The organism is Hymenobacter sp. UYCo722 (assembly GCF_040547115.1).
Taxonomy (GTDB): Bacteria; Bacteroidota; Bacteroidia; order Cytophagales; family Hymenobacteraceae; genus Hymenobacter.
The window spans coordinates 1-57,671 of sequence record NZ_JBEPPC010000005.1 but is presented as its reverse complement, the minus strand read 5'-3'; the positions used below and the strand labels follow the sequence as shown (position 1 = coordinate 57,671).

Sequence of the window (57,671 nt, the reverse complement as noted above, 5' to 3'; positions counted from 1 at the left end):
AGCGTCCTGTTGAGCCAATGGCTTAGCAGGACGCTTTTGTGTAATAAGGCCCGGCTTACGCATGAGGCCAGTGCCACGCCGACGCCCGCCTAATTGGTTTAGCGGCCACGCAGCCGAATACGGGGCGTGCCCCTATACCATTGATGGAAAGGCCCTTCGGCTTAAACCATGTAAAACTCCCAGGCGATGCGGTCGGGGTCCTTAAACGCCACATACTTCTTCGGAGCCACGGTATCCACTTTGATGCCCGTGTTCTCTACCCCGGCCGCCTGCAGGGCCTCGGCGACCCGGTTCAGCTCGGCTTCGTCTTCGCAGGCAATGGCGATGTGGTCGAGGCCCACGTTGAAGGGCGTGAAAGTGCCGCCCCCGGAGTGGGTGGGCTGCGCCTGCTTGAAGCCAATGAAGGTGGAACCGATCAAAAAGCCCAGGATATCGGGCGTATCGAGCGCGATGGGTAGGCCCAGCAAGTCGTGATAAAACGCCTTGGCGCGGGCAAAGTCGGTGGTACGCAGGGCGACGTGCGCCAGGCCCTTGGTTTTTGGTTGAATGGACATGGAAGAGGAAAAAGTAAGCGTTGGCTCACTTGAACGGTAAATCGGGCACGTTGGCTGGCCGGCCCACCAAGCAACCGGCCGATGTTGCCGAATACCGGATAGCAACCGTCGGCCGTAACTTCGCCCCATGTCCTCCGCTCCTACCGAAACCTCGCCCCTGACCCTGCTGAAGGAACATTGGGGGCACGCGGCTTTCCGGCCGGGGCAGGAAGACATCATCAAGTCGGTGCTGAACGGGCACGACACCCTGGCGCTGCTGCCCACCGGCGGTGGCAAGAGCATTTGCTTTCAGGTGCCAGCCCTGGCGCGGCCGGGCATCTGCATTGTGGTGTCGCCGCTCATTGCCCTGATGAAGGACCAAGTGGACAACCTGCGCAAGCGCGGGCTGAAAGCTGAAGCTATTTATGCGGGTATGAGCCACCAGGAAATCGACCACGCGCTGGACAACTGCGTGTACGGCCGCAGCGTGAAATTCCTGTACGTGAGCCCCGAGCGGCTGCTCACGGAGCTGTTTCAGGTGCGGGTGGCGAAGATGAACGTAGGGCTGCTGGCCGTGGACGAGGCGCACTGCCTCTCGCAGTGGGGCTACGATTTCCGGCCGCCCTACCTGCGCATTGCCGAGCTGCGCGAGAAGCTGCCGCCGGGCACGCCCGTTATTGCCCTCACAGCCACGGCCACGGCCCAGGTGCAGGCCGACATTGTAGAAAAGCTGAAGTTTGGGCCGGGCGCGGGCGTGTTCCGGCAGAGCTTTGCGCGGCCGAAGCTGTCGTATTCGGTGCTGCAGACGGAGGATAAATTGCGCCGGCTGCTGGAAGTGGTGCGCGGCGTGGGGCCCAACAAAACGGGCATCGTGTACGCCCGCACCCGGCGGCAGACGGAGGACACGGCGGCCTTTTTGCAGCAGCATCGGTTTGCGGCGGCGGCCTACCACGCGGGCCTGCCGTCGGACAAGCGCACCCAGGTGCAGCAGGATTGGATTGCCGACAAAGTGCGCCTGATTGTGGCCACCAACGCCTTCGGCATGGGCATCGACAAGCCCGACGTGCGCCTCGTGGCCCACCTCGACGCGCCCGACAATCTGGAAGCCTACTACCAGGAGGCCGGCCGCGCCGGGCGCGACGGCCAGTACGCCTTCGCCGTACTGCTGGCCGGGCCGGCCGATGCCGACGAGCTGCGCCGCCGCACCAGCCAGTCGTTTCCGCCCCTGGACACGGTGAAGCGCGTGTACCAGGCGCTGGCCAACTACTCGCGCACGGCAGTGGGCGGCGGCGAGCTGGCCGCGTTCGAGTTCGACCTGCAGCAGTTTGCCGAAACCTACCGCATCCGGGCCGTGGACGCGCACAACTCGCTCAAAATTTTGCAGCGCGAAGGCTTCGTGCAGCTGAACGAGGCCGTGAACCAGCCGGCCCGGGTGCACCTCATCATGAGCCACCAGGACTTGTACGCCTTTCAGGTGGCCAATGCCCAGCACGACCAGCTCATCAAAGCCCTGCTACGGCTGCACGGCGGCGAGCTGTTCGTTGACTTTCAGACGATATCAGAGAACTCGCTGGCTACGCACCTGCGCCGCAGCGTAGTGGAGGTGCGCCAGCAACTGCGCTACCTGCACACGGCTGGCATTCTGCACTACCAGCCCAAGCAGGAGGCCCCGCAGGCCCTGTTCACCACGCCACGCTTCGACGCGCCTAAGCTGCCGCTCGACCAGGTGAAGATGACGGCCGCCCGCGACCTGGCCCGCGCCAAAACCCACGCCGTGGGCCAGTACCTGAGCGGCACCCGCTGCCGCCAGGTGCTATTGCTAACGTACTTCGACGAGGCCGACCCAACCCCCTGCGGGGTATGCGACAACTGCCTGGCCGAGAAAAAGGCCGCCCAGGCCGCCGTGCAAGCCATTTCGCTGCGCGAGCCGCTGCTGCAGCAGGTGCGCCAGACGATGCCCACGCCGCGCGAGCTGCTAGCAGCCTTTCCGCCGGCGCAGGCCGCCGCCGTCACGGCCGCCGTGCGCGAGCTGGTAGACCGCGGCGAACTGGCCTACGCGGCCGATGGGCGGCTGGTGGTGGCGTAAGTCTGCCGCTTGGAAAACACCGCTCGTAGCGCACCCACTACGCCCGCATTTCCCGCTCAATCAATTCCTTATAGGGGTAAAAATCGACCTGCAAGGTGTGGCGGGGCGAAGGACCGTAGCGGCGCGCCAGGGCCGCTTTATCGGCGGCAATGCTTTGGTGCATGGCCGCGCGGGCGGGCAGGCGGCAACGGCCGGCCAGCAGGGCGGCCAGCCACTTGCCCTGCACTTCGGCCAGGGGCATGATGGCCCCCAGGGGCTGAATGAAGGCCAGGAAGTAGAGCCCGGGATGCTCGGGGTGCACCACGCGGCGGTATAGCTCCAGGTTGTTCTGCGCCTCGACATCGAGGAAATCCTTGGCGAAAAACGGGAACGACACCTTGTAGCCGGTGGCATAGAGGAGCAGGTCGGCGGGCAGGGTGCTGCCGTCTTCGAACAGGATTTTGTCGCCCTGCAGCTCGCGGATATTGGGCTTGAAGTGAATGAGGCCGCGCCCGGCCAGGTTCAGCAAATCCTGCGAGAGCGTGGGGTGCTCCATGAGCAGGGGGCGGCGCGGGCGGGGTACACCGTAGTTTTCCTGGTTGCCATGGGCCAGGCGCAGGGCCACGTTCAGCACGAAGCGCTGCACGGGCAGGGGCAGCTTGCTGGTGAGCGGCGAGGCCAGCGAATCGAAGGGAATGCCCCAGAGCCAGTTGGGCATGATGTAGGCCCCGCTGCGGGTGCTGATGGTGACCGAGCCGCCGTACTGCCGGGCCGCCTCGCAGGCAATATCAACGGCCGAGTTGCCGATGCCCACAATCACGACGTTGCGGCCGGCTACTTGGTCGGGGGTGCGGTAGTGGTGGGCGTGCAGGGTTTCGCCGGTGAAGTGGCCGGGGAAGGGCGGCTCGGGGTAGCGCGGGCTCCAATGGTGGCCGTTGGCCACAATAACGGCGCGGTAGTCTTGGGCCTGCTCGGGACCGTCGCGGTGGCGGGTGGCCACGCGCCAGCTGCCGTCGGGGTTGGGGCGCACGTCGGTTGCCTCGGTTTGGTAGGTGATGCTGTCGGCCACGCCGAAATGGCAGGCGTAATCTTCGAAGTAGCGGATGATGTGCGAGTGGTGCGGAAACATGGGCGTAGTCTCGGGCATGGGGAAGTCCGAGTAGCTCATGATGTGCCGGTTGGTATTGATGTGCAGCGAGCGGTAGGCCGACGACAGCCCGTTGTCGTTGCCGTAGCGCCAGTTACCGCCCAGCGCCGAGCCCTTCTCGAAGCAGTCGAAGGGCAGGCCGGCTTCCTTCAGGGCCTTGGCCGCCGTCAGGCCCGAGGAGCCCGCGCCGATGAGGCAGATTTTATCCGTGGGCATTTTTTGGGGCATGAGGGTATAGTGTATGAGTGTGGGAAGTCGTCATGCTTCGCTGCGCTCTGCATGACGACTTTTCGCCCCGTTCTTCTGCCTTAGGCCTCTCTCCTACTCCACCTCGCGGCCCTGCATGTAGGCCTGCACCACGGGCAGCAGCAGGCCCACGGCCGCATCGAGGTAGGCGCGCTCGGCGGCCGTCCAATGGTGCGGGTGGCCGAACACGCAGGGCTGCAGAATGCCCCAGAGCTGCCCGCCTTCGGTGATGTGGGCGTGCACCAGCGCCCGGTGGCCGAAGGTTTTGCGCTCGAACTCCTGGTTGAGCACCTCGGGCCCGGCCTCGCTTACGTCCTCCACAAACACGGAGGGGCGGCAAGCCAGCGCGGCCCGGAACAGCGGGTCCTCCTTGGGCAGGTCGCCGGTGTCGTCCTGCCAGTCGTGGCGAGGGTCGGGCACGGCCTCGTCGAGACGCCACACGAGGGCAATGCGGCCGCGGGCCCGGGTGGGGTTGCGCACGTAGAGGAAGCAGCGGTCGGCGCGCAGGTGGGGGCCCACCAGGTCGAGGGCGGCCTGCAGGCGGGCTTCGGGGGTAGCATCGGTGGCGAGGGCGGCGCGCAGCTCGGCGAGGGGTTCCGTTGGGTTCATGGGCGGGCGGGATGTGAGCGAGGAAAAAGCGGATACGGGGAAGCTGGGGGCGGCCGCTTTTGTTGCGGCCGCGGCGTTGGCACTACGCGCTGCGGGCCGGGGCGGCCAATTCCTGCTCGACCCATTCCGCCACCAAATCGGCCACGATGGCGGCGGCGGCGCTGTTCAGGTGCAGGTTGTCGGTGAGGAAGCGGTGGCCGTGGGCGGCGGCAATGCGGTCCCAGCTCTGACCCAGCCCGTAGTGCCGCAGCACGGCCGTGCGAATGAGGCGGGTGGTCTGGCCGAAGTGCACGCGGGGCTGGCCGGGTTGGGCGCGCAGCTCAGCCACGAGGCGTTCGCGCAGGGGCAGGTAGGCAGCGCCCTCGGCGGCGGCCACTTCCCGGATAATGGCGCTGTAGGCCTCAGCCCGGTGGTTGGCTTCGTGGGCCAGGTTTTCGCCCATGGGCGGCAGCGAGAGCAGGGCCACGCGGGCGGTTGTTTCGCGGCGCAGGCGGTGCAGCAGGGCCGTGAGGTGGCGGTGGAAGGTGGCGGCCGAGGGCGGCTCGGGGACGCGCAGCTTGCGGCGGCGGCGGTACTGGGCCAGGTCGGCGGGGCTGAGGGTGGCGTTCACGTCGTTGGAACCGACGAGGATGGCCACGAAATCGGGCCGGGCCGCCACCACGTCGTCGAAGCGGGCGAGCAGGGTTTCGGCCAGGTCGGCGTTGATACCGGCGTTGAACACCTCGACGCCGTGCGGGGCCAGGCGGGCGGCCAAGGCCGGCACGTAGGGCGCGCTCAGGTTGCCGTGGGTGAGCGAGTCGCCGGCGCACACCAGCCGGACGGTGCCGGGCGCAGCCGGCGGCAGTGGGGGCCAAGGGTAACGGGCATCGGGCCGCAGCAGGCGGCGCTCGGCCCAGCCATTGGCCAGCACCAGCAGGCCGCCAAGCGCGGCCAGCCCCAGCAGCAAGGATAAAATCATTGGCGAAATAAAAAAGTACCCTTCTGGCACCACGAGCCGGCAAAGCCTTGCCGCCGCAAGTAAGGGCCTACGCTCCGCCCCCACCCGGTGGCCAGCAACAAATACCCACGAAAACAGCCTTAGCTTCGCGGGTCTACACGTTAGGGTTTATTCCGTATGTCGTTTTTTTCCTGGCTGGCCCTGCTGCCGTTGCTGCTGCCCCTCACGGCCGACGACCCCGCTTCGCCGTCCCGAATCGAGCACCTTCCTGATTTTCCCTCCCGGTTCGTGAAGGCCCGTAACGTCGACGTGTGGCTGCCGGCAGGCTACCCGCAGCCCGGCACGCGCTACGCCGTGGTGTACATGCAGGACGGCCAGAACCTCTTCAACCCTAAAAACTCCTACGGCGGCGTGGCTTGGGAAGTCGACAGCACGCTGGCGGCCCTCGGGCCGGCGGTGCGCCCGTGCATCGTGGTGGGTATCTGGAACACCGACCGGCGCTTCACCGAATATGCCCCGGCCAAGCCCTACGCGGCCCTGAATGCGGCTACCAAGGCAAAAATCGGCCAGGAGCGGCCCGGCCTGCCTCTGTCGGACGCCTACCTGAAATTTATCGTGAGGGAGCTGAAGCCGTACGTAGACCAGCACTTTCGGACCTCGCCCCGGCGGGCCGATACCTTCGTGGCCGGCTCCAGCATGGGCGGGCTGATTTCGCTGTACGCGGCGCTGGAATACCCCAAAACGTTTGGTGGAGCAGCCTGCTTCTCCACGCATTGGCCCCTGAGCCTGAAGGAAAACACCGCCGATTTCACCACGGCGATGGTGCGCTACCTGGGCCAACGCCTAAGCCGGACTTCCGTGCTGCGGCCCCGGCTGTATTTTGACTACGGCTCGGCCACGCTCGATGCCCGCTACCGGCCGCACCAGCTGCGCGTGGACAGCCTGCTGCGCGCCCAACGCTACGACACCACGTCCTGGATAACCTGCAGCTTTCCCGGCGCGGCCCACAACGAAGCCGCCTGGAAAAAGCGCGTGGGGCCGGCGCTGGAGTTTCTGCTGGGCCGTTGAGGCATTGAGGTTGAGGCGTTGAGGAAAGACGGACAAAAAAGCACGTCATGCTTATCTGGCGTCCGGCTATATCAGCCCAAAGTGGCTAGTTGCCGCTGGCCGAATACTCGGTGAACCCGCCCAGCAGATTGCGCACGTTGCTGAAGCCCTGCTGGGTGAGAAAAGCCTTGGCCTGCGACGAACGGGAGCCACTTTTGCAGTGCACGATGACTTCCTCATCTTTCCAGTCGTCGAGGTCGTCGAGCTTGTCGGGGAGCGAGCTGAGGGGGATATTCTGGGCGGTGGGGATGCGGCCTTCCTCGTGCTCCCAGGGCTCGCGCACGTCGATGAGGTGAGGGGTTTCGCCAGCTTGCAGGCGCTGGCGCAGTTCGGAAGTGGTGATATCGGCCATTCGGGTGGGTGGTGAGGCTTGGGGTGAAAACGGGAAGGTTGGCGGGCACGAAAGTAATGCCGTAATCTTCTTGGCTTCGTAACTACTGCCCCATCAGCAGCGTGCAGCGGCTATTGTATCTTTGTAGCTTCGGCAGCGCGGCAATTTCATGCCCGACGGCCGCGCAGTCTTCTCAACGCATTCTCCATTTAACGTTCCCAAGTCCCTCTGTTCCCCTACTCTATGAAGCACGTTTTCTCGAAGCTGCTGCTGGTGCTGGCCTTGTTGCCGGCCGCGCTGCGCGCCCAGGTTTTTCCGGCCGTGCCGGCCGCTCCGCCCACCAACCTGCAAGGCCAGGCCCTGCGCGACTGGCTGCGCACCAATTGGTACGACGGCAAGCGCACGGTGCTTACGTACGCAGCGGCTCGGGCCAAAATGTACAACTACGCCGACAACTACAATAATTCGGTCACCTGCGTGTACTCGGGCTACAACACCCCCGACCCGTTCGACTTCAACAGCTCGAGCACGACTTCGGCGGCCAACATCAACTGCGAGCACAGCATTCCGCAGTCTTGGTTTAGCTCGGCCGCCCGCATGGTGTCCGACATGCACCACCTCTACCCCACCTACATTCAGTGGAACTCGAACCGGGGCAACAACCCCTTCATCGATATTCCCGACGCCACCACCACCATCTGGATGCGCAACACCACCAGCCAGGGCAGCATTCCGGCGGCTAATATCGACGAATACAGCGAGGCCACTTCCTCGCAGTTTGAGCCCCGCGAAGACCACAAGGGCAACGTGGCCCGCACGGCGTTCTACTTCTATACCATGCACGACACCCAGCCCGAGCTGATTGCGCAGGGCAAGCAGAACATTACCTCGCTGGCTCCGCTGGCCACCCTCTACGCCTGGCACCTGGCCGACCCGGTCGATGCCCACGAAATTGAGCGCAACCGCCGCGTGGCCGCCAGCCAGGGCAACTACAATCCCTACATCGAGCACCCCGAGCTGGTAGCTCAGGCCTACGGCCTGATGCCGGCCGGCCCCACGTTCAGCTTCGCCACGGCCACCGGCAGCATCGCCGAAGGCAACAGCGGCACCAGCACCTACACCTTCACCGTGAACCTGGCCCCGGCCGCCACCACCGCCAGTACCGTGCAGGTGAGCCTGAACGCGGCCAGCTCGACGGCCACCAACGGCACCGACTTCACCTTTGCTTCGCCCACCACGGTCACCTTTCCGGCCGGCAGCACCTCGCAAACCGTGACCCTGACCGTAAGCGGCGACACCCAGCCCGAAGCCGACGAAACCGTGCTGCTGGACCTTGCCAACCCGAGCACCGGCAACAGCGTGGGCACGCCCACCGCCCACACCCTCACCATCACCAACGACGACGGCCCCGCGCCCACCGTGGCCTTCGCCACCGCCGCCGGCTCGCAGGCCGAAGGCAACACTGGCACCAGCACCTACACCGTGAACGTGACGCTGACCGGCACGCTGCCCACCGGCACCTTCACCGTGCCTGTGAGCGTGGATGCCGCTGGCAGCACCGCCACCACCGGCACCGACTACACGCTCAATACCACCAGCCTCACCTTCAGCGCCACGGCCACCACGCAGCCGGTTGTCATCACGGTGGTGGGCGACGTGCTTTATGAGCCCAGCGAAACCGTGCGCCTGCTGCTGGGCATGCCATCCAACAACACTGTTCTCGTGGGTACGCCCAGTGCCCACGTTTTCACCATCATCAACGACGATGCGGCCCCGGCCGGCGCGCCCTGCACCAAGCTCTACTTCTCGCAATATGCTGAGTCGAGCACGGGCAATACCAAGGTGCTCGAAATCTATAATCCTACTTCGGGGCCCGTTTCGCTCAATGGCAAGCGCGTGGTGCTGTATGCCAATGGTGCTTCGGCCACTCCCACCTTCTCGCAGCCCCTGACCGGCACCATTGCCGCCGGCGACGTGTACGTGATTGCCAATACCGGCGTAACCGACCCCGGCGTGAAAGCCCAGACCGACCTGGAAAGCAGCGTGGCCTTCTTCAACGGCGACGATGCCGTGGCCTTGTTTGATGGTACCGATACGCTCGACGTGATTGGCGTAATCGGCCAGCGCCCCACCGAATGGACGGTGGCCGGCGGCGGCTCCACCCTGAACAACACCATTGTGCGCCTGCCCAATACCACCCAGGGTGGCCGCTGGAACGGTCCCTACGGCGCGGCCACCTGGACCGGCAACGGCGTCGATAACTTCGTCGGCGTGGGCAGCTACACCAGCGCGGGCTGCTTCGTGGCATTGGGCAACCGCACCACCTCGGTGCTGCGCAACGCCCTTGAAATATACCCCAACCCGGCATCCGAAACCGTGCAGGTGCGCCTGCCCGGGCTGGCCACCGCCCGCACTGCCACCGTGCAGGTGCTCGATATACTGGGCCGCCCCGTACGCCAGCGCACTGCCTCACTCGGCGGTCCCGAAACCGTGGCCGTGGACCTGCGCGGCCTGCCCGCCGGCATTTACGCCGTGCGCGTGCAGACCGCCGAGGCCGAGTACACCGGCCGCGTAGTGGTACGATAGTATCGCCCGCCCACTAGGTGATGACGAAAAATCCCCCGACCAGCTGGCCGGGGGATTTTTCGCGTTGGCCCTTTCGGTCGGTAAGCCAACAAATACCCGACCTTCAGGCGGCGCGGCGTGGCATCTCACGCGCAACAGTATTCATTTATTCAATGATTGCGCGCCAGATACTGCACTGCGCGCTGTTGGAGAATTACTACTGTTGCAGCAGCAGCTAGGCCAGTATATCGGCATACTCGGCCTGGTGGCGCTTCACGAAGCCAGCCATGAAGGTGCAGGTCGTTTTTACTTTCAATTGCTGCTCGCGGGCGTAGGCCAGCGCGGCGCGGGCCAGCTCGTCGGCCAGGCCCTGGCCCCGCAGGGCTTCATCGACGAAGGTGTGGGTGATGTCGATAACGTCGTCGCTGGGACGGGTATAGGCCAGCTCGGCGGCGTGGCCGTCGCGGGTGGTGGTGAACGCCTGATTAGTGGCGTCGTGCTGAATGGACATGGGCAGGTACTGAAGAGGTTAAGAAGCAACAGTGGATAAAAAACGACGACCCGAAGCCCGAAGCCGACCGGCCGCCGCTGGTTTGCGTAAAGAAGGAGGAAGACGGGCCCGGCCCGTTTGGTTTTTCACCCTTACCCGCCTCCCTCCCGCATGGATACGCAAAATTCCTCCCCTACGCCTAATTCTGAGAACCAGGCTGCCGCCGATACCCCCAACTACGGCGAGTTTGGCAATGCCGCCCGCAAAGGCCCCGCCACCGAAGCCCCCGGCCGCAGCGGGGCCAACGACAATCCCGATGAGTTCGCGGAGTTCGCGGACCGTGACGAAGAAGCCAAAAAATCTCCCGACAATCCAGAGGACCAGCCCGGCTACGTCGAGCAGAACCAGAACCCAGGGGCCGTGCGCGAAGCCCAGGGCAAAGACGACGACACCCAGCGCGCCGCCTGGGCCGCCGATGACCCCCGCTACGCCGGCGGCGGCACCCACAACACCCGCGAAGAGCCCGCCGACGCGAAATACCCTGACACCGACAAATAAGTACTTATCAGTGAGTAATCAGCATTGGGAATCAACTCAATGCTCCCAACTTCTTGCTGCTCAGCGCTAACTGTTCATAAATAACTGACCCCATACCATGGCCAACACGCCCAACAATAACTTCGACCAGGAGCCTTCGGAAGACGGCGCGTCAACTCCCATGCTTGATGCCGCCACCCACGGCCAGGTTCTCGACGATAACAATGCTTCGGGCCAGGAAAAGGCCGATGAGATGGACGACTCACTCCGCACCTTCGAGCAGGACATGGACGCCCGCGCCCAGGCCGGTGGCGACCCCGATGCCCTGCCCAAGGAGCTGACCGACCCCAGCGACCGCGCCTTCACCCTGCCCGAAGAGCACAGCTAGTTTCACCTGGCCACCAACGCCAAAAAGGCTTCCATCTCACTAGATGGAAGCCTTTTTGGCGTTGGTGGCTATTCGGCCTGCTCATAAATAACACTTTTCACATTCTAAAATAAAATTACAAATATAGCTTTGACAATATTTATAAGAAAAAACATAAAATTTATTGCAATAATAAATTTTATTATTAATTTTATGAATAAATCAATTAAATACTTGCTTAAATAAAGACACAAGCCCGCGCAAATCCGCCAACTGGTCCCTAGTAGCGGCATTGCCGCTGGGCAGCCAAACGATTTTATACTCCCATTCACACTTTTCTGCAGATGAAAACTATTACACCACTTCCTTCGCGGCCCTGTTGGGAGCCGCTCAGCCCACAAGCCCGCACCTTTTTGGTGCGAACGCTGGGCCTGCTATTGGCCGTGCTGCTGGCAGCCGGCACCGCTTTTGCCGCCCCAGCCCCGTCGTGGGCTGCCGGCATGGAGCCGGCCCCGCTGTTCGGCTACCTCACAGGGGCCCGCTGGGCGGTAACCGACCGCCTCAATGCCAGCAGCACCCGCACAGATATTACCTGCGGCGGTAATACGGGCACTATCACCACCCAGGTGACGGGCGGTACGCCGCCCTATTCCTACCGCTGGTCGAACGGCGCGACGACGCCCAACCTGATGGGACTGGCCCCGGGCCCTTACAACGTCGTGATTACCGACGCGCTGGGAGATGTGGCCAACTGCTCGGAAGTCATCCTGGATTTAACCCTACCCCTGCCGATAGCCATTGTGGTCGGTGTTCAGTGCAGCGGCGACGCCACGGGCAGTATCAGCCTTCGGGCTACTGGCCGAGAAGATGGCACCCCTAGTGGTGCATTTTACACTTTTCTATGGTCTAATGGGGCCACCACGCGAAACATCAGCGGCCTGACGGCGGGAACCTACACCGTGACCGTGACCGACGGTAATGGCTGCTCCCGTACCATTTCAGCAACCGTACCAGCGGCCGTGAGCCTGCTGGCCACCGCTACCCCCACCGACGCGAACTGCGGCGGCAGCGCTACCGGCAGCATCAGCTTAGCCGTGAGCGGCGGGGCCAGTCCCTACTCGTTCCGCTGGTCGAACGGAGCAACCACTCAGAACATAAGCGGCCTGATGGCTGGCACCTACTCGGTAACCTTGACCGATGCCAGCGGCTGCACCAGCACTACCGGTGCTACTATTCACGAGCCCGTCGCGTTACGCCTGAGCGTAACCAGCCCGCGGCCCAGCTGCTTTGGCGGCAGCACGGGCGGCGTAGGGGCGGCCGTGAGCGGTGGCACTTCTCCTTATACCTACCTGTGGTCGAACGGGGCAACTACAGCTAGCCTGAGCGGCGTAGCTGGCGGCACCTACAGCGTAACCGTAACCGATGCCCGGGGCTGCACCGCCACCGGCGCGGCCACTGTTGCCGAGTCGACCCAGATTACGGCCCTTGCCAGCAAAACCGACGTCACCTGCTACGATGCCCGCAACGGCACCGTCACCCTGGCCGTGAGCGGCGGCACTGCTCCGCTCACTTACCAGTGGTCGAACGGCGCTACCACCCAAAACCTGAGTGGCCTGGCACCGGGCACCTATACCGTAACCGTAACGGATGCGAACGGCTGCACGGCCACCTGTGGGGCTACCGTGGGCCGGCCCATCCAGCTGTTGGCCAGCGCCATGGCCACTGGTGCCCGCTGCGCCGACGGTACTGGCAGCGTGGCCCTCACGGCCAGCGGCGGCACCGGCCAGCTCACCTACTTGTGGTCGAACGGAGCTACCAGCCAGAACCTGAGCGGCGTTTCAGCCGGTACTTACTCGGTCACCGTGACCGATGCCAACGGCTGCACCGCCATGGCCAGCGCCACCGTGGGTTCGCCGGCCCAGCTGCGCGCCACAACGCACGTAATGGATGCGACTTGCTACAATGCCAGCAACGGCAGCGTCGACCTGACCGTGAGCGGCGGCACGGCTCCTTACGCCTATGTGTGGTCGAACGGGGCTACCACGCAGGACCTGGTGGCCCTGATGGCCGGCACCTACACGGTAACCGTAACCGATGCCAACGGCTGCACCACCACCTGCGGCGGCACCGTGGGCCGGCCTACCCAAATACTGGCCAGCGCCCTGGCCACTGGTGCCCGCTGCGCCGACGGCACTGGCAGCGTGGCCCTCACGGCCAGCGGCGGCACCGGCCCGCTCACCTACTTGTGGTCGAACGGGGCTACCAGCCAGAACCTGAGCGGTGTGGCACCGGGCACTTATTCCGTGACCGTGACCGATGCCAACGGCTGCACCGCCATGGCCAGCGCCACCGTGGGTTCGCCGGCCCAGTTGCGCGCCACGGCTACGGCCACGGCCGCTTCGTGCACGGGCGGTGCTACGGGCAGCGTGGCCCTGGTCGTGAGCGGCGGTACTGCCCCATTCACTTACCTGTGGTCGAATGGTGCCACGACGCAAAACCTGATGGGTGTGGCACCGGGTACCTACTCGGTAACCGTGACCGATGCCAACGGCTGCACGGCCAGCTGCTCGGCTACGGTGGGTGGAGCCACGGCGCTGCGAACCAGCATTACCACGACGGCGGCTACGTGCTGCACCAGCCGCAGCGGCAGCGTCGACCTCACGGTGAGCGGCGGCACGGCACCGTATTCCTACCTGTGGTCGAACGGGGCTACTACCCAGGATTTGAGCAACGTGGCCGCCGGTACCTACACCGTCACCATTACCGATGCGCTGGGCTGCACAGCCACGGCTTCGGCCACCATTACGCAGCCGGCCGGACTGGCCCTGAGCACCATGCTCACCAGCCCCTCATGCTGCAACGCCAGCACTGGCGGCATCGACCTGACGGTGAGCGGCGGTACGGCTCCGTACAGCTACTTGTGGTCGAACGGCGCGGTTACGCAGGATTTGAGCGGCATCGCGGCCGGCACCTACTCGGTAACGGTGACTGATGCGCGCGGCTGCACGGCCAGCACTTCGGCGACCCTTACGCAGCCCACCGCGCTGCGGGCCGGCACCAGCAGCACCAGTGCGACCTGCGCCAGTTCCAATGGTACGGCTACGGCTTCGGCTAGCGGCGGCACCGCCCCCTACTCCTACCGCTGGAGCCCTGGCGGCCAGACCACGGCTACGGCCACCGGCCTGGGGGCTGGCACTTACACCGTGACGATTACCGATGCGCGCGGCTGCACGGCCATGAGCTCGACGAGTGTGTTGGCCGCCGGCTGCAGCGAGCAGCACTGCACCCTCACGCAGGGCGGCTACGGCAACAGCAACGGCGTTATCTGCAAAGAGCCCTCTAAGCGCCGGCTGGAGCTGATTGCGGACATGTTCACGACCTCCAACCTGGTGCTCGGCGCGCCCGGCCGCAGCCTCACCTACAGCTACACTGGCGGCAGCAGCGCCGCCGCCAGGCTGGCCCGGCAGGCCACGGCCCAGTGCATCATCGACAAGCTGCCGGCCGGCGGCTCGGCGGCGGCCTTCCCCAGCACGCTGGGCAATGCCAGCGGCTGCGCCAGCTCGTTCCCCTCGGGCTTCCTGCGCAACGGCCGTTTCAACAACGTGCTCGTGGGCCAGACGCTGACCCTAGCCCTCAACCTGCGGCTGGACAACACCCTGGCCGGCGTGCCCCTGAGCGCGACCATGACCTCCTACGCTACGCTTAACTGCTCCTCGCCCAACCCGGGCGACCTGACCGGAATTTCCATCTCGATGCCGGCCGCCGTGCTCGGTAACCTGAGCTACGCCGGTGGCACGCCCACCGTGGGCAGCCTACTGGCCCTCGCCAATAAAGCCCTGGGCGGCGTGGCCTACGCCAACGGCGGCGGCAACCCGAGCCTCAGCGACATCAACTGCGCCGCGAGCCGCATCAACGAGCTGTTCGACGATTGCCGCATCTTCGATAGCTCGCGCACGCCGGTTTACTCGGCCAAAGCAGGTCGGCCTATGGCTGGCAGCGCCGCATCGGCTACCAACCTTGGGCTAGCCACTGAAGAAGCCCCGGGCGAAGCCGTCGCGCTGGCCGCCTTCCCGAACCCCTTCACGGCCGCAACGGCCCTCACGTTTGCCTTGCCCGAAACGGCCAGGTATTCGCTGTCGGTGTACGACCTGAAAGGCAGTGAAGTAGCCCGCGTGAGCAGCGGCGAGGCCCAGGCCGGCGTGCGCTACAGCTTCGCCGTGGGCGCGGGCCTGCAGGAGGGCGTGTACGTGGCCCGGCTGGTTACCGCCACCGGCACGCAAATCATTCGCCTGAACCTGCTGCACTAAATTCGCAGCGCCTGCTTTTGGGCAGTGTCAAAGAGCCGGCCCCTTGCGTGGCCGGCTCTTTTTTTGTGTTCCAAAAACTGCGCTAAAAGCGCCAGCCCAGCTGCGCGCCGCCGTACCAGGCCCGGCCCGAAGCCGGCTGAAAGTAGCGTCCGCCAAACGCGTTGAGGTCGTTGCCGAGGCTGTAGCGCCGGTTGGCCGCGTTGTCGAAACCAGCATAGAGGTTAGTTACGAGATGCCCCGCCAGCGTGCGCCGCCAGCCGCCCCGCGCCCCGAATACCCAGTAGCCGGCCGCCACCTCGGTGTTAGCATCGTTGAGGACGACGCGGGCCTGGTGGCTCAGGCTGGGGCTGAAGTAAAAGCCCAGCCGCTCGCTGAAATCGAGCCCCGCACTGAGCGTATGGGGCGTGGTGCCAGTGAGGCGGTTGCCGCTGAGGTCGACCCCGCCGCCGCTGGGGTAGCTGTCGAAACGGAAGTCGTTGTAGGCGTAGCTGGCCCAGGCGCGCAGGCCCCGGCCGGTGGCCGGCCCATCGTCGGGGGCATTCGGCACCGGGGCTACTTCGCGCCAAAGCCAGCCGCTGAGGGCGGCTTCGAGGCCGCGCTGGTGGGTGCGGCCGGTGTTGCGAAACACCACAATGCCCTGCGCCGTGCTGCTGCTGACGATGGTTTCGCGCAGCTCCAGGTCGAATATGCTCACATCGTAGGACAGCCGATTTCCCCCTAGCTGGCCGCGCGCGCCCGCCTCGTAGCTGGTGCCGCGCTCGGCCTGCAGGTCGGCGTTCAGGCTGCCGTCGGAGGGCCGGATTTCCTCCACCGTGGGTGGCGCGAAGCCGGTGCTCACGCTGGCGTAAGCCGCCAGGGCCGGGGCAAATTCCTTCAGCAAGGCCACGCGGGGCGACAGCACCGGCCGGAAATCGCGGGCAAACCGGTAGCCCGTGGGGTTGGCAGCGGCCGCGCTGCTGCGCGTGATGCCGTAACGCAGGCGGTTGTAGCTGGCGGCGGCTGTGAGGAGCAGGCCGGCGGGCAGCTCGTAATCGGCCTGCGCGAACACGAAGCCCGTGGTGGTCGTGATGTCATCGTCGTAGCGCAGCGCACCGGGCGTGCCGGCCACGTTCAGGTAGCTGCGGCCGTTGGCCAGGCTGCCCTGAAACTCGCCACCGCCCTGTAGCCGCAGCGGCCGGCCGGCCACGGCCGTGCGCCAGCGCAGGGCCGTGCGCCCACCCCCGCCCACGGCCGTACCCAGCTGGTAATCGACCAGAAAAGGCGTGCGCACCGCCGACCCGCTGCCGTAGAGTGTGGTCTGCAAATCGAGCCTGTCATTGAACCGGTACGCGTGCGTGAGGCCCAGCAGGCCGGTGCGCGAGGCGTAGTACGCCTGCTGGGCCACGGTGCCGGGCGCGGCGGCCGTGCCGGGCCGCGCCTGCCGGGGGTCGGCCTCGAACTGCGCCCGGGTGAGGCCCCCGGGCAGCTGGTAGCTGATGTCGGCGTAGAGCAGGTGCACGGCCAGCGTGGTGTGGGGCGAGGCCGTAGTCCGCACATCGAGGGCCAGCACATCGCGCTGCAGGGCGCTTTGCTGGCGGTAGCCGTCGAGGCTTTGGTGGGCGTACCGGGCGCTGACGCTGGTGGTGGCGCTGCCCGTTTCGGCCGCGATGGTGCTGCGGCGCAGGCCGTAGCTGCCCACCGTGGCCCCCACCGAAACCCGGCTGGTACCAGCGGCCACGCCCGGCGTTTCGAACCGGGCCACACCGCCGGTGCCCGCGCCGTACACGCTGCCGGCGGGCCCTTTCAGCACTTCGATGCGGCCAATGAGGGCGGGGTCGAGCAGGTTGAGCGGGGTGCTGCCGCCGGCCTCAGTGAAGGGCAAGCCGTTGTAGTACACTTTCACGTTGCGCACCCCGAATGGCGAGCGCAGCGTGCTGCCCCGAATGCTGAGCCGGTAGCTGGCCGTGGCGCGCTCCTCGAGCCGCACGCCGGGCAGCGTGTTCACGGCCTGGGTGAGCGCAGCGGGGCTGAACTGCTCAATGGTGCGGGCATTGAGCACGCCCACGGCGGCGGCGGTGCGGCGCAGCGGCAGTTGCTGGCCGTAGCCGGTGACGGTAGCGGCGGGCAGGGCCACGGCGCGGGCAGTATCGGTGGGCGCTTGGGCCAGGGCAGGTAGCGGCAGCAACCCCAGCAGCGCAAGGAAACGAAACGACATAATGGGAAACAGGTACGGGAGAGGCAGACCGCCGGCATACGCGAATTGTTGGGCGGCCGCGTACTTTTTGCTCGCCTTACTGCGTTGCCATTAGCCGCAGCGCGCTTGCTGCGCTGGCACTTCGCTTCTCGCTCTATGCATCTCCACTTGCCCCGCCGCTACCGCCGTTGCCTGCTGCTACCCCCGGGCTTACTGGCGCTGGCGGGGCTGTTGCTAGTGGGCTGCCTGGCGCTGCGCCCGTGGCAGGAGCGGCTGACGCGGCGGAGCACTATGCAGTTGACGATGCCGACACTGCAGGCCAGACACAGTGCGCTGGCCTATTTCTTCGAACCTGAAAAACTCCCAGAATTTCACGAGTGGTACGACTCCTACCTCGATGGCAGCCAGTCTGGCGATGCGTGGCGGACCGCCGGTATTACCGGCCAGGCCGCCGCCATGCGGGCCACGCCCTCCCGCGACCAACGGCTTCGCGTGCGGCTGGGCCCACAGGCTACTTTCGCGGAACTGGTTTTTCTATTGAATACCATGGCCCGGTTTAACATCAAAAAGTACGCTTTCGATATCAGGAAAGAGCCCATTACTTTTTATGCTTTCACGGTATCGCCCCTGGCCCATCACCGCCAGGAGATAATGCCCGCGGCGGCCGGTTTTAGATACCAGCCCCCCATTCGTCCCTATCCATCATCGTCCGACCGTTCAGCCTCCTACCGCACCCGGCTCCGCCATTGGCAGGACGCACTTTGGAATTTCGAGCACGGCTATTACTAGTGCCGGTAAGGTTGTAAGATGGCTAAAAGTCCAGCCCCGCTCCGGGCATGCAGCTGCCTACGGGCAATACAGCGCCTCCCGCAGCGCCTGGTCCTGCCCGTAAATATCCCGGTAGAAGCGCAGGCGGCCGTTTTCGGCCGTGACGGTGGCATAGCGCAGGTAAATGGGCAGCGGCCGACGCAACAGCACATCCTGCGGCGGAGACTTACGGGCCTCGGCGGATGTGAGCAGCGGCGTGGCGTTGCCCTCGCGGCGTAGCAGCCAGGCGGCCAGCTCGCGCGGGCGCTCTACCCGAATGCAGCCGTGGCTAAGGGCGCGGTCGGCCTGGGCGAAGAGGTAGCGCTCGGGCGTGTCGTGCAGGTACACGAGGTAGGGGTTGGGGAAGTGAAACACGAAGTTGCCCAGCACGTTGCGCGGCCCGGCCTCCTGCCGAATAGTGTACCTGAACGTCTGCTCCGTCACCTCACGCCAGGCGATGCGCCAGGGGTTGCGGCGTTGGTGGCGGCCATCGTACACGGCCAGGTCGCTTGCGGCCAGGAAGCTGGGGTCGTCCTGCAGGCGGGGCAGCATTTCCTGGCTGGCAATGGAGTATGGCACATTCCAGACCGGGGCCAGCGTGAAGTACTTGATGCGGCTGCGCAGCGTGGGCGTGGGCGTGGCAGGTTTGCCCACAATCACGCGATGGCGGCGCTGCACGGTGTCGTGTCCCATCACCAGCAGCTCGAAGGCGGGGATGTTCACCAGCAGGTATTCGGGCTCGGCGATGGGCTCGGCGCGCCAGCGCTCCAGGTTGAGGGCGATGTGCTCGAAGCGGCTGCGGTGGCGGGCCACCACCGAATCGGGCGGGCCGGGCGGCTGGGCCAGCCACTGCGCCAGCGCCAGCTGCAGCTGGCGGTACTCGCAGTTGGTGGGCTGGCCGGCCAGCAGCGCCTGGGGGCCCGTGCCATCGGCCACGGCGGCGCGGAGCTGGGCCACGGCCACGGCCGGCTGCTGCGGGCGGTGCCGCCGGCCGTGGCGCAGGTCGTGCGCGAAAGTCAGCACGGCATCGGTCAGGGCCACATCGAAACGGGCCAGCCGCGATTGGTATCCGCCGGCCGGTTCGGTTGCGGCGGGCGCGGCCAGCGAATCGCGCAGGGCCAACAGGCCGGGCAGGCCGTAGTCGGGGGGCAGCAGGCCGTAGTCGTAGGCCCGGGCCAGCAGCGCCAGGGCTGCCCGGGCCGGCGCGCCCAGGGTATTGGCGGGCGGGGCACTACCCCAGGCGGGCTCCCCGGCCAGCCGGTAGAACGCCCGCACGGCCGCCCCGCTCCGCAGGTTGCGCAGGGCATCGGCGGGACGCAAAGTATCGAGCCACTCCGCGATGCAGGCCGCCACCGTGGGCACGCCCGGTACCACTCCACTCACCGGCGCGGCGGCGGCAACCGCAGATGGCCCCACTGCCGGGCCAACAGCAGTACGGCAGCTATCCAGCGCCCCGGCCAGCAACAGCCCCAAGAAACGCAGCAGCAGGCGGCGGCTAATTTGTAGGGGTATTATCATGGGCAGACGCAAATAGTTGAAAGCTTATTGAATATAAGAAAATAAATGCTTTTATATTTTAACAATTATGGTTACTTGACACTCCGGCCAATGCCAGCGGGCTGCTATCTTGGCTACCTGCCGCCGGGCGCTGCTGCCCGGCGTGGTTTTTCCGTTATGCCCCCCCTTTCGCCCGATTTGCGCCACGCCCTGCTCGACCTGCCTCAGAAAGAAAAGGACCAGCTCCTCACCCGCCTCGTAGCCCAGGATGCCGTGCTTACCGAGCAGCTCGCTTTCCGCTTACTCGAAGGCCCGGATGCCCTCGAAACCCGCCGCGCGGCCCTGCGCGCCCAGGTCGACGACCCGGTGCGCGGCTTCCACCCCACGCCCAACGACCTGCTCGTGATTGTGCGGCAGCTGCAGGCCCGGCTGGCTTACCACGCCAAAATCACCGGCGACGTATTCGGCGAAATCGAGCTGAGTTGGCGGCTGCTGCACAACGTGTTCCAGCATCAGGCGGCCACCACGGCCCGGCTGCACGGCCCCACCCAACCCCTGCTCCAGCACCTGGCCAAACGCACCCACGAAGTCCTGAAACAAACCGCTAGACTGCACGAAGACTACCACCTCGAGTTGGCCGAGACCGCCAACGCCGTGCTGGCCGCCTTGTGGCAGTCGGGCGCGGCCCCCCTGGCCCGTGAGCTGGGCCTGCCCCGGATTTTAAGCTGATACCACGCGGGTAAACGAAGCCAAAGCTCCCGAAGGCGGCAGCACTTTAGCCCTTACCGGGTTTCCTTTCCGCTCACCGAAAGTATGAGGCCCTAACCGCCAAGGCCGGCCACCCCTATAAGTTCGCCAAAGCGCATTAAAAAAGGCCCGCCGCTTCTTCCGAAGTGGCGGGCCTTTTTTAATGCGCAATTATCAATGAGCAATGTCGGGAATGCGTTCCGGCAGCCTATTGCTCATTGATGATTGCGCATTGATTAAGCTACTGGTTCGCGGAAGCCCACCCAGGTGAAGCGCTTGATGACGAACTCGGGGTTGGTGAAGCTGGCGTTGCCGGCGGGGTTGCCGCCCGTCACGTGGAAGTCGGAGAAGCCGGCGTTCTGGTTCACGTAGATGCCGCCGGTGAGGTTGAAGCTGACGGGCGTGCCGGCCAGGCTCATCTCGTCCATAATCTGTTCCTTGATGGCCGAATCTGTGGTGTAAGCGCCGCACGAAATCGCGCCGTGCTCGCGGGCCAGCTGCGCCGCCAGGTGGATGCTTTCCTGCGTATCCTTGGTCTTGATAACCAGCATAATCGGCCCGAACAGCTCCTGGCTGAACTGCTCCACGTTATCGGAGCCAATTTCGTGGATGCTGGTCGAGCAGGTGCGCGCGTTCTGGAACACCGGGTTCTCAATGGTGCCGTGGGCCAGAATGGTCCGGCCGCCATCGAGGGCCATTTGCTTCACCCGGTCGTGCGTTACTTCGCTCTGGATGGCCCCGAACACGTGCGGGCCGGCCTTGGGGTTGGTGGCCAGGCCCGTGACGGCGGCCGATATTTTCTGCACCACGTCTTCGTAGGGCACCATTGCATCACCCACTTTCACGCCGGCAGCCGGGATGAAGAAGTTCTGGGGCGCGGTGCACATCTGGCCCGAGTACAGGCTCACGGAGAAGGCCAGGTTCTGGGCCACTTTGTCGAGGTCGTCGCAGCTGTCGATGATGATGCTGTTGACGCCGGTTTTCTCGGTGAAAACGGTTTTGCCCTTCAGGCCCTCAATGTATTCGCCGAAGGCCGAGCCGCCGGTGTAGTCGATGAGCTTGATGGCCGGGTTTTCGGCCAGCTCCTTGGCAATGAGGTGGTCGTCGGCGTCCACGGCCAGCTGGCAGATGTGGGGGTTCAGTCCGTTCTCCTTCAGCACTTTCTGCACCTCAGCCACCACAATGGCAATGGGCAGCACGGCCTTGGGATGGGGCTTGATGATGGTGGGGTTGCCCGTGACGAGCGAGGCAAACATGCCGGGCACCGTGTTCCAGGTCGGGAACGTGGAGCAGCCGATGACCAGGGCCAGGCCCTTGGGTACGGCGCGCCAGGTTTTGTTGAGCGTGATGCTGTATTTGCCCATGGGCTTCTCCCAGCGGGTTTCTTCGGGGAAACGGGTTTGCTCCTCGTAGCCGGCGGCGATGGCCTCCAGGGCGCGGTCGGCGGCGTGCGGGCCGCTGGCCTGAAACGACATCATGTAGGCCTGCCCCGTGGTGTGCATGGTGGCGTAGGCAATCTCGAAGAAGCGGTTTTTCATGCCCTCCAACGCCTCCGTGAGCAGGGCCGCGCGCAGGGCCGGCTTCAGCTTGCGCCACTCGCCAAAAGCGGCCTGGGCGTTGGCCACCAGCGTTTCGGGCTGGTAGAACGGGTATTTGATATCGAGCGACTTTTGCTCGTAGGGCGACTCTTCCTGGCCGGCCCAGCCCTGGGGCTCGCCCTGCTGCAACTCGGTAAAATGCTGGCCGCGCATGGCGGCGAACTTCTCGCGCCCTTGCGCGTCGGCATCGGCCCCGTAGATGTCGGGCGAGGGGTTTTCGGGGAAAGCGGCGTAGAACGTGCGCCCATGCAGGGCCTGCACGGCGGCGTCGAGGGTAGCCTGGTGCTTGTTAATCATCGGGGGTGGGTCGGGTTGATTTGGGAAGATTTGGCGCGGCCGCCGGGCCGCCCCGCAAGTTACGGCGAGCGGCCAGATGCGGCGGGGCGTGTTGGAGTAAAGCATCCAGAACGATAATGGGAACGTCCTGCTGAGCCTGCCGAAGCATCTCTACCGCTGCAGTAATCTAATTGACTGGCTTACACTGCGCGGTAGAGATGCTTCGACTTCGCTCAGCATGACGTCCCCCCTATCGCCCGTCTCTCGTTAGGCCCAACTGGCCGCAGTCCGAACCCTCCTGCCTTTCGTAGTGTAGTAGCTTTACTTATCTCCTTTCACCGGTTCTTTTGCCTGATGAAAAACACGTTACGCGCATTCTTATTACTGTTTTTAATTGGATTGACTGCCCCCCTGCGCGCCCAGTCAGTACCGCCCACCGTTCCCGGCCAGCTGGTGCTGAAGCTGCGCCCCGGCCAGTCGCTGGCGGTGCTCGAAACGGCCCTGCAAACGCTGGGGGCCGGGCCGCTCACCCAAAAATTCCCGCACGCGCTACCGCCCAGCGGTGAGCGCCCCGGCAGTGTGGAGCTGCGCGAAATTTACCAGTTTCGCACGGCGGCTGATTTGAATAAAGCCCGGGCCGTGCTGCTGGCCACCGGCGCGGTCGAGTACGTCGAGCCACTCTACATCCGCCAGCCGCAGTACCAGCCCAACGACCCGTTCGCGGACTCCACGCTCACCAGCCTCACGGCCAGCCAGTATTATCTGAAGCAGATTAAGGCCTACCACGCCTGGGACATCACGCGCGGCGACAGCAGCATCGTCATCGGCATCACCGACGGCGGGGTGCGCCTCACCCACGTCGAGCTGGCCCCCCAGATTAAGCACAACTACGCCGACCCCATTAATGGCATCGATGATGACCGGGACGGCTACGTCGACAACTTCACGGGCTGGGATTTGGCCAACAACGACAACGACCCGGGCTACGACATCAGCATCGTGCACGGTACGCTGGTGGCGGGCGTGGCCGCCGCCCGCGTCGATAACGGCCAGGGCATTGCCGGGCTGGGCAACCAGTGCCGCTTTTTGCCGCTGAATATTTATCCCAATACGCCTACTGGCACGTTTGCCGGCATCGAGGCGGTGGTGTACGCGGCCGACCACGGCTGCCAGGTTATCAACATGAGCTGGGGCGGACCGGGCGGCTACTCGCAGTTCGAGCAGGATGCCATGACTTACGCCGCCGTGAACCGCGACGCCGTGCTGGTGGCCGCCGCCGGCAATACCAACGCCGACCTCGATTTCTACCCCGCCAGCTACCAGCACGTCATTTCCGTGTCGGGCGTCGACAACACCGATACCAAAGCGAGCAACGCCACCTTCAGCCACCGCATCGACCTCACGGCCCCGGGCATCAGCATTCTTACCTGCTACGGCTACCACCTGGCCAACGGCGGCGGCCCGGCCGACAACGACTACACGGCCGTGGGCGGCACCTCGTTTGCCGCCCCGCTGGTGGCGGGCGCGGCGGCGCTGGTGCGCCGGCAGTTCCCCAATTATAACGCCGACCAGGTGGCGGCCCGCCTGCGCCAGACCACCGACAACATCGACGCGCTGCCCGCCAACGCCGCTTGGGCCGGCCGCCTGGGCACCGGCCGCCTCAACGTGCTAGCCGCCCTCACCCGCGCCAACCTCACCGAAGCACGGGTGGTGAGCAGCGCTTTCGCGCCGGCCCGCGCCGCCTACGCCCCCGGCGAAATCATTAGCCTGACGGCCGCCGTGCAGAACCTGCTGGCCCCGGTGGCGGGCCTCAGCGTTACGCTCACCTCGCTCTCGCCCTACGTCACGGTGACGGCGGCCAGCTTCGCGGCGGGCAACCTGGGTACGCTGGGCCGGGCCGATAACGCGGCCGCGCCCTTCCGGTTGGCCGTGGCCGCCAGCGGCATTCCACTCAACACCCGGGCTACGCTGCGCTACCGCCTCACGGCGGCCGGCGGCTTCCAACTCGACCAGTACGTGGACCTGATTCTGAACCCCGATTACGTAGTGCTCGACGCCAACGACCTGCGCCTGACCCTCACCAGCCGCGGCAACCTGGGCTACGACAACATTTTCGGCACCGTGGGCGCGGGCCTCACCTACCGGGGCAGCGGCAACCTGCTCAGCGAAGGCGGGCTGCTGCTGGCCACCACGCCCACCCGCGTTTCCGACCGCCTGCGCAGCAGCCGGGGGCAAATGCGGCAGTCGTTTTTCAGCCTGCGCCAGGCCACCCGCCAGCAGCCCGGCCCCCGCGCCGACCAGGAAGCCCGCGTGGCATTTCAGGACTCGGTTCCGGCCGCCGGGGCGGCGGCGCGCAGCGTGGGCGTGGCTGTGCGCCAGCGCGCCTACGCCTGGGCTACGCCCGGCCGCCGCGACTTCGTGGTGCTCGAATACTCGCTCAAGAACCTCACCGCCGATACCCTCAAGCCTCTTTACGCCGGCATTTTCGCCGACTGGGACCTGCCCACGCCCGACGGGGCGGCCCACAACGCGGCGGCCTACGACAGCCTGCGTGCCCTGGCCTACTCCTACGCGCTGGGCCAACTGCCGCCCCCGGCCACGCCCGCGCCGGGTACCTACGCGGGCCTCCGGCTGCTGCGCGGCGGCCCGCCAGCCGTGTATTCCATCGACGGCAACGCGCCCGCCGGCAGCCCCGTGCGCCTGGCCGACGGCTTCTCGGCAGCCGAAAAATTCCGGACTTTGAGCAGCGGCACTGCCCGCGCCCAACGCACTGCCGGCCTACCCAACGGCTCCGACGTGATGCAAGTGCTCGGCACCCGCCTGGCCCGCCTGGCTCCCGGCGACTCGGCCACCGTGGCCTTTGCCGTGCTGGCCGCCTCCACCCTGGCCCAGCTGCAATCCTCGGCCGATGCGGCGGCGGCAGCTTATGCCACGGTATTGCCCACGCGGACGGCTCAGGCCGTAGCCGGGTTCAGCGTGTACCCTAACCCCACCACCGGCCTGCTGCACGTAGAAATATCACCCGACTTTGGCCTGCGGGAAATCCGGGTGCATAATGCGCTGGGGCAGCTGGTGCGGCGGCAGCCAGCCAGCGGCGCGGCGGCGGCTATTAGTCTCTCAGGACTGGCCCCGGGGCTTTATCTGTTGCGGGTGCAAGGCACGAGCGCGGTAGTGAGCGAGACCGTGGAAGTGCGGTAGCCAGTACCAATCCGTACGTTTCGAGGCTGGGTTACGACGCATTAGCTCAATTGCCACAGCCCCTCCCAACTGGTGGTGTAGAGGGGCGAGCGGTAAGCGGCCCGCCCGGCCCAGGCCGGCGGCCGGCCGCTCGGCTTCCCGGCAGTTGCTACTGCCAGCTGCACCGCCGCCCGGCCAAACTGGCTGTTGAGCCGGTCGAGCGTGGCCATGAGCTGCGCGCGCTGCGGCGGCACGGGCGCAGCGGCTGGCTCGAACAGGCCGAGCTGAACCTCGCCGGTCCGTTCCAAACCGCTCAGCAGCACACCGGCGCGGTGGTAGGCCGTGCCCGGCTGCCGCAGGCGCGCCAAGCCTTGCAGGGCAGCTTGCGTGAGGCGGCTGGTGTCGGCCGTGGCGGCGGGCAGGGTCACGCAGGCGGTGTGGGTGCTGGGGCCGCCGGTGGGCGCGAATCTATCGGTACCGAGGATGACGGTGACCAGATGCGCACCCAGGCCGTGGCGGCGCAGCTTTTCGGCGGCTTTAGCGGCAAAGGTGGCCACGGCTTCGGCCAGCGCGGCGGGCTCGTGCTGGGGGCGACCGAAGGAGCGGGTGCAGGTTACGCTGTGGCGGGCGGCTCCATTAGCTGCCAGGGGCTCGCCGGCCTCGTCCCACTCGGCGGGGTTCCAGTCGAGGCAGGCGTGGCCGTGCAGCTCGCGCCACAAGCGCTGGCCCACCACGCCGCCCAGGTGGCGGCGCAGCCAGGCTTCGGGCAGGGCCGCCAGGGCCGCGCCGGTGGTAATATTCATTTCCAGCAGCTTGCGGGCGTAGCGCCGGCCCACGCCCCAAATGCTTTCTACCGAAGCCTCGGCCAGGGCGGCCTGCCAGCGGGCCGGCGTGTCGAGCAGCACCACGCCGCTGGTGCCCTGCTTACGGGCCAGGCGGTTGGCCAGCTTGGCCAGCGTTTTGGTGGGCGCGATGCCCACGCAGGTCGGAATCCCGGTTTGCTGCCGCACCCGGGCCCGCACTTCGGCCCCGTAGGCCAACAGGTCGGGCGCGAGCAGGTGCATGCCGCTGAAATCCAGAAAAGCTTCGTCGATGGAATACACTTCGACCCCAGCCGCGAAGCTGCTCAGCACCTGCACCACGCGCCGGCTCATGTCGCCATACAAGCCGTAGTTCGACGAAAAAACCTGCACGCCGTGCTGGGCCAGGCGCGGCCGGGCCAAGTGGTGGGGCTCGCCCATGGCAAAGCCGAGGGCTTTGGCTTCGTCGGAGCGCGAAATCAGGCAGCCGTCGTTATTGCTGAGCACCACCACGGGTCGGCCTTCGAGGCGCGGAGCGAAAACCCGCTCGCAGGAGACGTAAAAATTATTGCAATCGACGAGCGCAAACATAATAGCAGCGAAAAAGCTCAGAATCGGCAAAACCCGGCCGGATTTAATCGATTAAAGCAGCGGCGGCCAAGGGCCAACCACCATCTTGGAGTAATGTGAGACCCGGGCTAGGCCGCAATGGGAAACACCGGCGGCCAGCGGCTCACTTCACTCCGAACACCGACCCACTGCCCAGCGAATGGATTACGTGCGTCACCACGCCCCATACCACCAGCCCGGCTTCGGGGCTCACGGGGAGCGGCGGATAGCGACTGTTTTCGGCCACCAGCCAGGGTGCGCCGGCCCGCAGCTGCAGCCGCTTAATGGTGTGCTCGCCCTCGACCACCGCTACCACAATACTGCCGTGGACTGCCCGCAGGGCCCGGTCCACGGCCACCAAGTCGCCGGGATGAATGCCCGCCCCGGTCATCGAATCGCCACTGACACGGGCCAAAAAAGTAGACGCCGGATTGCGAAACAGGAAGTGCGTGAGGTCGAAAGTGGGGTCGAGGTGGTCGTCGGCCGGCGATGGAAACCCGGCCGGAATGAGGCAACCAAACAGGGGCACCTCGCGAGTAGGCAGGCAGGAGGCCGAAATAAAATCGTGGAGTGATGCAAGCATTGGGCAGGCCGCGCGTCTATTGGAAGATAGCGGGCTGCAATTTACTAACTTGTTTAGCTTATTGTTTCATCCCCCTTCTCTCAATCCGCTGAGTGCGCTGGGTCGTACATAGGGTATAATCACGGAATATTCACGTCATCGGGCTTAAAATCCGATTTAATTCTTCGCAAAGAGCTATAATAATTACTACCAAAATTTTTAGTTTTACTTCACAACGATTATCTTTGGGTATGTCAAACGTCAAGCTTCCTACGCCGCTGCCCGTGCAGCAATTTGCCCGTTGCGTGAACGACGCGCAACGCCCGGCCGACTACGCTGGCGACTGGCCCGAGATGGGCCGCGTGTACTCGGTGCGCGTGCTGCCCCATGTGCATACCGGCCAGCCGCAGGTGCATGTGCTCGGCTTCTATGCCGAGCGGCCCTACGGCGCTTTCGCCGCCCACCGCTTCGAGCGCGTAGCCGATGTGTGGTTGAATTAAACCCACGGCCTTCCGCCAGATACCAGCCCTCTCACATTCTTCATCCCGCCTAGCGGCTGGATATAAAAGAGCCCCGTTCGGGCCGCCATCGTTGAACGATGACGGCCCGAACGGGGCTCTTTTATATCCTAGCTGGCTACAGGTTAAACAGCGCCGCCGCGTTGCGCGTGGTGGCCTCGGCCACTTCGGCTTCGGGCCGGCCCAGCAGCGCGGCCACCCGGCGCAAAACCAGTGGCAGGTAGGCGGGCTCGTTGCGCTTGCCGCGATGCGGCACCGGGGCCAGGTAGGGGCAATCGGTTTCGAGTAGCAAATGCTCCAGTCCGATGCTAGGCAGCACCTTATCGGCCCCGCCGTTTTTGAAGGTGGCCACCCCGCCAATGCCCAGCATAAAGCCAAGCTTTACCACCTGCGCGGCCTCCTCGGGCGAGCCCGAAAAGCAGTGAAATACGCCGCGCAGCGTACCATCCTGCGCGGCCTCGACCAGGGCTACGGTTTCGGCGAAGGCTTCGCGGGTGTGCAGCACGATGGGCAGCTGGTGCTTTTTAGCCAGCTCCAGCTGAATTTTGAGCGCCTGCTGCTGCTCGGCCAGCAGGGTTTTATCCCAGTGTAGGTCGAGGCCGGCCTCGCCCACGGCGGCAAAGGGCCGGCGACCCAGCCAGGTTTCGACCTCGTACAGCTGCTGCTCGAAGCCGCGCGTGACCGAGCACGGGTGCAGGCCCATCATGGCAAAGCAGGTTTCGGGGGCCTCGGCTTCTAGCTCCAGCATCGCATCAATGCTGCTGTGGTCGATGTTGGGCATCACGATGGTGCGCACGCCAGCCTGCTGGGCGCGGCGCAAAGCATCGAGGCGGTCGGGACGGAATTGTTCGGAGTAGAGGTGGGCGTGCGAGTCGGTGAGGTGCATGGCGGCGGGTGGCGGGGGTAACAGAAAACGACGCCAAAGGTCGGACGTATCCGGCACTTGGCGTCGTTTTCGTAGCGAAACGGACTGGGCTAGTTGTTGGGTCGGCCGGCATCCACCCAGGCCTGCAGCCGGGCAATGTCGCAATCCGAGAGCTTGGCGCGGCCCTTGGGCATGGGGTCGGCCCCGGGGTCGTGGCGCACGCTGCTCAGCAGGTAGGCGGGCGAGAGGCGCGTGAAGCTGGCGTAGGTGCTATAGTCGTTGCCGCCGCCCAGCGTCTGGTACACGCTGCTGCCGTGGCAGTCGAGGCAGTTTTTGGCCACGATGGGCGCAATTACCGCCGCGTAGGTACTGGGTGCGGGGTCGTTGCAGGGGTTGGCCGGGGCCGGCCCGGCTTTTTTACCGCACCCCGCCACCAGCATCGCCGCCAGTAAAAACCCCATTCCTGCCGTTTGAAGAGCATTTTTCAGAAGAAATCCAGCCATGAGACCCGGCGGCTACACGCCGAAGTTGTAGACGGCCTTCAAGTACAGAAATGCCCCGTTGAAGCCCATCTGCACCGGCGCGTATGGGTACACGTCGCGGTTCGAGGGGAAGGGGGAAGGGGAAGCGAAGCGGTTCTGAAAGTACTGCTCGAACTGCGCGCGACTGGCAAAACCGCCCGGGGCCTGGCCGTTGGTGGCGGCCTCGTCGAGGGTGTTGGGCTTCACGTTGAGCAGGTTTTGGGCACCCAGCGTCAGGCCCAGGCCCTTAGTGGCCTGGTAGCTGACGAGCAAATCGGTGACCACGCGCGGCTTGAACACGAGCAGGTAGCCACCAAAGTCGTACACCGTGGGGTCGGGAGCCACATCGTAGTAGCTCACCTCCCCAAAATAGGTGTTGCGCAGGCCCACGCCCAGCTTGCCCTGCGTGTAGTTGAGGCCGAGCAGGATTTTGCTGGCCGGAATGCCGGTTTCAATGAGCGAAAGCTGGCGCGGGTCGATGTAGTTGGTGGTGGGGTTGTCGTCTTCCTGCAGGTTGCGGAAAATGCCCGGCACGTTCTGCCGCCGCGTGCGGGTGCGGGTGAAGTTGCCGGCCGCACTGGCCGTAAGCTGGCCGCGCCCCAGCGCGTGGCGGTAGCTCGCCACCACATCGAGGCCGGTAGTGCGGGTATCGAGGTCGTTGGTAAAGAACCGGGCCTGGCTCACGCGGTTGTTGGCCAGCGTTTGCGCGAACGCGGGGCTGATGCCCGAACCCGGCCGCAGTAGGCCCGAAAGCGTAACGCGGTTATCAATGTCAATCAGATAGCCGTCGACCGTGAGCGAGAAAGCCGGCACAGGCGTCAGCACCAGGCCGGCGCTGTAGCTGCGCGAGGTTTCGGGCGTGAGCGCGGGCACCTGAGCCGCTTTGGTCAGCTCGTCCTGGTTGTTGAAAATGCCGGAGTAAATCACCCCGTTCGCCCCCGGCGTCTGGGTAATCTGGCGGTAGAGCACCTGCTGCAGCGACGGAGCCCGGAAGCCCGTGTTGAAGGCCCCGCGCACGGCCAGGAATTTGGTGGCCTGCACGCGGGTCGTGGCTTTGTAGATAAAGGCCGAGCCGAAGGTGGAGTAGTTCTCGTAGCGCAGCGCGCCGCTCACGCTCCAGCGCTTGGTCACGTCGGCTTCCACGTCCAAAAAAGCGCCCACGTTGGTGCGGCTGCCCACTACCGCCGAGGCCACTCCGAAGCCGCTGAAGCCCTGCGCGCCCTGCTGGGCCCCGGCCTTGCCCTCGTCGTACTCGCCCTCGGCGCGCTCATCGCCACGCATAATCTCGTAGCGGTCGGACCGAAACTCGCCACCAAAGGCCACGTTGGTACCGGCCAGCACCTTGTCAAAAAAGCGGTTGGCGGTGGCGTTCGTCACATTCTGCAAAAACGAAAATCCTCCCGCGTTGTCGAACACCGTGGGCGACGACGCCCCCAGCGAGGCGTTCAGGGTGTTATTCAGGTCGTAGGTCATCCGGTTGTAGCCGGTGGTGTTGCTCAGGTCCAGCGTCCAGTGGTTGGGGCCGCTGCGGCCCAGCACCGCGCCCACCGTGCCCGCGCCGTCGTTGATGCGCGTATTCACCTGGGGCTGGTAGCCGTAGGGAAACAGGTTGTCGACGATGTCGGCCGCCTGCCGGGCCGGCAGCACCCACGGCGTCGAGGCCTGCCCCCGGCGGAAAGCGTAGCTACCGAAGCCGTAAAATGCCACCGCATCGGAGGCTTCCACGCGGGCATTCAGCAGGCCGCGCACGTTGCGCACCCGGGCGTCGCCGTTGTGCTGCACGTAGTCGTCGTAGGTTTTGCCGACGGCGGCCAGGGTAGCCTGCTCGCGGGCGGGGTCGTTCACGACGAACACCGGCGTCACCAGCGGATTGCGGGCGTAGCCGCGGGTGGTGCGGCCGCGGTAGTCGGCGTCGGCCGTCAGGTTCAAAAAGCCCTTCTGGCCCAGGCGGAAGCCCTTGTTCACGCCCAGCAGCGTGGCCAGGCCATCGCCCTCGCTCGTGAGGCCCGAGTTCAGCAGCACGCTGCCGGCACGGTTGTCGCTTTTCAGGCGAATGTTCATCACGCCCGCAATGGCGTCGGAGCCGTACTGGGCCGCCGCGCCGTCGCGTAGCACCTCCACGCGCTCCACGCCCAGGCTCGACAGCGTGTTCAGGTCGGTGCCCACGCTGCCCAAGCCAATGTTGCTGAGCAGGTTCACCAGGGCCGTGGTGTGGCGGCGCTTGCCGTTCACGAGCACCAGCAACTGGTCGGTGCCCAGGCCGCGCAAGCTGGCCGGGTCCACGTGGTCGGAGCCGCCGGCTCCGGTCTGGCGCGTCGAGTTAAAGGCTGGCACGGTGTATTGCAGCAGCTGCGTGAGGTCGGTCTGGGGTGCGCGGGGCAGCAGCGTGGCCACGTCCACCACATCCACCGGCACCGCCGATTCGAGGGCCGTACGGTCGTCGCGGCGGGTACCTACCGCTACCGTGGCCGGGTTGAGTGAGATGGCCAGCTCGGTGGGCTCGTCGGCCTTCAGGTACACGTTCGTGATGTTCTGGGGCCGGAAACCCGGCTGCTGCACTTGCACAATGTAAGGCCCGCCCGCTACCAGCCCCGTGAGCGTGAACCGCCCGCTTTCGTTCGTTACTGCGGTTCGGCGGGTACCCGTAGGCAGGTAATAAACGGTAGCGACCGCCCCGGCCTGCGCCGCGCCCGGCCCCGCACCATTCGCCGACGTTATCTGCCCGGTTAGGGTTACTGGGATAACAGCGGCCGTCGTTGTGGCTGCCGCAGGCTCGGGCGTTTGGCCATTGGCCGCTAAAGGCACCATTCCTCCTCCCAGAGCTGTGACAAAAAATGAAAAATACCGAGTAAAATACCGCATTGAAAAAAGACAGGTGTAATGATTTGAGACAGGCTTAAGTAAAGGTCAGCCAAAAGGTTTAGCGTGATAAAAATAATTTCAACCTACCGCTATAATGCAAGTTCCATGAATATCAATTTTACTAGTTATACTATTCTTTTTTCCATTAATAGGAAAACATTGCCTTAACATTAACAATTTTAATAGACTGATAAATAGCTTTTAATGAAACATTTTTAAATATTATGATTCAAAATGGGAATTTTAAAGCCGGAAAAGTTTCAACCTTTTTTTCATTTCCTAGTTTATGCCACCACAATCAATCTCACTTTTATTTCATTTTCATGAACAAGTCTTACGCTTTTCTAGCTTTGCTTTCAATCACCACCTTTTTGGGTTCGTGCAGCAAAAACGAGAGTACGCCCACGCCCATGGCCACCAACAATGTGACCGACCTCACGGCTACCATCAATGGCGCACAGCAAGTGCCGGCCAATGGCTCGGCAGCTACGGGTAATTTCGCGGGCACCTACGACGGCAGCAACAAGCAGCTCACCTACACCGTGACGTTTCAGGGCCTGACGCCAACCAGCGCCCACATCCACACCGGCGCACCAGGAACGTCCGGCGCAGTGGCCATTCCGTTTGCCAGCCTCACCTCGCCCATCACGGGTACCGTCACGCTCACGGCCGACCAGGCTACCCAACTGCTCAACAACGGCATGTATGTCAACATGCACTCTAACACGTATGCTAACGGGGAAATCCGAGGCGACATTAAAAAGAAGTAATCTTAGCTAAGCAGGTATCCGCCTGCGTATTTCCACCCCTGAGCCTCTTTTGTGATAGTCACCGCTGCTGCCTCCCGGCTGGCGCGGTGGCTTTCGCAGAAGGGGCTTTGGCTTATAAATCAACCCCCTGCCTGGTTTCAGCAGCTAAGCGGCTGTACGCAGAGAATCCGGTTGGATTTACCTACTTGTAGCGCCGCCCCTTCCACACCACGGTCCCGCCAAATAGCTGGAAAAAGCCAATGGCCGCCGTCAGGGACAGGGTGTAGCCTTCGAACAGGGGCAACAGCGCCCAGCGCAGCCGCAGGCCGGCCCGGCGGTGCGCGGCGTGCGCCAGCAAGCCCTGCACTAGCATTTTGGCGGCCCATACGCCCAGCGCCAGCCCCGCGCCACCCAGGCAGGCTACGCCCGCCAGCGCCGGCCAGAAGCCGCTGAAAAACAGCAGCTCCAGGCGCAGTCGTAGCGGCAGCCCGGCTACGCCGCGCAGCCACCGCTGCCGCTGCCGCAGTAGCGCCGCCCAAGTGGGCATGGGTAGCGAATCGGCCCGGATATTGGCCTGGAACACCTGCCGGAAGCCAAACCCCGCCGCCAGCACGGCTTGGAACAGGGCAAAATCCTCGGTCACGGAAAAGGGCAGCGCCTCGTAGCCGCCGGTGGCCTCGTAGGCGGCGCGGGTCACGAGCATGTTGTTGCCCATGGCCGTTACGGGCCGGCCCAGGTCGCTCACCACCTGCACCATGCCCAGCGACAGCAGCCAGTCGAGGCCCTGCACCTGATGGAACAAGCGCGGCCCGCGCACCGCTGTGATGCCCGTAACCGTGCCCACGCCCGGCCCGGCGTGGGCCAGCAAACCCTTTATCCAGGAGGCCGGCAGGCTGATATCGGCATCGGTGATGAAGAAATAGTTGGTCGTAGCGCGCCGCGTGAGGTGAGCCAGCACATTGGCCTTGCCCCGCGCCTGCCCCAGCATATCGGTGATGGAAACAACCCGAAACTGCCCTTCGAAGCCCCGCATGGCCGTTTCAGCCACGGCGGCCGTGCCGTCGGTGCTGCCATCGTCGCCCACCAGAATCTCCAGTAATTCGGCCGGGTAGTCGAGCGCGCGCAGGCTGGCCAGGCAGCGCGGCAGGGCGGCGGCTTCGTCGCGGGCGGCAATGAGGATACTCACGCGCGGCAGCGGGCCGGGCAGCGAGCCGGGCGCGGCGGCCCCGCGCCGGCTGGCAAACCGCCAGGCCGTGAACCCCATGCCCAGCAGCCACAGCGACAGGTACAGCAGCAACGCATTTAACAGCAAACTCATAAGGTAGCGAAGGCAAAGCCCTGGGCCGCCAGGTGGGCCAGCAGGCGCGGCAGCACATAGCGCAGCCGGGGGCCGGCCTTGCGGCTGTCGTGAAACACCACCACATCGCCTGCCCGCACGGCCTCCAGGGCAAACCGCAGGCAATCTTCGGGGCGCAGGGCGGAGTCGTAGTCGCGGGTGAGTACCGACCACATCACAACCCGGAAATCGGCTTGCAGCGCCGGCAGCAGCGGCCACGTGAGGCGGCCGTAGGGCGGGCGGAAGAGGGGAGCCGAGGAGCGCGAACCGGGGAGCAGAGCAACCGAAACAGGCCCGCCAGGCCGGTTTTTCAGCAGCTCCTGAATCTGCGTCTGGCAATCGGAAACATCTGCCAGGTAAGCCGCGCGCGACGTGGCCCAGGCACTCTGGTGCCGGTGCGTATGGTTGCCGAGGCGATGGCCAGCGGCCAGGGCAGCGCGGGCAATTTCGGGGTAGCGGGCCAGGTTCTCCCCTACGCAAAAGAAAGTGGCTTTCGCCTGATATTCGGCCAGCAGCGCCAGCACCCAGGGCGTTTCGTCGGGCTCGGGGCCGTCGTCGAAAGTAAGGTAAACGAGCGGCTGGCCGGCTGGCGTGGCAGCAGGGCCGGTCCACTCGCAACCGGGCAGGAGGGCGTGTAGCAGGCGGGGCGGGCGGGTGAGCAGGGCCGCGTCGAGCCGAACACGCATGGGCATCAGGAGCGCACAATGCGCATAACGGGCACCTGGGTGTTGGGGCGCGGACCCAACACGGTGGCCAGCGCTTCGAGAAAAGCGTCGACGGTAGTAGGCCGGCCGCCAACGGGACCCCGGCCCAACTGCCGGTGCACGTCGCCGGCCCATTCGCCAACCACGGTGGGCGTCCCGGCGGGGCCGCTCAGGCCCAGCGCAGCCTCCAGGGTAAAGTAGCGGGGGCGGGTTTCTTCGGCCTCGTTTTCGGCCGGGTCTTCGTCTTCCTCATACACCAGGGCCGAAAAATGGGCTTCCATCGTGGCCTGCGGAGCGGGCAGGTGCAGCAGGGCCGTGGCGCGGCCGGCTACTTCGTGCCAGGTCAGGCGCAGGCCCTTGCCGGGCACGCGGTCGGCGGGGGCCACGTTTTCGGCGGCTTTGTCCCACACGTACAACAGCAGCTCGCGGGCCAGATAGGGGTCGGCCAGCTCGCGGCGCACCGCCACCGGCCGGCGCCAGGCCAGCTGCGGCAGCAACACATGGGCGAAGTTGTAGGGATGCTGACGAGCCATGCCGCAAAAGTACGGCCGGGCCGGGAGAAAAGAACGTCATGCAGCGAGCAATGAAGCATAGCGTTTTTCTCTCCTGACTACCCCTCCCCCATCGCCATTTGCAGCGCCTGCCACAGCACTTCGGCACTGCGCGCCCACGAGAACCGACCCAGGTTTTCGTGCCCCCGGGCTACCAGTTGCGCCCGGAGCGCGGGCTCCTGCCAGAGGCGAGTGAGGCCGGCGGCGATGCTGACCACGGCGAATGGGTCGGCGAGCAGCGCGCCGCCGGGGCCGGCCACCTCGGGCATGGAGCTAGCATTGCTCGTGAGTACCGGGCAGCCGCTGGCCTGCGCCTCCACGATGGGAATGCCAAAGCCTTCGAAATAAGGCACGTACACCGTAGCCAGCGCCGCCGCGTAAAGGCCGGCCAGCTCGTCGTCGGAAACGCGGCCGGTGAAATGCACGGCGCTTTGGTGATGCAGCTGTTGGTAGGCCTCGAGGATGGGGCCCGCTTTCCAGGCCTTACGGCCCACGATGAGCAGCTGGGCTTCGGCCGCGCCGGGGCCGACGCTGGTTTTAAACTGGTCGAAGGCCCGCAGCAGATTCGCCAGATTCTTGCGCGGCTGCAGGGCTCCCACGAAGAGAAAATAGGACTGCCCCTGGCTGAACCGCTGGCGGACTTCGGCCTGCGCGGCCGCGGGCAACGGCTGGAACCAGTCGGCCGGGGCGTTGTAGGCCACGCTGATTTTGGCGGGCGCAATGCCATAAGTCTGCACGATGTCGGCCTTGGTGGCCTCCGACACGGCCACGAGCTGCGCCGAGGCGCGGGCGAAGCGCGGTACGAAAAAGTGGTAGTACTTGCGCTGCAGCAGGCCCACATCGAGCGGGAAATGCTCGAAGGCCAGGTCGTGCAGCACTGTTACGCGGGGCACGCTCGTGCGCAGCGTCGTAAAGCCATCGGTGCTCAGGAAAGCCGCTGGCCGGTGCCGGGCCAGCCACCGCGCCACCGCGCCCTCGAACCAGGCCACGAACAACAACGGGTGCCGGGCCGGCGGACTCAGCACGTGCGGCACCACGTTGGGGGCCAGCAGGTAGCGCGCATCATAGGCCCGGTCGAAGAGGAAGTGGAACGTCACCCCCGGGTGCTGGGCTACCAGCTGCCGCAGCGTCTCAAAAGTGAAACGGCCAATGCCTTCGAGGTGCCCGCCGGGCAGCAGAAAACGGGTGTTGACGGCGACGTGCATTAGGTTGAATTAAAAATTGAGAATTAAAAATTAAAAATGTGCAGTTCGTAGCAGCTAAGCCAGAAAACGAGTGGGCGTCATCCGCCGAGGCCACCCATTTTTTAATTTTTAATTCTCAATTTTTAATTTCCTTTTTTCCCGGCCGGAGCTGCGCGATTTCACTGCGCCGCACCAAGCCCGTGCCCAGAACAATTAGCCCAAAAATTACCGCCATCGCCCCGGCTTCCAGCCACCAGCGCAGGTGCAGGCCATATTGCAGCACAAACCATGCTCCGCACAGCAGCCCAAACGCCAGCAGCAGACGGGCCAGCAGGTGGCCGACCACGCCCACGCCGGTGCGCCGCGCTACCAGCACCAGGTAGCCCACCGACACGGCCGCCGCGCACACCAAGGTATCAATGGAAGCGGCCACGGCTCCGAACCGGGGCAGGAAAACCAGGTTCAGGCCAATGTTGAGGGCAATGCTGAGGCCCACCAGCCAGCTCACGGCGCGCTCGTGGGTAGTGCTGGTGAGCAGCGTGCTGTAGATGGCGAAGAAGGCGTGCACCAGCACATTTACGAACAGAATTTTCAGGCACAGCGTCATGCGGGCCACCTCGGCCGGGCTGCTGTGGGTGAATTGCCAGAACACGACTTCACCCCGAAAAAAAACAAACGCCACCACGAACAGCAGCGGCAGCGTGATGATGCGCTGCCCGAAGCGTAGCAGCTCGCGCTGGGCCCCGGCATCGCCGGGCACGCTGGCAAACCGGGCAAAAAACAGCGGCAGCACCGTCCAGGCATACATCATCACGGCATCGACCCAGCGGTAGGCCCCGGCGTAGTAGCCGGCCTCGGTGGGCGAAGCCAGGCGTTCGAGCATCACCATGTCGATGCGCTCGTTCACCCCATAAAGCAGCGTCATCAGCGCAAATGGGAGGCTGGCGCGCAGGGCCGTGCGGGCCACCGGCCCGCGCCAGCGGTAGCGGATGCGGCCAAAAAACCGCGTCATCAGCCCATACGTGAGCACCGTGGTGAAGGCCGCCGCCCCCAGCCGCGCCCCCACGTAGCGCGGCAGCGTGAAGCCCAGCGGCAGCAGCACAAGCACGGCCCCGAGCAGCACGAATTTCTCGACCACCGAGAGCACGGCATCGGTATTAAATTTCTGGTGGGCCTGCAGAGTGCCGCGTAAAAACTGCCCGTACTGGGCCAGCAGTAGCGCCGCGCCCACCGCCCCGAGCAGCAGCAGCTCGGGCCCCCGGTAGCCCAGCCCCCACCCGAGCAGCAGCATGGCGGCCAGGGCCACGAAGTTGAGCGCCCCGCGCAAGGGCAGCAGCGTGGGGAACGTTTCGGCCAGGAAGGAGGGCTCGGCGGCCACGCGCTGCACGGCGTAGGGCGTGAGGCCGAGGTCGGAAAGCGCGGCCACGACCAGCGTGAGGGCCGACAGGGCCGTAACCAGCCCGAACGTGGCGTGCCCGAGCCGGTCCTGCACCAGGTTTTCGACCACCACCCAGCCGGGTTTCACCAGCAGGTTGAGCAGGACGACGAAGCTGATATTGCCGAAAAAGCGTTTGATGCGAGCGGGAAAGCTAAATCTGGAAGGAGGAGAACCGTGCCGGGCGCGGGCCGCAAAGCTACGCACGCCGTCGGAGCAGCCGCCCAACGCAGCGAACCGGGGCTTTTGGCTCCTATCTTTGCTTGCCGCTGTCCCGCGCCGGGCCCACCCAATTTGGCCGGCGGGGCGGTGGCTTCCTCCTTCAATATGTCTGCACCTTCTTTCTCGCTGGTGGGCCTCGGGCCCATTATCAACCGCTGGAAATACTTCGTGGCCGGGGCCGTGGCGCTGGCCGCCATCGTGAGCGTGGTGGTATCGCTGCTGCTGCCCAACGTGTACCGCTCCACAGCTGTTTTCATTCCGACCAACCCACAAACGGCCGACCCCGACCGGCTGCTGGAAGACAACACGCAGATGCGCGGGCAGCTTGAGCTCACCGGCCGGGCCGAAGACCTTGACCGGGCCATTACCATCGGCGAGTCGCAGCCCGTGGCCGAGTTGATGATTAAGAAGTTTGGGCTGCACCAGCATTACAAGGCCGGCCCTCCCGGCGACGATGCCGCCGACAACTACGTGTTGAGCGAGTTCTCCAGCAACCTGGGCATCGTGCACAACGAGCGGGATGCCATCGAGCTGACTTTCAGCGATAAAAACAAGATTCTGGCGGCCACCGTGGCCAATACCATCGTGCACGTCATCGACTCGGTGAACCAGCAGCTGACCCTGGAAAACCGCCGCACCGTGCTGCAGCTCTACCGCAAGCGCTACGAGTACCTGAGCACCAGCTTCGAAAACAGCCGCCGCGAACTGGTAGGTGCCCGCCGCCACTACGGCATTTATGGCCTCGAAATGCAGGGCCGCTACATGGCAAAGCAGCTCATCGAAACCGAGGCCGCCCTGCGCAAAGCCGAAGCCGGCGGTGGCGACGTGGCCGGCCTGCGGCGCGCCCTGCGCGGCCTCACCCGCACCGACGGCGGCAACCTCATCAACCTGGAAAGCTATGTGCGCGGCACCGACTCGCTGAACATGTTTACGACCCGCGTAGCCGACTTGCAAACCCGCCTCATCGCGGCGCGCTCGGCCTACGAAACGGCCGAGCTTAGCATCAAGGGCCAGCTTTCCAGCCTTTATCAAGTGCAGAAAGCCTACCCGGCCACCCGCAAGTTCAAGCCAGTGCGCTCGCTCATCGTGCTGGGTTCGGTACTGGCCATGTTCGTGCTGTCGGTGCTGTTCATCGCCCTGCTCGAACTCTACCGCTACCACCGGCCCACGGCCACCCCCACGGCGTGAACCCGCCGCTGAACAATTGGCTGCTGCGCCTGCGCCATCGCCTCGATGGCCCGCAGTGGTTGTTTGTGGGCTTCGTGGCGCTGCTGCTGCTGGGCGGCGCGGCCGCGGGGCTAGCCCGCCAGCCGGCCCTGCTGCTGCCGGCGCTGCTGGCATTGGGCACGCTGCTGGCCCTGGTGGAGTGGCGCTGGGTATACTACGCCCTGTTTGCGGTGCTGCCCTTCTCGCAGGAAATCAGTCTGTTTGGTGGGTTGAGCATGGATGTGCCCTCCGAGCCGCTGATGCTGGTGCTCACGGCCTGCGTGGGGCTGGCCCTGCTGCTGCGCCAGGGCACGCTGCCGCGCCGCGAATGGGCCCATCCGCTGCTCCTCATTCTGGCCCTGATGCTGGCCTGGACGGCCGTGGACGCGGCTTTCTCGGTCGACCATACAAAATCGCTCAAGTACCTGCTGGCCAAGGCCTGGTACCTGGTGCCCTTCGTGTTGGGTACGCTGCTGGTGGTGCGCCGCCCAGCCGAGGCCTGGCGCTTTGCGGCCGTGTACGCGGCCAGCGCCTGCCTGAGCGTGGGCTACGTGGCCAGCCGCCACGCCACGCGGGGCTTCAGCTTTGCCGAAATCAATTGGGCCTTGCACCCGTTTTTTCGCAACCACGTTATTTATGCCACCATGCTGGCGCTGCTGCTGCCGTTTTGCTGGTTTGCGCTGCGCGCGGCGCGTAGCGGCGGGGCGCGGCTGGCGTGGCGGGTGGCGCTGGGGGTGCTGCTGTTTGGACTGCTCACGTCCTACACGCGGGCGTCCATCGTGTCGATACCGCTGGCCGCGCTGTACTTGCTGGTGCTGCGGCTGCGCCTTACGCGGGTGCTGCTGCTAGCGATGGCCCTCACTACGGCATTCAGCGTGAGCTACTTCGTGGTCGGCGACCGTTACATGGAATACGCGCCCGATTACGAGCACACCGTGTTCAACGGCCAAAATTTCGAACGCCACCTCGAAGCCACCTACAAATTCCAGGACGTGTCGGGGATGGAACGGGTGTACCGCTGGGTAGCCGCCGCCCGCATGATTGGCGAGAAGCCCCTGACCGGCAGCGGCGCGGCAACCTTCTACCCCGAATACAAGCGCTACACGGTGAAGAGCTTCCGTACCTACGTGAGCGCCAACCCCGAAAAATCGACCACCCACAACTACTTCCTGCTACAGCTGGCCGAGCAGGGAATCCCGGGTTTCCTACTCTTCATCAGCCTGATTGCGACCACGCTGCTGCTGGCCGAAAGCCTTTACCACCGCGCCCAGGCCCGGCCCGAAGTACGCCGGGTGGTGCTAGCAGCCACGCTGTCGTTCGTCGTCATCGTGTTCCACCTCACCCTGAATGAGTTGGTGGAAGTGGACAAAATCGGACCGGTGTTCTTCATCTGCCTGGCGCTGCTGGTGCGCTGCGGCACCTGGCTAGCCGAGTCGACCGATGCGACTACGACGGAGGAAGCCTAGCCTCGTGCCCGGTATTCGGCCGCTACCTGCCCGATTTGGGCCAGGTGGCGCTCGGCGTGCTTGGCCAGGAAGTACACGAAATCATATACGTCCATCTTGCCCAAGTCGTTCACCGACATGGTGATGCGGTAGAGTACGCCTTCGCCGTTGGGCAGGCGGCCCAGCACGGCCAGGCACTGTTGCAGCTGCTGCCGGAGCGTGGCCGCTACTTCGGGGCCCGGTTTCAGCCCTTGCGGGGCCATGTGGTCGGGCCGCATCCAGGTAAAAGCTCCCGGCTGGCTAATTTCATCGAGGCGGGCACGGGCCGACTGCCGGGCGGCCAGCTCGGCAGCCAAATCCAGCCCGTGCGCATTCTTGAGCGCCTTGAGGGTCCCTTTCTCGACGAGGATGAGCAGGAAATGGTTGGTGAGGGCAACGTGTTCGAGAATCTCGTCGATGGTCCAGCCGCCGTGGGCCGGGTGATAGCCGCGCAGAGGAGCTGGGGCCGCAAACCAGCCGTTGAGCTGGTCGAAGGCCGTGGTCAGCCGCTGGCTGATTTCAGCAATAAGCTGGGTTGGTGAAATCACAGGCTACTTGAACCGGCAGCTGAGCATCGTTACATCATCGGCGAAGTACGCGCCGCGCGAACTGTATACTTCGATGGTTCGCAGCATTTCCTGGTGCAGTTTGGGCAGCGGCAGGTAACGGCTGCGGTGCAACACGGCCAGCACGCCCTCCTCGCCAAACTCGTTGCCGTCGGCGTCGAATACCTCGGTGAGGCCATCGGTGTAGAGCAGCAGCATCGAATGGCGCGGAATGGCTACCTGGCCCACCCGCAGCATGGGCAGCTCTTCCATAATGCCGAGCATCACGGTACCTTCTTTGAGGGTAGTCACGCGGCCATTATCGTCCACCAGCAGCGGGTCGTTGTGGCCGGCGTTCACGAATTCGAGCTGGCGGGTGCGGCGGTCATAAATGGCGAGGAAGGCCGTGATGAACTTCTCGCCGCCCGAGTTGCGGAACAGCAGGTGGTTGAGCTCGGGCACGATGGTGACCAGCGGCACACCCTGGCGCAGCAGCGTGCGCAGCCCGGCCTGGAAGTTCGACATCAGCAGCGAGGCCGGCACGCCCTTGCCGCTCACGTCGGCCACGCACAGCAGCAGGCGGTCGGCATCAATCTCGACCACGTCGTAGTAGTCGCCGCCAATTTCGGTGTGGGGCACGTAGCTGCGCTCGATGGCCAGGTCGGCATCGTTGGGCAGCTTGCGCGGGAAAAGCAGGGCCTGCACCTCCTGGGCAATTTCAATTTCCTTGCGCACGGCCGCATCGGCCACGCGCTGGGCCTGGAGGCGGCGGTTTTCCACGGCTCCCATTAGCGTGTTGGCCAGCGAGGTGAGGAAGGGCATGAGCTGGGCCCGGTCGTAATCGGACCGGAAGCCGCCCACGAACACGTAGGCCACTACCTGCCGCTGACGCAGAATGGGGAGCACAAGCTCATATTTATCCCAGGCCGGGCCGAGGTGCAGGTCTTCCACGGCCTGCGGTTCACGGATTTCGCCGTCGAGCAGCGGGGGCGATAGGGGCATTTTTTCGGCGGTGGCCAGGTCGCAGCCTAGTACCAAGCGGGGCCGGAACTGGCCGTCTTCCCGGGCAAACAGCACCAGCTGCACTACGTTGCGCTGCCCCTGTAGGGTAAGGCGCAGCATGTGGTAGAGCTCGTCGACGGAGTGGTCGCGAGCCGTCATGTCGTGGGCCACGCCCAGCACCGTATCCAGCTCAAACTGTTTGATTTGCAGCTGGCGACGCAGCTGTTTCAGCTGCTCGTCGTGCTGGGCAAGCAGGGCAGCATCAGTGGAAGGTTGGGTGGGAGAATTGGGAGCAGCGGCGGCCATACGGGGCAAGGTACACAATGCGCCGGAAAAGCGGGCGCGGGGCCGCAAACTTACACCGCTACGGGCGTTTTGGGGTCGTAGGCGTCGCGCAGGCCGTTGCCGAGCAGGTTGAAGCTGAGCACCAGCAGCGAAATGGCCAGGCCCGGCAGCAGCGTGCCCCACAGCCCGGCCTGGGTGCCCAGCAGGTCGTAGCCTTCCTTCACCATCAGGCCCCAACTGGGAGCCGGGGGCTGCACGCCCAGCCCGAGGAAGCTCAGGCCCGCTTCGAGCAGAATGGCCGAAGCGAAATTACTGGTGGCCAGCACAATGAGCGGCCCGCGCATGTTGGGTAGCAGGTGCCGCGCAATGAGGCGCGACGTGGGCAGGCCCAGCACCCGGCCGGCCTCCACAAACGTGGCCGAGCGCAGGCTTAGCATCTGGCCGCGCACCACGCGGGCCACGTCCACCCACATGGTCAGGCCCACGGCTACGAAGCTCACCCACACACCTTTGCTATCCAGCGCCAGCGAAATGGCAATAACCAGCATGATGCCTGGAATGCTCCACACCACGGTCATCAGGCCCAGCAAAACGGAATCGACCCAGCCGCCGAAGTAGCCGGCCACCGCGCCCACGGCCATGCCCAGCGCCAGCGAAATGAGCACCGCCACCAGCCCAATGCCCAGCGAGATGCGCGTGCCCAGCAGCAGGCGGCTCAGCTCGTCGCGCCCAGCTTTATCGGTACCCAGGGCGTAGGTGCGGGTGAGGAGGCGGCTTTGCCGGATTTCGCGCTGCAAATCGGCGCGCGGTCCGGGGTGGCCGGCCACGGTGGCCAGGGCCAGCCGGCGCTGGCGGCCCGCCTCGGCCGAGTGCTGGCCCAGGGGTTTGAGGATGATGGAATCGCCGGCAAATTCGTAGCCGCCGACGGGCGTTTCCTGCCATTCGGGCTCGCGGCCGCGCAGCCAGGTGGTGAAGATATTATCGGCCGCCGCGCCCAGACGGGCCGAGTCGGGCAGCGGCTGGCGCAGCAGCAGCACACGCAGGCCGGGGCTTTCCTTCTGAATCTGGACGAAGCCGTGGTTGGCGTTGGGCGAGTTGTCGGGCAGCACCCAGTAGCCGAGCAGCGCCACCAGCGCGCACAGGGCGATAAACGCCAGGCCGGCCACGGCGGGGCGGTTTTGCCACAGGCGCTGGCGCACGTAGTAGCCGGGCGGCCGGGCGGCGGCGGCCGTAACGGGGGGTATTGCGGAAACGGCTGTCGCCACCGTTAGCGGGTGTTGTGCTGCAGCAACCCTTCCTTCGAGGCCAGGTAGGCCGCGTCGCGGGCAATGGCTCCGAACGAGGTGGTTTCGTAGGCCAGCTCGGTGTCGGGGTCGGGCCAGTAGCTGCGGATAAGGCCCTGCTCGAGCAGACTGCGGAGCTGGTTTTCGAGGTCAGCGGCGGGCAGACCGGTTTTCTGGAGCAGCGTGCGGAACGGGGTGACGAAGTATAGCTCGTCGAGCAGGTCGAATTCGGGGTCAGTCACGGGGAGGAATTGGCGGGCTGGGATTGGGGCAAATGTAAGCCGGGGGAGCGGCAATGCGAACCAGACAGATACCCTTAATAAGTGCCGCGATTCTTATTCGCCACCACACGAAACAGCCGACTACATTTGCTAAAGGTCATTACCCAGTCAAAGGCCCAATCATGCACACACGCGTAAGCAGCTTCTTACTTACCACAGCCGGTTTTTTGGTTTCCTCTTGTCTTACCTGCAGCAATGTTGATTGCCTTGGGAGCGATTACACCGTATACTTCAGCATAGTAAGTGCTACGACCGGCAAGAATTTGGTTTTCGGCCCCGACAAGCTATACAGAAAGGAAAAAATAAGATTTTATACCCTGCGGGGAAGCGACACCATTGTTCTTGATTACAAAGCCGCACCGCCGCTGAACTCGCGTGATAGCGTTCTGCAGGTTTATTTTTACCCCAAGACAGGTGTGGCTTACATGCAGCTAAACAGCCGCGACACGGATACGCTCAGCATTTCCTACAATACCTCCACTACAAAATGCTGTGGAACAAATACTGAGATAACCAATTTACGGTTCAATGACAAAATCGACATCCCCGGTAATCGAGGAACCCAGAAAATAAAAAAATAGGCCTACGGTGCTTCCGGCCTGATACTCGGAGTAAACGCTACAGCACCCGACGCACCGTCCTTTTGAGATGTGATGTAGGCCACAATCGAAGCAATTTCCTTATCCGACAGCGCGAAGGAGGGCATCTGCTGCTTGCTGTATTTATTGAACAGGGCCACGGCATAGTCGTCGCCGCTGGCCACTACTTTGCTGGAATTCTTCACCCAGGGCAAAATCCACGACATGGGCCGGCGCTGGCTGAGGCCAGCCAGAGCTGGGCCCACGACCTGCTCGTTCACGGCGTGGCACTGGGCGCAGTTGCCTTTGAACAGCGCGTCGCCGGCGGCTATTTCGGCCGTTTGAGCGCCGGTGAGCGGGCGCGTGGGAACGGTAGCCGTCGGCTGCGAAAGCGGCGAACCTTCCGGCGCGCCGGGGTCGGTGAGACTTTGCTGCGCGGCCCGCGCATCATCGGCCGCGAAGCCCGCCAGGCCAGCGGCGCTCAGCAGGGTAAAGCCAAAGAGCACGACTATTAAAGCCATGCCCACCGTCAGGGCGAAACTCACCGGGTTGCGACGCATAACACGTTGGGATTAGGTGGAATATATGTGCGGCAAATTTACCATCCAAACCCCAGGAGGCCGTTTTTTGCCAACATTTTTACCCCACCCTCCTACCGCACCGCCCGCCCTTTCCACTGGTAGCCGCCGCGCCGGCCCGCCAGGCCCACGGCCAGCGCATACGGCGCGTACAGCAGCTGCAGCGGCAGCAGCCCCACCAGCCACCGCCGCCGTCCCAGAAACCCCAGCACCGGCCCCAGGAACCAGACATCCCCGCCCAGCTTGAGCCCCGCAGCCGCTACTACCCACGGCCACAGCCCGGGCCAGACCAGCGCGGCCCCTACCCCTGCCCCCAGCGCCACATTAGCCCCCAGCACCAGCAGCGCCAACCGGCGCGGCGCGTCACTTTGGTAGTGCGCCCACTTGCTGGCCCAGCGCACTCGCTGCCGCAGCAGCGCCCGCAGCGTGGGGGGTGCGGCGGTACGCACAATGGCCGCCGCATCGAACAGGAACCTAGCCGTGCCCGGAAACTGCGCGTGAATGGCGTGGAGCAGGAATTCGTCGTCGCCGCTGGCCAGGTGGGCGTGGCCGGCAAAGCCCCCCACGGCGGCGAAAGCGGCGCGGCGGTAGGCCAGGTTGGCCCCGTTGCACATGGTGGGTGCTTGCCGGGCCAGGCAAGCCGCCCCCACCCCCACCAGGCCGGCAAACTCCAGGCCCATAAGCGTGGTAAATACGTTCTCCGGCCCCGTGAGTAACACCGGGCCGCTGATGAAGTTGGTAGCCGGCTGCCGGGCCAGCAGCGCCGCGTAGGCCGCCAGCCAGCCGGGGCCGAGGCGGCAGTCGGCGTCGGTGCACACCAGCCAGGGGGCGCGGGCAGCTTGCTGCGCGGCGAGCAGGGCGGCTTTTTTGCCGGTGGCGTTGGCCGGCAACTCAACCAGGCGCAGGGCGAAAGGAGTCTCTAAAGCGGCGGCCACGATAACAGCCGCCGTGGCATCGGTGGAGTGGTCGTCGGCGATGAGGACTTCGAAGCGAGCGGCCGGCAGCGTCTGACCAGCGAGGTCGCGCAGGAGCTGCGGTAGGTTTCCCGCCTCGTTGCGAGCGGCGATGAGAACGGAAAATAGCAACGAGCCTTTAGCCACCGGTGGCGCAGCTGTCATTTGTGCGCCAGCTGTTTTCGCATCGGCCAACTGGGAGTTCCGACTTAACTGTTCATTGCTGATTATTAATGGCTCATTGTAAACCCAGCCCCCGCGCAGCCACACCATTAGCCCCGCGTACAGCGCCGGTAGCACCAATAGCGCCATTCCCGCCGCAGCCATCATTTCGCGGCCCGCTTCTCGCGCAGCACGCGCAGGCCGGGCACCAGCAGCAGGCCGGCCGCGCTGGGCAGCGCGATGTTGATGACCCACAGGCTGAGACTAGCCGAGAGCACCGGCAGCGCCGGCTGCCCCAGCAGCCCAAACAGGTGCGTGGCCGAGAGCTCGCGCACCCCCACATCGGCCAGGGCATTGAGCGAGGGCACCAGTGATTTTAAAAAGAACGTGCCGGCCACGGCCGCCAGACTTGGTCCCAGCGGCCCGCCCACGCCGTAGGCATTCAGCAGCAGCATAAACTGCGCGCAGAACACCGCGTAGCGCAGCCCCGAAATGGCCAGCACCGCGTGCAGCGCCCGGGCCGGGTACGTGGGCATGATGGCCAGCGCCGGCCGAAACCGCCGCAGCGGCCGCCACAGTCCCAGCGCCGCCAGCAGCAGTTGCGAGCGGTAGAGCGGCACCAGCACCAGCCCACTCAGCAGGGCCGCCGAGGCTACCACGCCCAGGCCGGCGGCCGGGTAGCCGTGCAGGTAAAATTTCAGCACGAAATAGAGCAAACCCGCCACCCCGGCCAGCACGGTAGCCACCAGCTGGCAGTAGCGCCCCAGAAAAACGGCCCCCAGCGCGCTCACCCGCCGGCTTTTGAGCTCGATGATGCGGCCGGCGTAATCGCCCACGCGGTTGGGGGTGGCAAAGCCCAGTGTGAGGCCTACCAGCACCGCCCGGAAGCTGCGCCCGAACGTGACCGGCTCCAGGTGCCGGGCCAGGCGGTACCACTTCCAGGCCTCCAGGCCCCAGTTGGCGGGCACCAGCGCCAGGGCGAGCAGCACGGGGCCGCGCCCGGCCCCGCTAAGCGTGGTTGCCAGCAGCTGCCGCCAGGCGTTGGCGGTGTCGGGCGTGGCGAAGATGGAGTTGTAGAGCAGCCCGAGCGTGAGCAGCGTGACGCCGATTTTGCCCCAGAGTACGATGCGTCGCCATTGGCGGGCCCGGCGGTTTTCGGGCTCGGTCGGAGGGTTGTTTCGTGGCGGCCGGGGCACCAAAGAATCTTCCGACGCCGAAGAATCGACGGCTGCCGGCTTCCCGGCCTGCCCCGGGGCGTAACTTTGGGCCAGATGCCCGCTCCCACTCGTCCCCGCCCCGCGCCCGCCGCCGATTTGCTGCCCAAAATCATCATGGGCGTCGACCCCGGCACCCAGATTATGGGCTACGCCCTGATTGAGGTGCGCGGCCAGCGCGTGGACGTGCTGTGCTACGACGTTATCAATATGAAGGCCCTGGGCTCGAATCACGCCGTAAAGCTAAAGCGGATTTTCGACCGCATGCTCGAGCTCATCGACGAGTACCTGCCCGACGAGCTGGCCATCGAAGCCCCCTTTTTCGGCGTCAACGTGCAGAGCATGCTCAAGCTGGGCCGGGCCCAGGGCGTGGCCATCGCCGCCGCCCTGAGTCGCCAGATTCCCTACGTCGAGTACGCCCCCACCAAGGTCAAGCAGTCCGTCACCGGCTCGGGTAACGCCACCAAGGAGCAGGTGGCCCACATGCTGCGCCAGACCCTGCAGCTGCCCCCCCTGGCCGAAGCCAGCACTTTCCTCGACGCCACCGACGCCCTGGCCGTGGCCCTGTGCCACCACTACCAGAAGGGCAACAACGCCACCGTGAGCGGCGGCAAAAGCTGGGGTAAGTTCCTGGCCGAAAACCCCGAGCGGCTCGGGGCCAGCACGGGCTTGGTCAAAAAGAAAGCGCCCTCGAAATCGTAGGCAATGAACTGAGGGGGTTCTCGTCGACTGTTCGATACCCTAGCGGGTACCTTTTTCATCGTCACTAGCGCTAAATATTCAAGCGACTATCCGGTTTGTGCATGGGTAGAAATCGCAACATTTTGACCTGGCCAACAAGCTTTGTGAAGCCTACTTAAAAGTCCTTAGTGTCTCTAAGCGCAGTCATCAATTTATTGAATACCACCTTTCGGGCATCATAAAAACCCGGTTGGAAGCTGCTGCCTTTACAGTCAATTATAGGCGCACCGTTAGCCGCCAGCCAACGGAGGCGGGCCCCGCTGCGTTAGGCAACCATGACGAAAGCTGTTTTCATTGCGGCCGCCGAGCCCTACAGCGGGAAGTCGCTGGTTACGCTGGGGCTGGTGAATATGCTGTTGGGCCAGACGCGGCAGGTAGGTTACTTCAAGCCGCTCATCGACTACGACCCCGCGCAGGAGCCCGACCCGCACCTGGCCACCATTACCAGCTACTTCAAGCGGCCGCTGCCCCTGGCCGATACCTACGCCTACACCCGCGCCGAGGCCCTGTCCCTGCTTGAAGCCGGCGCGCAGGGCGAATTAATCGACACCGTGATTCGCAAGTTCAAGCACTGGGAAGACACCTGCGATTTTACAGTGGTGGAGGGCAGCGACTTCGTGGGGCCGGGCACGGCGTTTGAGTTCGACGCCAACGTTGCGATTGCCAAAAACCTGGGCGTGCCCGTCATCCTGGTCGTGTCGGGGCAGGACAAGAGCACGGCCCAGGTCGTGAGCGCCGTGCTCACCACGCTGCGCAACTTTGAGAGCCGCGAGGTGCCCGTGCTGCAGGTAGTGGCCAACCGCATTGCGCCGGCCCAGGTGGCCGACGTGCAGGCACTGCTGCGCGAGCAGCTGCCGGCCGAGGTGCTGCTGGCCCTCATCCCCGACGACCCCAACCTGCTGCACCCGACCATGCGCGAAATCCAGGCCGGGCTGGGCGGCAAGCTGCTGTTCGGGGAAGCAGGCCTGGGCAACCAGGTCGATAATTACGTGATTGGGGCCATGCAGGTGCCCAATTTTCTCAACTACCTCAAGGAGAACGTCCTGATTGTGACGCCCGGCGACCGGGGCGACATCATCGTGTGCGCCCTGCAGGCGAACTTATCGGCCAGCTATCCCAAGGTAGCGGGCATCGTGCTCTCGACCGGTACGGAGCCCGATGAGCCCGTGCGGCGGCTGCTGGAGGGCCTGCCCGATGCGGTACCCATCCTGGCCGTGGCCACCGGCACCTTCGAAACCACCACGCGGGTGAGCGCCATCCGCTCGCGCCTCACTCCCGACAACCCCAAGAAAATTCAGCTCGCCATCAGCACCTTCGACCGCTACGTGGATGTGCGGGCGCTGCGCGAAAAGCTGGTCAGCTTCCAGGCCGAAGGGCTTACGCCCCACATGTTTCAGTACCGGCTGCTGCAATGGGCCAAACGCGCGCGCCGCCACATTGTGCTGCCCGAGGGCAACGACGACCGCATTCTGCGGGCCGCCGCCCAGCTGCTGCACCAGGACGTGGTGGACCTCACCATTCTGGGCGACCCGGCCACGGTGGCCGCGTCCATCAAGCGCCTGGGCCTCAACATGCCGCCCGAGCACCTGCGCATCATCGACCCGGTGAATTCGGCCCTGTATGCCGGCTACGTGGAGACGTTTTACGAGCTGCGCCAGGACAAGGGCGTGAACCACGATATGGCCCGCGACCTGCTGCGCGACGTGTCGTACTTCGGCTCGATGATGGTGTATATGGGCGACGCCGACGGCATGGTGTCGGGGGCGGTGCACACCACGCAGCACACCATCCGGCCGGCGCTGCAGTTCATCAAAACCAAGCCGGGCGTGTCGGTGGTGTCGTCGGTATTTTTTATGTGCCTGCCCGACCGCGTGGCCGTGTTCGGCGACTGCGCCGTGAACCCCAACCCCACGGCCGAGCAGCTGGCCGAAATTGCCATTTCCTCGGCCGACAGCAGCGCGGCTTTTGGCATTGAGCCCCGGGTGGCCATGCTCTCGTATTCGTCGGGCACCTCCGGCGCGGGGGCCGATGTGGAGAAAGTGCGCCGGGCCACCGAGTTGGTGCGCCAGCGCCGCCCCGACCTCAAAGTGGAAGGCCCCATTCAGTACGACGCGGCCGTGGACCCGCTGGTGGGCCGCCTGAAACTGCCCGATTCGGAGGTGGCCGGCCAGGCCAGCGTGCTCATCTTCCCCGACCTGAACACCGGCAACAACACTTACAAAGCGGTGCAGCGCGAAACCGGGGCGCTGGCCATCGGCCCAGTCCTGCAAGGGCTAAATAAGCCCGTGAACGACCTGAGTCGGGGCTGCACCGTGGACGATGTGTTCAATACCGTCGTCATCACCGCCATTCAAAGCCAGCAGGAGTAATCTAGTTATGAGGGCTATTCTCAAATAAAAGCGCGACGTGCTTCTATTTGAATATTTCTAATCCAGCATTAAACAGGGTGAATATTTTCGTTCTTAATTCCGGCAGCAGCTCCATCAAGTACCAGCTGTTTCGCTGGCCGGCCGAGCAGCCCGTGTGCAGCGGGCTGGTGGAGCGGGTGGGTTCGGCGCAGGCCACGATTACGCACCAGGTTTTCGACCTGCAAACCCCGGCCAACCCGCCCGCCGAAACCCGGCTGACCCTGCCGCTGGCCGACCACGAAGCGGGCCTGCACGAAGTAGTGCGCCTGCTAACAGCCGCGCCCGGCGGCATTATTGCGCACCCGGCCGACATTGCGGTGGTCGGGCACCGGGTGGTGCACGGGGGCGAAACCTACGCGGCACCCACGCGCATCACGGCGGCGGTGAAGGCCGAAATCCGACGGCTGTTTGCGCTGGCCCCGCTGCACAACCCGGCCAACTACCTGGGCATTGAGGTGGCCGAGCGCGTGTTTGCGCAGGCCCGGCAGGTGGCCGTGTTCGATACGGCGTTTCACCAGACCCTGCCCGAACACGCGTTTCGCTACGCCCTGCCCACGGCCCTCTACACCGAGCAGCGCATCCGCAAGTACGGTTTTCATGGTACCAGCCACCAGTACGTGGCCACGCAGGCCGCCGCCTACCTCCAGCAGCCCGACGCCCGTCTCATCACTATTCACTTGGGCAACGGGTGCAGCATGGCCGCCGTGCGGGCCGGCAAATCGCTGGATACCAGCATGGGCTTCAGTCCATTGGCGGGCTTGGTGATGGGCACCCGCTCGGGGGATATCGACCCGTCGGTGGTGCTGCACCTGCTCGGGCCGCTGGGCTACACCGGGGCGCAAATAGCGGAGCTACTGAACAAACAGAGCGGGATGCTGGGCCTGACCGGTGCCAGCGACATGCGGGACATCGGCGCGGCACTGGCCGCCGGCGATGCCCGCGCTGCCCTGGCCTACGACCTGTACGCCTACCGCATTCGCCAGTACATTGGGGCCTACGCGGCCGTGCTCAACGGCCTGGATGCCATTGTCTTCACGGCGGGCGTGGGCGAAAATGATGCGCTGGTCCGTACGCGGGTCTGCGCGAACATGGAGTTTTTTGGGCTGGCCCTGGACGAGGATAAAAACCAGCAGCGCCTCCCCGGCCTGCGGGAATTGAACCAGCCGCAAAGCCGGGTAAAAATCCTGGTTATTCCCACGGCCGAAGAACTGGAGATTGCCCGGCAATGCGCGGACTTGCTTAGCAGTACTGACTAGCATCAGGCTGCCGACTACCCAGTAAACACCCATTAAGTAGTCACGCAAAAATAACCGTAGCAAAAAAGGCGGTCATGCTTCATCTGGCGTCCGCGCAGTCGAAGCATCTCTACCGCTTCATTGAACGGCTCATGCGAAGCGGTAGAGATGCTTCGGCAAGCGGACGCCAGATAAGCATGACGTCCTAAATTCAATACGCTTACTTCTCCACGACTACTTAATCGGAGTTTCAGGGTAAGCTGACGGGGTTCAATCAGGGCCTGCTTAATCGCAGCAAGATTGCGGCGGCGAGGCCAGGTGCAGAATGGCCTACTCGTCAGGCAGCTTCTGCGGGGCCGGCGTTGCGCTGCTGCATCAGCCACCCGAAGACCCCGCCAGCCACCAGCACTGCCCCGCCGCCAAGCGGCCAAAAGTTTCTACGAGTCATGGGCCGTGAACTGTAAAAAGCAGAGCCGCCGATAGCCGGCGGTGACACCTGCGAAGGTGCCGTCCAGTACCTATCCTACCACGCCATTTAGTCGGACCCGCGCCATCACCATTGCAAGTGCTGGGCGAAGGACCGTGGCTGACCAGCCGGCTCCGTCCGATATTCCGGCTACTACTCCCTGGCTCATCGCCGCCTGCTACCCCGACGCGCCGGGCTACGTCGGCAACAACCTGCTGGCAAACACTGCCAGCGGGCTGCATGCGGCGTTCCTGGCGATGCTTCAGCCCTAGTTGCTCGTCTCGTCCTGCAGTTCGATAGCGGGGCCGCTGGTGTGGTCATCGCCGAGTTTCTGCTCGTGCATCCGGATGCCCGCTCCCAGCTCATAGCTGCCTTCTTCAGTGAAGCCGGGGCCCTGGGCCTGCTCGCCGGCAGTGGTGTGGTTGTTGCCGCCCTGGGGCTCCGTTTCGGAGCCGCCAATGTGCAGGTTCTGGAGCTGGTCCTTCTGGTCGCTGCGCTGGGTATAGCCGTTGGCCCCTACGTTGCGGTGGGCGCTGGCATCGTCGCTCAGCTTGCCGTTGCTTTGCTCCTGCTGGTAGTCGCGCTGCTTGGCCAGCTCCTCGTTATAGCCAGCGGGGATGATGTTCACCGGGTTTTGGTTAGGCACATCCACTTTTTTTTCCTCGGGCTGAACCTGGGTATCGTCGTCTTCAAAAATGTCGTCACCTGATGTCATATTGGCAAGAAAGTTAGTTACGTGAATGGGGCCGGGTTAGCCCCTTAGGTGTACGCGCCGGCTGGCCCGGGGTTTGGCCTGCGGCCGCCGGGCTGGCTTTTTAGATGCTTTTATTTTGCCCCCTTCCCTGGCCCCATCCATTTTGCCGCGCTCAGCCTACCACGCTATTTAATTCCGGGTAGTTGGTGGCTTTCGTAGGCCTGTTGATGGGCGGTGGAATCAGCCTACTTTGCCAGCGAATCTGCGACTAGCACCCCTACTCACGGCCGCTTCTCAACGTCGCTGATGTAGCGTAACGCTTTGCAGGCAGCAATTTCATTCCTCCCATTGAAGCGCACCAGGCAGTCCGTCAGTGTCGCCTCCGCTCCATGCCCCGCATGGCCACGGTGGCGAACGAAGGACCGTGCTGCAGATAAAGCCGTTGCGGAACCTGATTCAAATACCGGAAATTGGATACTGTGCACCCGGCGCGGGGCGGACGCAGCAGAAAAACCTTATTTTCGGCCAGTCGCCGAGACGTTTTTCCTGCTCCAGCTTTACCTTCCGACGCATGGCCATGCCACAAAAAAACACTTTCCAGCTGCTCTGCCTGCTGTTGTTCTTCTCCTTGGTTTCCGGCTGTGGCAGTCGGTCCTCGCCTGAGCAGCAAGTGGCGCGCCCTCCCTTGGAGGTAACGGAAGCCTCGATAGCCGATGTGCAGCAGGCCATCAAGCGTGGCGACTGCACCTGCGAGCAGGTAGTACGGGCGTATCAGGCCCGCATTGCCGCCTACGACCAGCCCACGAAGCTCAACGCCATCGTCGTCACCAATCCGGCCGCACTGGAAACCGCCCGGCAGCTCGATGCCGAATTCCGCCGCACTGGCAAGCTGCGGCCGCTGCACTGCACGGCCCTGATAGTGAAGGACAACTACAACACGGCCGGCTTGCAAACCACAGCTGGCTCGCTCGCCCTCAAAGGCTTTGCCCCCGACGAGGATGCCACGGTGGTGAAAGCCCTGAAAGCCGCCGGTGCCATTGTGCTGGCCAAGTCCAACATGGCCGAGTGGGCCTTCAGCCCGATGGTAAGCATCAGCTCGATTGCGGGCGAAACCCGCAATCCATACAACCTGGCGTACGTGCCGGCGGGCTCGAGCGGCGGCACGGCAGCGGCCGTGGCGGCTAGCTTTGGCACGGCGGGCCTGGGCACTGATACCGGCAATTCCATTCGCGGACCCTCGTCGCACAACGCCCTGGTTGGGTTCCGGCCCACGCTGGGGCTGCTGAGCCGGTCCGGCATTGCCCCGCTCTACCTGCGCAACGATACCGGCGGCCCCATGGCCCGCTCCGTGGCCGACGCCACCCGGCTGCTCGAGGTGATGGCCACCGGGCCCGACCCCGCCGACCCCCTGACGCGCTACGGGACGGGCAAGCGGCCGGCCAAAGGCTACCAGGCCTTTCTCGACCCCCAGGGCCTGCGGGGCGCGCGCATTGGCGTGTTGCGCACCCTGAGTGAGCGCCACCCCGACCCGCGGGTGAAAGCACTGTTCGAGCAGGCCGTCGTGGATTTGCGCCGGGCCGGTGCGACCGTGGTGGATGTGGAAATTCCCGATTTTGCCCGCGTAAGCGCCAACCAATGGTGCTCCGTCTTCAAGCACGACATCAACCAATACCTGGGCGCGTTGGGACCCCGTTCGCCGGTGCAGAACATTGACCAAGTGCTGGCTTCGGGCAAGTATTCGGCCTACATCAAGGAAAACCTGCAGGACGAACTCGCCCACGGCGTCAGCCCGGGTACCAGCGAAGCCGGCTGCGGCGAGGCCTATACCGACCCGCGCCGCATCGCCTTTCGGGCGGCGGTGACTGCCGTGATGGACCAGTACCAAGTGGGCGCGCTGGTGTATCCAACCTGGAACAATCCACCGGCCAAAGTGGGTGATTTCAAGGGTTATCAAGGCGATAACAGCCAGTTGATTGCCCCGCACACCGGGCAGCCGGCCTTCACCGTGCCCATGGGCTTTACTTATGCCGGATTGCCCGCCGGCCTGCAGTTTCTGGGCCGCTCGTTTGATGAGCCGACCCTGATAAAATATGCTTACGCGTACGAGCAGGCTACGCACCACCGCAAAGCACCGGCTCGCTTCCCCACCTTGGCCCGGCAAGCTCCCGTGAAGTAGCTGCCGTGACGCAGCCGGCCGAGGCTGGCAGCCGCGTAACCTCAAGTAGTTCATCAGCTAAACAACTTATAGTCCCACCGCATGCGCCCACTGCTACTTCTGCTGCTCGTTCTCCTGTTTGCGGAATCGCCTACCCTTTTACGGGCCCAGGTGAAAGCCCTTCGCTTTGGCCAGGTGGTTGATGGCCGGGGCCGGGTCATTCCCAACGCGGTGATTCTGGTCAAAGCCGACCGCATTGTGGCCGTGGGCCCTGCAACAGACGTGGCTATCCCCGCCGGTGCCGAAACCCTGGACCTGCGGGCCTACACGGCCATTCCCGGTCTCATCGACGCGCACACCCACATGACGTTCTATTGGGACAAAGCGCCCGGCAGCAACCCGTGGCAGCAGCTCGGCACGCTGGGGGCGGCCGTAACGGTGTTTCTGGCCCAGGAAAACGCCCGCAAGGCGCTGGAAACGGGCGTTACCACCGTCCGCGACCTGGGTTCCTCAGACAACATGGATTTGGCCATGCGCGCGCTCATCAACCGGGGGGCCATGCACGGGCCGCGCATGTTTGTGGCCGGCAACGGCCTGCACATCAGCAGCTCGCCCTACAAAGTGGGGGCCGTGCCCGACCCCGGGCAGTGCGATGGCGTGGCTGAGGTGCAGCGCGTGGCCCGGCAACAGCTGGCCGCCGGGGCCGATTGGATTAAAATGTACGGCTCGACGGGCAGCGACAAGGACGTAACCGGGTTTCAGACCTTTGGCTACGAGGAAATGAAGGCCGCCGCCGATGTGGCGCACCATGCCGGCAAGCGCATCGCCATTCATTCCTACGGCCCGGATGGTGCCCGCGACGCTGTGCGGGCCGGCACCAATACCGTGGAGCATGCCATTGACCTGGACGACGCCACGTTGGCCGCCATGGCCCGGCAAGGCACCATCTACGTGCCCACCGTGGAGCACAACCGCTACTACATTGCCCACCGGGCCGAATACGGCTACGACTCAACCGTGGTGGCTGGCCTGAACCAATACGTGGCCAGCAACTTTGCCACCCTGCAGCGGGCCGTCAAGGCCCACGTTAAAATTGCCATGGGCTCGGATGCCGTGTTTACGGGCTTCGGCGAGAATACCCGCGAACTAGCCTGGTTTGTTAAAGCCGGCATGAGCCCGGCGCAGGCCTTGCGCACGGCTACGGGTACCGGAGCCGAAATGCTGGGCATGGAGGCATCCCTGGGCGCCCTCGCACCAGGCTATTACGCCGACATTGTGGCCGTCGAAGGCGACCCTCTTCGGGACATTCAAGTGGTTATCGACCACGTGAAGTGGGTGATGAAGGCCGGCCAGGTGGAGGTGAATCATACTACGCTGGAAGCCCCCGCTACCCGGCCTCGGTGAGGTTCAGCGGAAAGCGCCGACGAAATCGTAGAATCAGCCGTTTTCCAATAACAATATTAGAAAGCTTGCCGGTGGTACGGCTTTTAGAGCACCAACTAGTTAGTCGTGTTACTTCAAAAATCCAGCCTCTTGCTTGCAAGTTGCTGCTAAGCACTGACTTTTTTTATTCTGTCTGCAATTTGTCGTCCGAGGTATTTGCTAAGCTTTGGGAATTTCCATCTGTAATGTTCATTCCAATAGCTTATCATTCTACTTTCTGTCTGTTGCCAATACTTAGGATTTGCGCGCACTAACTCCACATAGCTGGCAACTGATTTATCATTTATTTGATTGTCCAGAACTTCCAAAATTTCAAAAACATATTCGCCAAGCAAATGGAATTTAAAAGGCGTTACCCAATTCTCATTTTTATCAATAAGATTCTCCAGTCTCCGCTGCCGCACATAACCATCATGGTGTCGCAGATATAGAACCTGTTTAGGAAGTAGTCAGGAAGGTATAAAAGAGGAAAGACTCCCACAAAAGCGGGAAATTTGAGGTGCGAACCATCTCCTTCCCCTCCC

Annotated in this window: 47 protein-coding genes; 20 read left to right on the top strand and 27 right to left on the bottom strand. The window is 64.5% G+C overall.

The window, feature by feature from the left end; all coding sequences use genetic code 11:
* Window positions 1-161 precede the first annotated feature (161 nt).
* Window positions 162-554, bottom strand: a complete 393-nt coding sequence (locus ABIB44_RS13345; RefSeq protein ID WP_354585142.1) for a VOC family protein — start codon at window positions 552-554, stop codon at window positions 162-164.
* 127 nt (window positions 555-681) lie between these two features.
* On the opposite strand from ABIB44_RS13345, the gene ABIB44_RS13340 reads away from it, so the two are divergent.
* Window positions 682-2,619 (top strand): RecQ family ATP-dependent DNA helicase, encoded by a 1,938-nt coding sequence (locus tag ABIB44_RS13340; protein WP_354585141.1) that lies wholly within the window; start codon window positions 682-684, stop codon window positions 2,617-2,619.
* A 37-nt stretch (window positions 2,620-2,656) separates the two neighbouring features.
* Here the strand turns inward: ABIB44_RS13340 and ABIB44_RS13335 are convergent, their stop codons facing one another.
* The 3 genes from ABIB44_RS13335 to ABIB44_RS13325 form a co-directional block, all read right to left on the bottom strand.
* The gene (locus tag ABIB44_RS13335; RefSeq protein WP_354585140.1) at window positions 2,657-3,973 is read right to left on the bottom strand and encodes an NAD(P)-binding domain-containing protein; all 1,317 of its coding nucleotides are present in this window, start codon (window positions 3,971-3,973) and stop codon (window positions 2,657-2,659) included.
* 93 nt (window positions 3,974-4,066) lie between these two features.
* Entirely contained in the window at window positions 4,067-4,600 is a 534-nt protein-coding gene (locus ABIB44_RS13330; protein ID WP_354585139.1) for a GAF domain-containing protein, read from the bottom strand.
* A gap of 82 nt (window positions 4,601-4,682) precedes the next feature.
* Entirely contained in the window at window positions 4,683-5,558 is an 876-nt protein-coding gene (locus ABIB44_RS13325) for an SGNH/GDSL hydrolase family protein (RefSeq protein ID WP_354585138.1), read from the bottom strand.
* A gap of 156 nt (window positions 5,559-5,714) precedes the next feature.
* On the opposite strand from ABIB44_RS13325, the gene ABIB44_RS13320 reads away from it, so the two are divergent.
* On the top strand, window positions 5,715-6,605 hold the full coding sequence (locus ABIB44_RS13320; RefSeq protein ID WP_354585137.1) for an alpha/beta hydrolase: 891 nt from the start codon (window positions 5,715-5,717) through the stop codon (window positions 6,603-6,605).
* An 85-nt stretch (window positions 6,606-6,690) separates the two neighbouring features.
* Here the strand turns inward: ABIB44_RS13320 and ABIB44_RS13315 are convergent, their stop codons facing one another.
* Complete coding sequence (locus ABIB44_RS13315) at window positions 6,691-6,996, bottom strand: rhodanese-like domain-containing protein (protein WP_354585136.1); 306 nt, start codon at window positions 6,994-6,996, stop codon at window positions 6,691-6,693.
* 222 nt (window positions 6,997-7,218) lie between these two features.
* Here ABIB44_RS13315 and ABIB44_RS13310 point away from each other — a divergent pair, with 222 nt between their 5' ends.
* On the top strand, window positions 7,219-9,561 hold the full coding sequence (locus ABIB44_RS13310; RefSeq protein WP_354585135.1) for an endonuclease: 2,343 nt from the start codon (window positions 7,219-7,221) through the stop codon (window positions 9,559-9,561).
* Window positions 9,562-9,775: 214 nt separating this feature from the next.
* Here ABIB44_RS13310 and ABIB44_RS13305 read toward each other — a convergent pair whose 3' ends face one another.
* Window positions 9,776-10,051 (bottom strand): GNAT family N-acetyltransferase, encoded by a 276-nt coding sequence (locus tag ABIB44_RS13305; RefSeq protein WP_354585134.1) that lies wholly within the window; start codon window positions 10,049-10,051, stop codon window positions 9,776-9,778.
* A 150-nt stretch (window positions 10,052-10,201) separates the two neighbouring features.
* On the opposite strand from ABIB44_RS13305, the gene ABIB44_RS13300 reads away from it, so the two are divergent.
* The 3 genes from ABIB44_RS13300 (at window position 10,202) to ABIB44_RS13290 (ending at window position 15,241) form a co-directional block, all read left to right on the top strand.
* Window positions 10,202-10,588: a hypothetical protein gene (locus tag ABIB44_RS13300; protein ID WP_354585133.1), complete on the top strand. Its 387-nt coding sequence runs from the start codon at window positions 10,202-10,204 to the stop codon at window positions 10,586-10,588.
* 97 nt (window positions 10,589-10,685) lie between these two features.
* Entirely contained in the window at window positions 10,686-10,955 is a 270-nt protein-coding gene (locus ABIB44_RS13295) for a hypothetical protein (RefSeq protein ID WP_354585132.1), read from the top strand.
* A gap of 323 nt (window positions 10,956-11,278) precedes the next feature.
* The gene (locus ABIB44_RS13290) at window positions 11,279-15,241 is read left to right on the top strand and encodes a SprB repeat-containing protein (protein WP_354585131.1); all 3,963 of its coding nucleotides are present in this window, start codon (window positions 11,279-11,281) and stop codon (window positions 15,239-15,241) included.
* A gap of 82 nt (window positions 15,242-15,323) precedes the next feature.
* On the opposite strand, the gene ABIB44_RS13285 is transcribed toward ABIB44_RS13290, so the two are convergent.
* The gene (locus ABIB44_RS13285; protein ID WP_354585130.1) at window positions 15,324-17,435 is read right to left on the bottom strand and encodes a TonB-dependent receptor family protein; all 2,112 of its coding nucleotides are present in this window, start codon (window positions 17,433-17,435) and stop codon (window positions 15,324-15,326) included.
* A gap of 135 nt (window positions 17,436-17,570) precedes the next feature.
* On the opposite strand from ABIB44_RS13285, the gene ABIB44_RS13280 reads away from it, so the two are divergent.
* Complete coding sequence (locus ABIB44_RS13280; RefSeq protein WP_354585129.1) at window positions 17,571-18,203, top strand: hypothetical protein; 633 nt, start codon at window positions 17,571-17,573, stop codon at window positions 18,201-18,203.
* 57 nt (window positions 18,204-18,260) lie between these two features.
* Here ABIB44_RS13280 and ABIB44_RS13275 read toward each other — a convergent pair whose 3' ends face one another.
* Entirely contained in the window at window positions 18,261-19,739 is a 1,479-nt protein-coding gene (locus tag ABIB44_RS13275; protein ID WP_354585128.1) for a L,D-transpeptidase family protein, read from the bottom strand.
* A 156-nt stretch (window positions 19,740-19,895) separates the two neighbouring features.
* On the opposite strand from ABIB44_RS13275, the gene ABIB44_RS13270 reads away from it, so the two are divergent.
* Window positions 19,896-20,447, top strand: a complete 552-nt coding sequence (locus ABIB44_RS13270) for a hypothetical protein (RefSeq protein ID WP_354585127.1) — start codon at window positions 19,896-19,898, stop codon at window positions 20,445-20,447.
* A gap of 254 nt (window positions 20,448-20,701) precedes the next feature.
* On the opposite strand, the gene paaN is transcribed toward ABIB44_RS13270, so the two are convergent.
* Window positions 20,702-22,465: a phenylacetic acid degradation protein PaaN gene (gene paaN, locus ABIB44_RS13265; RefSeq protein ID WP_354585126.1), complete on the bottom strand. Its 1,764-nt coding sequence runs from the start codon at window positions 22,463-22,465 to the stop codon at window positions 20,702-20,704.
* A 273-nt stretch (window positions 22,466-22,738) separates the two neighbouring features.
* On the opposite strand from paaN, the gene ABIB44_RS13260 reads away from it, so the two are divergent.
* Complete coding sequence (locus ABIB44_RS13260; RefSeq protein ID WP_354585125.1) at window positions 22,739-25,537, top strand: S8 family peptidase; 2,799 nt, start codon at window positions 22,739-22,741, stop codon at window positions 25,535-25,537.
* 41 nt (window positions 25,538-25,578) lie between these two features.
* Here ABIB44_RS13260 and ABIB44_RS13255 read toward each other — a convergent pair whose 3' ends face one another.
* A complete protein-coding gene (locus ABIB44_RS13255; protein WP_354585124.1) occupies window positions 25,579-26,907 on the bottom strand; it encodes a Y-family DNA polymerase in 1,329 nt (442 codons plus the stop codon).
* A gap of 142 nt (window positions 26,908-27,049) precedes the next feature.
* A complete protein-coding gene (locus tag ABIB44_RS13250; RefSeq protein WP_354585123.1) occupies window positions 27,050-27,508 on the bottom strand; it encodes a LexA family protein in 459 nt (152 codons plus the stop codon).
* Window positions 27,509-27,738: 230 nt separating this feature from the next.
* Between ABIB44_RS13250 and ABIB44_RS13245 the strand changes: the two genes are divergently transcribed.
* The gene (locus ABIB44_RS13245; RefSeq protein WP_354585122.1) at window positions 27,739-27,987 is read left to right on the top strand and encodes a hypothetical protein; all 249 of its coding nucleotides are present in this window, start codon (window positions 27,739-27,741) and stop codon (window positions 27,985-27,987) included.
* A gap of 136 nt (window positions 27,988-28,123) precedes the next feature.
* Here ABIB44_RS13245 and ABIB44_RS13240 read toward each other — a convergent pair whose 3' ends face one another.
* The 3 genes from ABIB44_RS13240 to ABIB44_RS13230 form a co-directional block, all read right to left on the bottom strand.
* Window positions 28,124-28,891 carry a TatD family hydrolase gene (locus tag ABIB44_RS13240; RefSeq protein WP_354585121.1) on the bottom strand — a complete coding sequence of 256 codons (768 nt, stop codon included), beginning with the start codon at window positions 28,889-28,891 and terminating at the stop codon, window positions 28,124-28,126.
* Between the two features lie 89 nt (window positions 28,892-28,980).
* On the bottom strand, window positions 28,981-29,331 hold the full coding sequence (locus tag ABIB44_RS13235) for a c-type cytochrome (RefSeq protein WP_354585120.1): 351 nt from the start codon (window positions 29,329-29,331) through the stop codon (window positions 28,981-28,983).
* Between the two features lie 54 nt (window positions 29,332-29,385).
* Entirely contained in the window at window positions 29,386-32,199 is a 2,814-nt protein-coding gene (locus ABIB44_RS13230; RefSeq protein ID WP_354585119.1) for a TonB-dependent receptor, read from the bottom strand.
* A 377-nt stretch (window positions 32,200-32,576) separates the two neighbouring features.
* Here ABIB44_RS13230 and ABIB44_RS13225 point away from each other — a divergent pair, with 377 nt between their 5' ends.
* Window positions 32,577-33,023: a CHRD domain-containing protein gene (locus ABIB44_RS13225; protein WP_354585118.1), complete on the top strand. Its 447-nt coding sequence runs from the start codon at window positions 32,577-32,579 to the stop codon at window positions 33,021-33,023.
* A 181-nt stretch (window positions 33,024-33,204) separates the two neighbouring features.
* On the opposite strand, the gene ABIB44_RS13220 is transcribed toward ABIB44_RS13225, so the two are convergent.
* The 5 genes from ABIB44_RS13220 to ABIB44_RS13200 form a co-directional block, all read right to left on the bottom strand.
* Window positions 33,205-34,320 (bottom strand): glycosyltransferase, encoded by a 1,116-nt coding sequence (locus ABIB44_RS13220; protein ID WP_354585117.1) that lies wholly within the window; start codon window positions 34,318-34,320, stop codon window positions 33,205-33,207.
* Window positions 34,317-35,024 (bottom strand): polysaccharide deacetylase family protein, encoded by a 708-nt coding sequence (locus ABIB44_RS13215; RefSeq protein ID WP_354585116.1) that lies wholly within the window; start codon window positions 35,022-35,024, stop codon window positions 34,317-34,319. Before ABIB44_RS13215 ends, ABIB44_RS13220 begins: the two co-directional genes overlap by 4 nt.
* Before the next feature lie 5 nt (window positions 35,025-35,029).
* A complete protein-coding gene (locus ABIB44_RS13210) occupies window positions 35,030-35,575 on the bottom strand; it encodes a hypothetical protein (RefSeq protein WP_354585115.1) in 546 nt (181 codons plus the stop codon).
* A 77-nt stretch (window positions 35,576-35,652) separates the two neighbouring features.
* Window positions 35,653-36,798, bottom strand: a complete 1,146-nt coding sequence (locus ABIB44_RS13205; RefSeq protein ID WP_354585114.1) for a glycosyltransferase family 4 protein — start codon at window positions 36,796-36,798, stop codon at window positions 35,653-35,655.
* Window positions 36,799-36,913: 115 nt separating this feature from the next.
* The gene (locus ABIB44_RS13200) at window positions 36,914-38,419 is read right to left on the bottom strand and encodes an oligosaccharide flippase family protein (protein ID WP_354585113.1); all 1,506 of its coding nucleotides are present in this window, start codon (window positions 38,417-38,419) and stop codon (window positions 36,914-36,916) included.
* Window positions 38,420-38,539: 120 nt separating this feature from the next.
* Between ABIB44_RS13200 and ABIB44_RS13195 the strand changes: the two genes are divergently transcribed.
* Together ABIB44_RS13195 and ABIB44_RS13190 are read left to right on the top strand one after the other, a co-directional pair.
* Window positions 38,540-39,622, top strand: a complete 1,083-nt coding sequence (locus tag ABIB44_RS13195; protein WP_354585112.1) for a GumC domain-containing protein — start codon at window positions 38,540-38,542, stop codon at window positions 39,620-39,622.
* Window positions 39,619-41,106 (top strand): O-antigen ligase family protein, encoded by a 1,488-nt coding sequence (locus tag ABIB44_RS13190; protein WP_354585111.1) that lies wholly within the window; start codon window positions 39,619-39,621, stop codon window positions 41,104-41,106. The genes ABIB44_RS13195 and ABIB44_RS13190 overlap by 4 nt, the downstream gene beginning before the upstream one ends.
* Here ABIB44_RS13190 and ABIB44_RS13185 read toward each other — a convergent pair.
* From ABIB44_RS13185 to ABIB44_RS13170, 4 genes are read right to left on the bottom strand one after another with little or no spacing between them, the layout of a single operon-like run.
* Entirely contained in the window at window positions 41,103-41,672 is a 570-nt protein-coding gene (locus ABIB44_RS13185; protein ID WP_354585110.1) for a DinB family protein, read from the bottom strand. The two genes, ABIB44_RS13190 and ABIB44_RS13185, sit on opposite strands and share 4 nt — an antisense overlap.
* Window positions 41,673-41,675: 3 nt before the next feature.
* Window positions 41,676-42,977: a PP2C family protein-serine/threonine phosphatase gene (locus ABIB44_RS13180; protein WP_354585109.1), complete on the bottom strand. Its 1,302-nt coding sequence runs from the start codon at window positions 42,975-42,977 to the stop codon at window positions 41,676-41,678.
* Between the two features lie 50 nt (window positions 42,978-43,027).
* Window positions 43,028-44,221 carry an ABC transporter permease gene (locus ABIB44_RS13175; protein ID WP_354585108.1) on the bottom strand — a complete coding sequence of 398 codons (1,194 nt, stop codon included), beginning with the start codon at window positions 44,219-44,221 and terminating at the stop codon, window positions 43,028-43,030.
* A gap of 2 nt (window positions 44,222-44,223) precedes the next feature.
* Window positions 44,224-44,481, bottom strand: coding sequence for a hypothetical protein (locus tag ABIB44_RS13170; protein ID WP_354585107.1), 258 nt, complete (start codon window positions 44,479-44,481; stop codon window positions 44,224-44,226).
* A 161-nt stretch (window positions 44,482-44,642) separates the two neighbouring features.
* Between ABIB44_RS13170 and ABIB44_RS13165 the strand changes: the two genes are divergently transcribed.
* On the top strand, window positions 44,643-45,101 hold the full coding sequence (locus ABIB44_RS13165; RefSeq protein ID WP_354585106.1) for a hypothetical protein: 459 nt from the start codon (window positions 44,643-44,645) through the stop codon (window positions 45,099-45,101).
* 2 nt (window positions 45,102-45,103) lie between these two features.
* Here the strand turns inward: ABIB44_RS13165 and ABIB44_RS13160 are convergent, their stop codons facing one another.
* From ABIB44_RS13160 to ABIB44_RS13150, 3 genes are all read right to left on the bottom strand, one after another.
* Window positions 45,104-45,658 (bottom strand): c-type cytochrome, encoded by a 555-nt coding sequence (locus tag ABIB44_RS13160; protein WP_354585105.1) that lies wholly within the window; start codon window positions 45,656-45,658, stop codon window positions 45,104-45,106.
* Window positions 45,659-45,750: 92 nt separating this feature from the next.
* Window positions 45,751-46,794, bottom strand: coding sequence for a glycosyltransferase (locus ABIB44_RS13155; protein ID WP_354585104.1), 1,044 nt, complete (start codon window positions 46,792-46,794; stop codon window positions 45,751-45,753).
* 161 nt (window positions 46,795-46,955) lie between these two features.
* Entirely contained in the window at window positions 46,956-47,987 is a 1,032-nt protein-coding gene (locus ABIB44_RS13150; protein ID WP_354585103.1) for a lysylphosphatidylglycerol synthase transmembrane domain-containing protein, read from the bottom strand.
* 75 nt (window positions 47,988-48,062) lie between these two features.
* Between ABIB44_RS13150 and ruvC the strand changes: the two genes are divergently transcribed.
* From ruvC to ABIB44_RS13130, 4 genes are all read left to right on the top strand, one after another.
* The gene (gene ruvC, locus ABIB44_RS13145) at window positions 48,063-48,707 is read left to right on the top strand and encodes a crossover junction endodeoxyribonuclease RuvC (RefSeq protein WP_354585102.1); all 645 of its coding nucleotides are present in this window, start codon (window positions 48,063-48,065) and stop codon (window positions 48,705-48,707) included.
* A gap of 314 nt (window positions 48,708-49,021) precedes the next feature.
* Window positions 49,022-51,115, top strand: a complete 2,094-nt coding sequence (pta, locus tag ABIB44_RS13140) for a phosphate acetyltransferase (RefSeq protein ID WP_354585101.1) — start codon at window positions 49,022-49,024, stop codon at window positions 51,113-51,115.
* Window positions 51,116-51,192: 77 nt separating this feature from the next.
* On the top strand, window positions 51,193-52,410 hold the full coding sequence (locus ABIB44_RS13135) for an acetate/propionate family kinase (protein WP_354585100.1): 1,218 nt from the start codon (window positions 51,193-51,195) through the stop codon (window positions 52,408-52,410).
* A 483-nt stretch (window positions 52,411-52,893) separates the two neighbouring features.
* Entirely contained in the window at window positions 52,894-53,127 is a 234-nt protein-coding gene (locus ABIB44_RS13130; RefSeq protein WP_354585099.1) for a hypothetical protein, read from the top strand.
* Here the strand turns inward: ABIB44_RS13130 and ABIB44_RS13125 are convergent.
* Window positions 53,124-53,570: a hypothetical protein gene (locus ABIB44_RS13125; protein WP_354585098.1), complete on the bottom strand. Its 447-nt coding sequence runs from the start codon at window positions 53,568-53,570 to the stop codon at window positions 53,124-53,126. The genes ABIB44_RS13130 and ABIB44_RS13125 overlap by 4 nt on opposite strands.
* 550 nt (window positions 53,571-54,120) lie before the next feature.
* On the opposite strand from ABIB44_RS13125, the gene ABIB44_RS13120 reads away from it, so the two are divergent.
* Window positions 54,121-55,725 (top strand): amidase family protein, encoded by a 1,605-nt coding sequence (locus ABIB44_RS13120; RefSeq protein ID WP_354585097.1) that lies wholly within the window; start codon window positions 54,121-54,123, stop codon window positions 55,723-55,725.
* 81 nt (window positions 55,726-55,806) lie between these two features.
* Window positions 55,807-57,108 carry a metal-dependent hydrolase family protein gene (locus ABIB44_RS13115; RefSeq protein WP_354585096.1) on the top strand — a complete coding sequence of 434 codons (1,302 nt, stop codon included), beginning with the start codon at window positions 55,807-55,809 and terminating at the stop codon, window positions 57,106-57,108.
* Window positions 57,109-57,671 lie beyond the last annotated feature (563 nt).

Bases quoted from the DNA above. Each gene is read 5' to 3' on its own strand.
- ABIB44_RS13345 (WP_354585142.1), bottom strand. From the start codon at position 554: ATGTCCATTCAACCAAAAACCAAGGGCCTGGCGCACGTCGCCCTGCGT.
- ABIB44_RS13340 (WP_354585141.1), top strand. From the start codon at position 682: ATGTCCTCCGCTCCTACCGAAACCTCGCCCCTGACCCTGCTGAAGGAA.
- ABIB44_RS13335 (WP_354585140.1), bottom strand. From the start codon at position 3,973: ATGCCCCAAAAAATGCCCACGGATAAAATCTGCCTCATCGGCGCGGGC.
- ABIB44_RS13330 (WP_354585139.1), bottom strand. From the start codon at position 4,600: ATGAACCCAACGGAACCCCTCGCCGAGCTGCGCGCCGCCCTCGCCACC.
- ABIB44_RS13325 (WP_354585138.1), bottom strand. From the start codon at position 5,558: ATGATTTTATCCTTGCTGCTGGGGCTGGCCGCGCTTGGCGGCCTGCTG.
- ABIB44_RS13320 (WP_354585137.1), top strand. From the start codon at position 5,715: ATGTCGTTTTTTTCCTGGCTGGCCCTGCTGCCGTTGCTGCTGCCCCTC.
- ABIB44_RS13315 (WP_354585136.1), bottom strand. From the start codon at position 6,996: ATGGCCGATATCACCACTTCCGAACTGCGCCAGCGCCTGCAAGCTGGC.
- ABIB44_RS13310 (WP_354585135.1), top strand. From the start codon at position 7,219: ATGAAGCACGTTTTCTCGAAGCTGCTGCTGGTGCTGGCCTTGTTGCCG.
- ABIB44_RS13305 (WP_354585134.1), bottom strand. From the start codon at position 10,051: ATGTCCATTCAGCACGACGCCACTAATCAGGCGTTCACCACCACCCGC.
- ABIB44_RS13300 (WP_354585133.1), top strand. From the start codon at position 10,202: ATGGATACGCAAAATTCCTCCCCTACGCCTAATTCTGAGAACCAGGCT.
- ABIB44_RS13295 (WP_354585132.1), top strand. From the start codon at position 10,686: ATGGCCAACACGCCCAACAATAACTTCGACCAGGAGCCTTCGGAAGAC.
- ABIB44_RS13290 (WP_354585131.1), top strand. From the start codon at position 11,279: ATGAAAACTATTACACCACTTCCTTCGCGGCCCTGTTGGGAGCCGCTC.
- ABIB44_RS13285 (WP_354585130.1), bottom strand. From the start codon at position 17,435: ATGTCGTTTCGTTTCCTTGCGCTGCTGGGGTTGCTGCCGCTACCTGCC.
- ABIB44_RS13280 (WP_354585129.1), top strand. From the start codon at position 17,571: ATGCATCTCCACTTGCCCCGCCGCTACCGCCGTTGCCTGCTGCTACCC.
- ABIB44_RS13275 (WP_354585128.1), bottom strand. From the start codon at position 19,739: ATGATAATACCCCTACAAATTAGCCGCCGCCTGCTGCTGCGTTTCTTG.
- ABIB44_RS13270 (WP_354585127.1), top strand. From the start codon at position 19,896: ATGCCCCCCCTTTCGCCCGATTTGCGCCACGCCCTGCTCGACCTGCCT.
- paaN (WP_354585126.1), bottom strand. From the start codon at position 22,465: ATGCTTTACTCCAACACGCCCCGCCGCATCTGGCCGCTCGCCGTAACT.
- ABIB44_RS13255 (WP_354585124.1), bottom strand. From the start codon at position 26,907: ATGTTTGCGCTCGTCGATTGCAATAATTTTTACGTCTCCTGCGAGCGG.
- ABIB44_RS13250 (WP_354585123.1), bottom strand. From the start codon at position 27,508: ATGCTTGCATCACTCCACGATTTTATTTCGGCCTCCTGCCTGCCTACT.
- ABIB44_RS13245 (WP_354585122.1), top strand. From the start codon at position 27,739: ATGTCAAACGTCAAGCTTCCTACGCCGCTGCCCGTGCAGCAATTTGCC.
- ABIB44_RS13240 (WP_354585121.1), bottom strand. From the start codon at position 28,891: ATGCACCTCACCGACTCGCACGCCCACCTCTACTCCGAACAATTCCGT.
- ABIB44_RS13235 (WP_354585120.1), bottom strand. From the start codon at position 29,331: ATGGGGTTTTTACTGGCGGCGATGCTGGTGGCGGGGTGCGGTAAAAAA.
- ABIB44_RS13230 (WP_354585119.1), bottom strand. From the start codon at position 32,199: ATGGTGCCTTTAGCGGCCAATGGCCAAACGCCCGAGCCTGCGGCAGCC.
- ABIB44_RS13225 (WP_354585118.1), top strand. From the start codon at position 32,577: ATGAACAAGTCTTACGCTTTTCTAGCTTTGCTTTCAATCACCACCTTT.
- ABIB44_RS13220 (WP_354585117.1), bottom strand. From the start codon at position 34,320: ATGAGTTTGCTGTTAAATGCGTTGCTGCTGTACCTGTCGCTGTGGCTG.
- ABIB44_RS13215 (WP_354585116.1), bottom strand. From the start codon at position 35,024: ATGCGTGTTCGGCTCGACGCGGCCCTGCTCACCCGCCCGCCCCGCCTG.
- ABIB44_RS13210 (WP_354585115.1), bottom strand. From the start codon at position 35,575: ATGGCTCGTCAGCATCCCTACAACTTCGCCCATGTGTTGCTGCCGCAG.
- ABIB44_RS13205 (WP_354585114.1), bottom strand. From the start codon at position 36,798: ATGCACGTCGCCGTCAACACCCGTTTTCTGCTGCCCGGCGGGCACCTC.
- ABIB44_RS13195 (WP_354585112.1), top strand. From the start codon at position 38,540: ATGTCTGCACCTTCTTTCTCGCTGGTGGGCCTCGGGCCCATTATCAAC.
- ABIB44_RS13180 (WP_354585109.1), bottom strand. From the start codon at position 42,977: ATGGCCGCCGCTGCTCCCAATTCTCCCACCCAACCTTCCACTGATGCT.
- ABIB44_RS13165 (WP_354585106.1), top strand. From the start codon at position 44,643: ATGCACACACGCGTAAGCAGCTTCTTACTTACCACAGCCGGTTTTTTG.
- ABIB44_RS13160 (WP_354585105.1), bottom strand. From the start codon at position 45,658: ATGCGTCGCAACCCGGTGAGTTTCGCCCTGACGGTGGGCATGGCTTTA.
- ABIB44_RS13155 (WP_354585104.1), bottom strand. From the start codon at position 46,794: ATGACAGCTGCGCCACCGGTGGCTAAAGGCTCGTTGCTATTTTCCGTT.
- ruvC (WP_354585102.1), top strand. From the start codon at position 48,063: ATGCCCGCTCCCACTCGTCCCCGCCCCGCGCCCGCCGCCGATTTGCTG.
- pta (WP_354585101.1), top strand. From the start codon at position 49,022: ATGACGAAAGCTGTTTTCATTGCGGCCGCCGAGCCCTACAGCGGGAAG.
- ABIB44_RS13125 (WP_354585098.1), bottom strand. From the start codon at position 53,570: ATGACATCAGGTGACGACATTTTTGAAGACGACGATACCCAGGTTCAG.
- ABIB44_RS13120 (WP_354585097.1), top strand. From the start codon at position 54,121: ATGGCCATGCCACAAAAAAACACTTTCCAGCTGCTCTGCCTGCTGTTG.
- ABIB44_RS13115 (WP_354585096.1), top strand. From the start codon at position 55,807: ATGCGCCCACTGCTACTTCTGCTGCTCGTTCTCCTGTTTGCGGAATCG.